Origin of the sequence: Pseudomonas sp. D1-1 (genome assembly GCF_051132225.1) — a bacterium.
Lineage (GTDB): Bacteria > Pseudomonadota > Gammaproteobacteria > Pseudomonadales > Pseudomonadaceae > Aquipseudomonas.
This window is the reverse complement of the sequence record NZ_CP071676.1, coordinates 1532532-1588905: the sequence shown is the minus strand read 5'-3', so window position 1 is coordinate 1588905 and position 56374 is coordinate 1532532. Positions and strand designations below refer to the sequence as shown.

Genomic DNA, 56374 nt, shown 5'->3' with positions numbered 1-56374 from the left:
GAAGTCGGTCCACTTGTCCTCTCGCTCCCCCGAAAAGATCGGACCTACTACCTGACCGCCTACAACCGTTGCCGCGTTGTTGGCTTTCTCTTCACCTGGGTTCCAGGGCTCGCCATTCGGGCGCTTGGTTTTCCAGTCATCATCCCGGCAGATGATTAGTGGACGCCCCGGGAACCGCTCGCGCATTGCCTTGGCGACCGTCATGAGGTTGCCCGCATCAAAGGCAATGGCGACCGTCAACGAGGTCGCCATGTGCAGGCTTGCACCGGTGGCGTAGCCCTCACACACCAGCACTGGCTCACCCGGCTCAGGGTGCGGACCAATGAGGTGGAAGGCGCCTTCCTTCGCCATCCCATAGGGCCAATAAGACTTGTCGCGGCCGGTGTCCTCTTGCTTCTCGGGGAATATCACTTGTAACCCGACGATCTGGTCCCGAGCGTTTTGCATGGGCACCAAAACCGCGCCGGAGCGCGGAGCATAACGAACGCCGAGGCCCACGATCTGCTTTCGGTCCAAGTAGGCGCTACGGCCCTTCTCGGGCATCCGCTTGAATAAACCAGCAGCACGGTTAGCCGCTCGACGGGCAGCGTTGGCAGCCTTCTCGGCGGCCTTGCGCTTGGCTTCCTCCTGACGAGCGCGCATGACTTCACGCTCTTCAGGCGTCATCCGGCCAGGCTTCACCTTGATCTTTTGCGTTTCCCCTGTACGCCAGTCGCCGAACGCACCGAAGATCAAAGTTTCGCCTTTCTCGGTGTGGTGCTCGTGTAGAACGTACCAACCGTTTTTCTCTTTGCCCTTATCCAGGACGGTCTTGCATCGAGTCAGCTTGCCGTAAAGCAGTGGCTGCGCGGGCTCCAGACCGAAGTCCGCAAACTGATTCAGCACGTCATCGAGCATGGCGAGCCTCTCGCATCTCATCGATGGACTGGCAATTCACACACTGCGTGCAGCCCTGCTGGACCAGTCGCCGCGCCTCGGGGATCGGATCGTCACAGCTTTCACAGAACAACAACGAATGCCCAGGCAACGCCGGCTTGAACGCACTGCGAGCAGCAAGCGCCTGATCGATTCGCTCCTGCACCAGATCATTGGCGAAATCAGCAATATCAGCCACGGCCATCACCCCGCGTTGTCTGGTTGACGTACGTGGCGCGGTTGAACAAGCCCAGCAGCCCCTGGATACCTCGAAACACCTGCAGGCGGATCGCGGCCAGCTCTTGATCGCTGACCACCCCATCACCAATGCTCTTGGCCCAGGTGTCGGCCAGATCTGCCACCTGCCGAAAGTACTCAGCAAGGCCGACGGTCAGGGTTTCCGGCATGTCAGTGGTGTACACCTCAGACAGCTCGTGCCAGATCGTATCGCCGACCAAGGCATGCACCGCATCCAGGATGCGCCTGTCCTTCGTCAGTTCGAGGATCTCGCCAAACTCTTGAATGTTTACCGAATGGCTGGGGTGCGTGGGGGACAGCTTGTGCTGCAGCGTGGTGGGGTTTCGGCCGGTGGTGGCGGCAATTGCAGCGGCGCCGCCAGGGTAGTCCCGAGCGGCATGGTAAAGCGCCAGATCGAGCGGCAGGACTTCCCGCTGTGCTCGTTCGACGCAACTCAGAGCGATTCGGCTCATGGCATTAATCCTTATAAGTTGCCAGTGCCGCGCGACATGCAGTGGTGATACATTTGCCGCGTGGCTTGAAAGGGCCCAAACGCCGGCTAGATCTTAGGGATCGATACCGGCACCGTGCCGGGGCGAACAATCCGTTGTTCACCCCTGGCGCAACAGCTGCCCAATCTGTGGTGGAGAAGGCAGCAACACCAAGGCTTCCGAGCCTTGGAAAAGCGCGATAAAGGAAGGTGGTTTGCATGTGGTGTGCCCGCCTACCTGTATCGCGACCGGACAGCGCTGTGGTGGTGCGTGTCGGGAGGAACTGGGCGGCCTTAGGGTCGCCTTTTTTCTAGCTAAGCAGCTTTGGATACAATCGTTTCGGTAATACCAAAATGCTCTAGCACTTCGGCAAGGGAGACGCAGCCTTCGCTTTCGCGGGTCAATGACTTGATCAGCGAGACGCTGGGATCTTTGCTCGCGTACTTGACGTGTAGCCTTAGATAGCTAACCGCTATGCTGCAACGCGCTGCATAAGCCATGAGCTCCTCGGGACCCAAATTGTTGATGTAATCGCGCAGATTCATGTGTGGTACCTCCTGGCGCAAATTTAACCATCTAGGTTAATTTTTTCAACACCTTTTTGGATATTCACCGTAAAGGTTAAAAAAGTCAAACTCCCGGCATGAAGATTTCAGACACGCGCCTGCAGAATTTCCGAAGAGTCTTGGCTGAGAAAAAACTCCGCTTGACCGACATCGCTGACCTTTTGGGCAAAGCACCGGCTCAAGTGAGCGCGTTCGGTGGGAAGAATCCCACGAAAGGTATTGGTGATCAGATTGCCCGGGAAATAGAGCAGGCATTAAGTCTTCACACCGGTTATCTAGACATGCCTTTTGGAATAGGCGAATTCAATAATGCGACCGTATTGAGTCACACAGGACGTAAATTGCCTGTTATTGGATCTATCGCCGCCGGGGCATGGTGTGAGTCGGATATAGTTTTCGATCCGCGTGATGCGGAGGAATGGATCGATGCCCCCGGACCTGTCGGGCCTCGGGCTTTCATACTTCGCGTCGAAGGAATGAGCATGGAGCCGAAATTCGTCGAGGGCGATAAAATAGTCATCGATCCCTCTCTAGAAGCTCTACCTGGTCATTTTGTTGCCGCAAAAAGAACCAGAGATCAAGCGGCAACACTCAAGCAATTGAAGCAAGAAGGGAATGAGCAGTATCTCTATGCGCTAAACCCTGACTGGCCGGAAAGAATTATAAGAATGACCGAAGAATGGACCATCTGTGGAAGAGCAAGATGGAAAATATCAGACCTATAGATATCTGAGCCCAGATCAAAAAATCTGAACTCAGAATGATAGTTCTATGCCGCATCCGGAGACTGGTCTTCTAGGTCATCTCCTATCTGCTCAGGGTCATTAACATACTCTTCCAGACCTACTTCAATCAAAACAGCATTCAACTCCCCAAGCTCAACTTGCTTATTATCCTTCAAAGCAGATATTACAGCACCCACTACAAAGCTGTATTTGATTTGATCATTTGTTCCACACGCTCGAATTAAGTCAAGGACTTGTTGCTTGGTAAAATGGTTCGCGAACCTGATAACCGTGTGACCAAAGTCATTTGCCATAGCAAAAGAAGGCGAGATAGCGAATAGCTCGGCCACCCTCTCCCCGACGACGTCATTGTATAAGGTTGTTTTTGAGCGATTAATTTCCGAACGATTAGCTTTCATAACTCGGTTTTTCGCAGGTACCTCTAAGCCTTCAAGTGCCAACAGGGGGATTAACTGGTCAAAATTATCGGTAGGCAGCTCTTCAACGTAGGCAGAAATTCTCTGCTGCTGATCTTCATCAAGCATAACCCATGCGTCGTCTAACAAGGTAAGTAGGGTGAGAACGTTATCGAGATCCTCTGCGTCTAAAGCACGAACAACTGGAGAAAGCTTTTCCGCCATTGTTTGGTCATATACGACTTTATGCATCGTTTCAATCGCTTTAAGCGCAGTTGAAACTTGCAGCTCTTCTTTAAGCGTTAAACCCGAGAAAAATTTCTTTAAAAGAACCACAATGAAACTGGTCACGAGAGCCGAACGCGCCTTAAGCAAAGGGCCGTTTCTAAACGCAACGACTGCCTTCTCTGTATCGGCGGGAAAATAGCCCGAGTCAACCTCCTTGAGCAACAAGCCAAGCGCGTACTTTCCTTGAGCAGGTGGGTACTGGAGTAAATACTCAACTGCCGATCTCATATGTACCCTTGCGAGTTCGGCAGGAGGGTTGAAAATTTCACTATCTACGGTCATTGATGGATGAGCGCATCTATTACGGTCCTGTTGTAGCCGATCTAAATCTGTAAACTCAACGTGCGATATCAGTTGAAATTTGTCTCGAGCATTAGTTAGCAGCTCTCGTTCAAACTTCAAAGAGGCAGAGATATCATTCGCCACTCGCGCCGCTTCGAAGGCATGTATTACTCCCTCGGCTTGCTTATCACCTGCCAAGGATAACTCCTTGTATTTATCGATGATATCAAAAGCCACGGCAATCCAAGTCGAAACAATCGATGAGCGAAATGCACCAGATTTATAGCATGCTACAGCCTCGCGAATATAGCTCTTGGCCTTTTCGTCCCGGCATTTCAAAACCAGTTCATCTAAATCGGAAAGAGGCGACGCCATCAGAAAACTCCCTGTACGTGGACGCTGGAAAGCTTAGGGTAAAGCTATTGCTTTGCCACCATTCTGTCCATCAGAAAAGTCGAGATGGGTATCGCCCAGGGTAAAAAATTACCTAGAAGGTAAAAATATTTTTGACAGATTAACCTTTGTGGTTAACTATCGACTCACTCTTCCACCACAGAGCGAGGCAAAACCATGCACACCACAGCATCCATTCACATCCATCCGGCAGTTGCCGACCTAACCCGCATCTTCGAAGTAAGGCGTCTGGCCCGCATCTACGGCTGCGCATTCATCCCGTCTAAACCCAAGCAACAGGCCCGTAGCGCACCGGCGTCCTTCGATCCAAACGACGGAGGACGGGCGGCATGAGCAAATTCAAGATCGACAACCGCGCACTGACGTTGCTTAGCGCCCAGGTAAACCTCAGCGGGACTATCAACCACACCCTACGGTCAACGCCTCGACGCGATGTGCTGGCGTTTCGGTTGAAGGTTGAACGCAACAAGGCGGACAGCACCTTCACCATTGAGCTGGGCTCAGAGCGCCACACGTTGACTTTGCCCAACACCAAGAAAACTCACCTGAAGCTGGCCGACTTCATTGAGGAGATCGTCAACGGCCCTTTTGACCAGACTGGCGAACAGCATCCGGTACGACATGCTGAGCGCGAGTACGGCGCTTTCAGCGCCCAGCAGCGCGAACAAGTTTACAGGCTGGTTTGCACGGGCGGATTTATCGACCTGGACCTGGGCTTTGAACTGCCGATCCGACTCGCCGTGCACCGCACACGTACACGCTCGGGCATCACCGTAGTCATGAGCATCGGCATTAAAAGCCCGCGTACCAAGTGCTTCACCGCGTACGGCACCGACGCCGAGATGTACGAGCAGGTTTGCGAATCCATCAACCACCTGGCTGCGCTGGCAACACCCGCCGCGCACGCAGCATAGGAGGTATGCCATGGAGCGCAATCTCGAAAAGACCGCCAAGCACTTTGGCCTGACCCGCCCCACCCTGATCAAGCTCATGCGTGAGAAGGGTCTGCTCACCGACCGCAACCTGCCGGCGTTCCCCGTCCGCGACCGTGAATACCTTCGGGTCAAGGACAGCAACTGGTACCACGACACGCTGGGCATGCAGTACAGCCAATCGACACGCGTCCGGCAGGCCGGCATCCCCTGGCTAGCAGAACAACTGGGCCTCGACCTTCCTGCCATCCCGGCAGACAACCGTGACGTGGCCTAGGGAATACGCCCGCCAGATCATTGCCCTACGCACCCGAGAGGAGCGCAACGCCGCGCTCCTTGAGGTGCCGGAGCATCTGCGCGAGCTGACCAAACGCCATTGCCTCAATGCCTGGAATCACCCGGCCCGAAACAAACGCATGGAGAGCCCAAAGCCTCATGACTAGCCAGCCTCAAAACCCGCTGCGCCTGATGCCAGCACCGGAGACGGCCACCGTCGAGCTGCTGTATCGCACCTTCGGCGACGTTCTTATCCCCCTCGAAAAGCTGCGCGTGCAGTACTTCCGCAACCTTAACGAGCAGTCATTTGCAGCCGAAATCACCAGCGGCCGCATTCAACTGCCCGTGACCACGCTGGACAGCAGCCGCAAGGCACCGAAATACGCGCACATCCGCCACGTCGCTGCACTGATCGACATCCAGGCCTACAAGGCCGACGAAGTCCACGCGAAGGCCCACGCCGACGCAACGGAAGAAGTCCAACCGTAACGGCTGCCACCACCAGCCACCAACACCACCAGGAGCACACCACATGACTGCAATTCAAATATGCGCGTTGATCGGCCTGATAGTCGGCGCGGCCCTTATCTACTGGACCGGCTACCGAGGCGGGCTGCTCGACGGACGTGCTGCGGGACAGATTGAAGGAATTGAGGAAGGCAAAGCAATACAGAGATCCGACTCATCAGGGACGATCCGGGATCTGAACTTACTACTCAATCAGTCGAGAGCGAGCAGAAAGGAACTATATGCTCAATACGAGCGCGCCCTTGCCGCCTCGAAGCTCGGTAAAAAAGACCGCGATACCCTATTAGCCGTTGCTCAGCAGCTGCAATTGGCAGCCGAAACGTTCAAGGCACTGAAGTCTACCGAGCAAGAAATCCGCACCCATCGACTGCGCACAAAGACTCTGGAGATTGCAGCTCTACTGGATCAGGTCAAAGTGGAGGACGCAGCATGAGCCGCCACAGCCCGATGCTACGCCTCTCACCTCAAGATGCCGGCGTGCTGCACCAGCAACACGCCAAAGCCACCGCCGAACTGCGCGAAGTGACTCGATTCCGCAAGGAGTTCGACCGGCAACTGTCGCTGCTGATCGGCTACGACGCCCTGCGCAAGTTGCACAAGGACACCCAGAACGCCCTGCTACTCGCCGACCTGGTCAAGGAGGCAGCATGAATTGGATCCTCACGCATACCGGCAAACGCTTTGACCTGTTCGAACCGGACGCCGACATGATCGACCCACGAGACATTGCGCACTCGCTCGCTCATTTGTGCCGCTTCAACGGGCACACCCACGAGTTCTACAGCGTGGCCCAGCATAGTTGCTTGGTTGCGGATCTGGTGCCGGCCGAGCACAAGCTCTCCGCCCTGCTCCACGACGCCACCGAGGCTTACCTGGGCGACATGACCCGGCCGCTCAAAGAGTGGATGCCTTACTACCGTGGATTCGAGGACGTCATATGGGGGCGTATTTGCGAGCGCTTTGGCTTGGAGATCGACCTCCCCGCAAGCGTGCACCAAGCCGACCTGATCGCCTTGACCACCGAACGGCGCGACCTGATGCCGCCCGATCCGGACCCATGGGATTTCCTTGTCGGTATCGAACCCGCGCCCGAACGCATCCGGCCATGGTCACCCACCGAAGCCCGGCTCACGTACCACCAGCGACTGATGGACCAACTCGCTATTGAACACCGGAGGAAAGCGGCATGAAGCAGGAACAGAACGCCCCGCAAACCCAGTCCGCTTTGCTCCGTAGCGCCAGTTGGGTCGACGCGCCTGTAAACAACAGCCTCTGCTGCGCAGCAGCAGGCATTACTGCTTCTTTCCAAGCCACTGCCGAGGCACTTATACCCCACGAAAGGCTGCGCCAGGCAGCAGCATCTGAAGCCACGCTGATAGCTCAGCACCGCCCGTCCGCGCAGCCTGCCTTGGGGTATACGCACTTCGACACCACAACAGAGCCGCCACCGCTGCAGTTCCAAGTGGACAAGATTCCCGAGGACAAAATGGCCGAACTGGTCGGTACGACCCGCCGAGCACTGCAGGGCAAACGTGCCAGAGGGGTCATCCCTAAAGGCGTCTGGAACACCATCGACAACCGCATCTATTACAGCATCAGGAGATATGAGGCATGGCTCGAAAGCCAATGGGATTGCCCACCGGAGTTGAATTTGTCGGCCAGTCCGTCAGGATTCGCTTCACATGGAACGGGCAACGCCGTTGCGAAACCCTCCCCTATCCCCAGACACCGAAAGGCATTAAAGCGGCATCCGATCTACGCGCTAACGTAACCAGCCTGATCAAGCATGGCGTGCTCGATGACCAACGCTATGCCGAGCTGTTTCCCAACTCCACTTATGCCACCTACTCGGCTACTCCCCGCTTCGGGGAGTATGCTCAGGAGTGGTTAAACAGTCGGGAGGTCGTAGCAGGCACACGCAAGAACTACCGGGCATCCCTCAATCTGTACTGGATGCCTCACCTCGCCTTGCTACCCGTCGATAGCATCACCTCGGTGCTGCTGCGCAAAATCGTAGCCAATACTGAATGGAAATCGCCGGGCGTTAAGCGTTCGGCAATCCAGCGACTCACTACAGTGTTCAGTACTGCCGTCAAAGATGGGCTGATCAATCGCAACCCGGTCGAGTCCATCGAGCTTCCCGTGAAAACGAAAAAGCCCATCGACCCCTTCACGGTGGCGGAAGCCAACGCCATCATTGAACACCTCTATAAGACGCTGACCCATTCGATGCGGATCTACGCGGCTTACTTCGAGTTCGCCTTCTATACCGGTATGCGCCCTAGCGAGATAGCAGCCCTTCGCTGGGGCGAGATAGACAAGGACAAGCGCCTAGCCAACGTGTGTCGGATCGTCGCGGACTATAAGATCGAGGAGCGCACCAAAACCCGCAATGAACGGCAAGTCATGCTCAACAGCCGTGCCCTGCACGCCCTTCAGGTGGCGGAGCACATCGCCGAGCAGCGTGCGAAACAGAGCCGCAGGAAGCAGCCGAAATCGCCCTATGTGTTCCCACCCACAAAAAATTTCGAGTTCATCCAGCAATCCAGCGTCACCGACAAACACTTCCAGGCGGCGCTGACCGAATTGGAGATTCGCGCCCGCCGGCAATACAACTGCCGACACACATACGCTACCATGTGCCTCATGGCGGGTATGAACCCTGCGTTTATTGCCACTCAGCTGGGTCACAGCGTTCAGATGTTGCTCTCGACCTATGCCCGATGGATCAACTCCAGCACCGACTGGGGCGAACTCGGGAAACTCGAAAACAGCTTGATTGGTACAAAATTGGTACAGACAGAACAAGTACCCTCCTGAAACCCTTATGGAATCAGCCTCTGTGACACTGGAACAGAATTACACCGCGATCCTCGGGCAACTCGGCGAGGACGTTTCCCGCGAGGGCCTGCTCGACACGCCCAAGCGCGCTGCCAAGGCCATGCAGTACCTTTGCCGCGGTTATGAACAGACCCTGGAAGAAGTCACCAACGGTGCCTTGTTCAGCTCCGACAACAGCGAAATGGTGCTGGTCAAGGACATCGAGTTGTACTCGCTGTGCGAGCACCACCTGTTGCCTTTCATCGGCAAGGCCCATGTGGCCTATATTCCGAGTGGCAAGGTGCTGGGCCTGTCGAAAGTCGCGCGTATCGTCGATATGTATGCGCGTCGCCTGCAGATCCAGGAAAACCTCAGCCGCCAGATCGCCGATGCGGTCCAGCAGGTGACGGGGGCCATGGGCGTGGCAGTGGTGATCGAAGCCAAGCACATGTGCATGATGATGCGCGGTGTGGAAAAACAGAATTCTTCGATGATCACGTCGGTGATGCTCGGTGAATTCCGTGAAAACGCGGCGACCCGCATGGAATTTCTCAGCCTGATCAAGTAAAGCGACGCATCAAGAAAACCGGCATTGATCGCCGGTTTTTTTTCGCCTGGCAAAAATCAGGTAAGCTGCGCGCCCTCTTCTTCCCTGCTTCGAGGCTTGCACCGTGATCGTCAAAGCGCTTCGAGTTGGTCTGGGCCAGCTCATCATCTTCATCGATTTCATTACTCGCCCCGGCAAGAAAAAGCGCTCGGCCGAAGCCCAGGCGCAAGTCGACCAGGCGGCCCGCAGCCTGACGCTTTATCAGTTCCATGCCTGCCCGTTCTGCGTGAAGACCCGCCGCGCCCTGCACCGCCTCAACGTGCCCGTGGCGCTGCGCGATGCGAAAAACAACGAGCAGGATCGCCAGACTCTGCTGGAACAGGGTGGCCGGATCAAGGTGCCTTGCCTGCGCATTGAAGAGAATGGCGAGACCACCTGGATGTATGAATCCAATGTGATCATTGATTATCTGGATAAGCGGTTTTCGGCGGTCTGAGGGTTTGTGCTGGGGTTGATGGCCCTTTCGCGAGCAGGCTCGCTCCCACAGGAGGCCGGTGTTGATTACAAGTTTGCAATCACCCAGAGATCCGTGTGGGAGCGAGCCTGCTCGCGAAGAGGCCGGTCGATCCAACCCAAGCCTCAAGCCGCCTCGGCAGCCAAAGCCCCCCGCACCACCCCCGCCAGTCGCCTGAGCCCTTCATCCAGCCGCGCCGGATCGATATAGCTGAAATTCAACCGCAAGTGCCCGGGATGCTTGTCCGGCTCGGGAAAAAACGGTTCTCCTGGCATGAACGCCACGTCCTCCTCCAGGGCTGCGGCAAGCAAGGTCCGGGTATCCAGCGGTTGCTTGAGGGTCAGCCAGAAAAACAGCCCGCCCTGGGGCACGTTCCAGTCGGCGATGTCGGCGAAATGCTTTTGCAGCGCGGCCTGGAACCTGTCGCGGCGATCCCGGTAGAAATCCCTCAATTCACTCAAATGGCTGCGGTACTGCTCGGTGCCGATCCATTGCAACGCCTGCCACTGGCCGATGCGATTGGTGTGCAGGTCCGCTGACTGCTTGAGCCGTAGCAAATGCGGGAACAGGTCCGGGCTGGCAATCAGGTAACCCACACGCAACCCAGGCAGCAGCGTCTTCGACACCGTGCCGGTGTAGATCCAGCTGGCCTTTTTCAAACGGCCGGCAATTGGCGTGGCGCTGCCACCATCGAAGGTCAGTTCGCGATAGGGCTCGTCCTCCACCAGCGTCACGCCGAACTCGTCCAGCAGTGCCGCGACCGCATCGCGCTTGGCCTCGCTGTAGCGTACCGCCGAAGGGTTCTGGAACGTTGGGATCAGGTAGATGAACGCCGGTCGATGCTGCTGCAGCCGGGCCCGCAATTGCTCAAGGTCCGGGCCATCCGCTTCAAGGGGCACGGTGATGCAATTGGCGCCGAACAAATGGAAAATCTGTAGAGCCGCAAGGTAGGTCGGCGCTTCGAGCAGGATCTCGGTGCCGACGTCAATGTGCAGCTTTGCCGCCAGATCGAGGGTTTGCTGGGAACCGCTCACGACCAATACCTGACCGGCCTCACAAGCCAGGCCCAACGATCGCGCCTGCGCTGCCAGCGCTTCACGCAAGGCCGGCTCACCTTCGCTCATGCCGTATTGGCCCATGGACAGCGGCATGTCCTCCCACTGCACCTTCGGCAGCATGGCTTCGGCCGGCAGGCCGCCGGCAAACGACATCACTTCCGGGCGCTGCGCCGCGGCGAGAATTTCCCGGATCAAAGAACTTTTGAGGCGCGAGACACGTTCGGAAAAAGCCATGGGGTCACCTGTAGCAAGGCGTCGGAAAAATGAGTCAAACTGTTTGACCGAAATTACCGCGCCGCCTCTGGAAACGTCAATATGCTTGACCTTAAAAATCCGACCTCCCAACAAATGGCCATGGAAGCGTTCTTCTTCGGTTATCAGGCGTTCACCGCCAAAGCCGATGAAATGCTTGAGCGCCGGGGCTTGAGCCGCGTGCATCAGCGCATCGTTTTTTTCATCGCCCGTTATCCATCATTGAGTGTGAAGGAGCTGCTGGCGCTGCTTGGCGTGAGCAAACAGGCATTGAACATGCCGCTGCGGCAATTGATGGAAATGCATTTGGTGAACAGCGTTGCCTCCGAGGCCGACAAGCGCAAGCGGCTGCTGGAACTGACCGCCGAGGGCGCGCGCTTTGAACAGGCGTTACGGCGCGAGCAGGTGAAATTGCTTGAACGGGTGTTTGCCGAGGCGGGGGAAGCGGCGGTGGATGGGTGGCTGGCGGTGAATCTGGGGTTGGGGAAATCCAGCGACTAGCGAACTCGTTTAGCCATGCGGCCCCTTCGCGAGCAGGCTCGTTCCTACAGTGATCTCGTTGAACATGGCATTTGTGTTCGACAAGGCTCCTCATGTGGGAGCGAGCCTGCTCGCGAAGGCGTCTTCAAGAACGATATATCCCTATGCACAGATTTTTCGTCAACAAAACAGAAAACATTATTTGCTTTATTTGTATACAAAAGCATAATTCGCTTCGTGCGAGTTCCTGACCAAAAGGTCAACTACTTCGCCAGCCTTACCGCCTCAATGCCTCGCAGCCCTCCTCAGGGAGCACGCGGTGCTGAAATAACAATAAGACTCTTGAGGAGTACTCGCTGTGGAAAGCCGCAAACCCGAAGCCCAGACCCTGGACCTTTCGCCGCCACTACGCAGTGGCTGGCTGGAGCGAATCTTCAAACTCAGCTTGCACGGCACCACGGTGAAGACCGAGCTGATCGCCGGCCTGACGACCTTCATCACCATGGCCTACATCATCTTCGTCAACCCCAACATCATGGCCGACGCGGGCATTGATCACGGCGCTGCGTTCGTCGCTACGTGCATTGCCGCCGCCCTGGGTTGCCTGTTGATGGGCCTGTATGCCAATTGGCCGGTAGGCCTGGCGCCGGGCATGGGCCTGAACGCTTTTTTTACCTACACGGTCGTCGGGACCATGGGCTACAACTGGGAAACCGCGCTGGGCGCGGTGTTCGTTTCCGGGGTGTTGTTCATGTTCCTGACCCTGTCGCGGGTGCGTGAGTGGTTGCTCAACAGCATTCCGGTGAGCCTGCGCTACGCCATGGGCGCGGGGGTCGGACTTTTCCTCGGGCTGATCGGCCTGAAGACCGCCGGTATCATCGTCGACAGCCCGGCGACGCTGATCAAGCTGGGTTCCTTGCATGAGCCAGGACCGCTGCTGGCCGCCGTGTGTTTCCTGATGATCGCCGTGCTGAGCTATCACCGCGTGTTCGGCGCGATCCTGATCAGCATCATTGCCGTGACCCTGGCCGGTTGGGGCCTGGGACTGGTGCAATACAACGGCGTGATGTCGACGCCGCCGAGCCTGGCTCCGACCTGGATGGCGATGGACGTCGCCGGCGTGTTCAACGTCAGCATGATCAGTGTGGTGCTGGCCTTCCTGTTCGTGCATATGTTCGACACCGCCGGCACCTTGATGGGCGTCGCCCAGCGCGCTGGCCTGGTAAAGCCCGACGGCAAGATCGAAAACCTGTCCAAGGCCCTCAAGGCCGACAGCGCCTCCAGCGTATTCGGCGCGATGGTCGGTGTTCCGCCAGTGACCAGCTATGTGGAAAGCGCGGCCGGCGTCGCAGCCGGCGGCCGCACGGGGCTTACGGCGGTGACGGTCGGTGTGCTATTTATTGCCGCCATGTTCTTTGCCCCGCTGGCCGGGATGATTCCTGCCTATGCAACGGCCGGCGCCTTGATTTATGTGGCCATGCTGATGATGGGCGGCATGGCCCACATCGAGTGGGACGAAGCGACCGACAGTATTCCAGCCATCGTCACCGCCATCATGATGCCGCTGACCTTCTCGGTCGCCGATGGCATCGCGCTGGGTTTCATCACCTACGTGGTACTCAAGGCCGGCACCGGTAAACACAAGGAAATATCCGTCAGCCTGTGGGTGCTCTGCGCGATCTTTATCGCCAAGTTCATCTTCTTGTAAGCGGGCCCCGTCTGTATCCGCCTCACCCCGTCGGGTGAGGCTTTTGTGCATCAGGAGCAAAGCAATGAATCTGGAAACCTGGTTGTTGTTCAGTGGCGCCGCCTTGGTGGTGATCCTCATCCCCGGCCCGCTGTCGCTGCTGATGATCAGCAACAGCCTCAACTACGGTCTGCGCCGTTCTTATCCGGCATTCCTCGGTGGGGTGGTCGCCTCGATCTGCCTGTTGAGCGCCTCAGCGCTGGGGCTCGGGGCGCTGTTGCTGGCTTCGGAACAATTGTTCAGCGCCCTGAAAATTGTCGGCGCGCTGTATCTGTTCTACCTCGCCTGGCAGAGCTGGCAGCAATCGCACCAGCCATCCCAGGGCGCCGAAGTGCCCCAGGCTACCGCCACTCCAAGGTTTCGCGCGCTGTTCGGCCGGGCATTCGTGCTGGGCGCGAGCAACCCGAAAGACATCCTCTTCTTCGCGGCGTTCCTGCCGCAATTCCTGAGCGCCGAGCAGCCATTCCTGCCGCAACTGCTGATCATGATCGCCACCTGGACCGTGCTCGACCTGCTGTGCAAGCTGGCCTATGGCCTGGGTGCCCACGGCGCCGCCCGGTATCTGCGTACCGGCAAGGGTCAGAGCTGGTTCAACCGGGTCAGTGCGGGGTTGTTCAGTGGGGCGGGGGCGGCTTCTTTGTTGAGCCGCTGAAAAGCAAAAGCTTCGCGAGCAGGCTCGCTCCCACACTGGATTACTGGTGTTCACGAAACCTTGTGGGAGCGAGCGAAGGCGGCCTCGAAGACAAGCTCTTTTTCAAGGCCAAAAAAAGCCCGCAGTGTGAGCGGGCTAAAAACCATAGAAGCTCTATGCGCAGTCGCTTCCAGGGCAAGGCAGCTGCTTGGGGGCTCAGCTGCCTCGATAGGTTGAATAGGCGTAAGGCGAAATCAGCAGGGGCACATGGTAATGCTCCTGCTCCTGCGAAATACCGAAGCGCAGCACCACCACATCAAGGAACGCCGGCTCGGCCAATTGCACGCCACGGGCGCGGTAGTAGTCGCCGGCGTGGAATTGAATCTGGTAGACCCCGCTGCGGTAGTCATCCCCTTGCAGAAGCGGTGCGTCGCAACGGCCATCGCTGTTGGTCAATGCGCTGGCGACCAGCTGCATTTGCGAACCTTCGACGCGGTACAGCTCGATCCTGATCAAGCTGCCCGGACAACCGTGTGCAGCATCCAAAACGTGTGTAGTCAGACGTCCCATTGATTGTGCGTGCCTTGCCGCAAGGCGACCAGGCACGGCGCCTCCTGAGTCAGTTGAAAGACAGGCCGCACCATTGTGAAGCATTAACGCTGCGGCAATTTTCGAATTAAGACACTTTAAACATAAATTGTACACAATAAAAAATGAATTTTTCTCTTGCACGGCGCCTGACGATGGTTCCGCCCGACTCCCGGTCCGCCCCTGCTTCGACAAAGGCTTGTGAAGGGTAAATTGACCAAGTGGGCAGATTTCTTGCAGTGTAGACAAACCGACGGTCGCGGTGAAAAATGCAAAAAACAGGCTTACAAGTAGAATATAAAGTTGTATACAATCAGCCCATCATCGTGACGCCAGCCTGTGATCCACCCCCAAGGCGCCACCTACATGGTTCGAAGAAGAAGGAAGACTGCAGTGAGCGCTGACTACCCACGCGACCTGATCGGTTACGGCAGTAACCCTCCCCACCCGCAATGGCCGGGCAATGCCCGAATCGCCCTGTCTTTCGTACTCAACTATGAGGAAGGCGGCGAGCGCAACATCCTGCATGGCGATCGTGAGTCCGAAGCGTTCCTCTCGGAAATGGTTTCGGCGCAACCGTTGCTGGGCGAGCGCAACATGAGCATGGAGTCGCTGTACGAGTATGGCAGCCGTGCCGGCGTCTGGCGGATCCTCAAGCTGTTCAAGCAATTCGATATCCCGCTGACTATCTTCGCCGTGGCCATGGCCGCTCAGCGCCATCCGGACGTGATCCGCGCCATGGTCGCCGCCGGCCATGAAATATGCAGCCACGGCTATCGCTGGATCGACTACCAGTACATGGATGAAGCGCAGGAGCGCGAACACATGCTCGAAGCGATCCGCATCCTCACCGAACTTACCGGCGAGCGGCCGTTGGGCTGGTACACCGGACGCACCGGCCCCAATACCCGGCGATTGGTAATGGAAGAAGGCGGCTTTCTCTATGACAGCGACACCTACGACGACGACCTGCCGTACTGGGAGCCGAATAACCCCACCGGCAAGCCGCACCTGGTAATCCCTTACACACTCGACACCAATGACATGCGCTTCACCCAGGTGCAGGGTTTCAACAAGGGCGACGACTTCTTCCAGTACCTCAAGGATGCCTTCGACGTACTGTATGCCGAAGGCGCCGAAGCACCGAAGATGTTGTCCATCGGCCTGCATTGCCGCCTGATCGGCCGCCCTGCCCGCCTCGCCTCCCTCAAGCGTTTCCTGGAATACGTCAAGGGCCACGAACAGGTGTGGTTCAGCCGCCGGGTCGACATTGCACGCCACTGGCAGCAGACCCACCCGTATCCGGGAGTTTCGAAATGACTGCCTTCCAGACCCTCAAGCCTTCCCGCCTGAGCCGCGAAGCGTTCGTCGAAGCCTTCGCCGACATCTACGAACATTCGCCATGGGTGGCCGAAAAGGCCTTCGACCTAGGCCAGGATCCCTCGATCGACCAGATCGAAACCCTGCACCAGCGCATGAGCGACATCCTGTTGAGTGCCGACCACGCCAGCCAGCTGGCGCTGATCAACGCTCACCCGGACCTGGCCGGCAAAGCCGCCGTCCAGGGCCAACTGACCGAAGCCAGCACCAACGAACAGGCTGGCGCCGGTATTCACCAATGCACGGCCGAAGAGTTCCAGCGCTTCACCGAGCTGAACGAGGCCTACAAGGCCAAGTTCAAGTTTCCCTTCATCATGGCGGTAAAAGGCAGCAACCGGCACCAGATCCTTGCCGCGTTCGAAACGCGCATTCACCACTCGGCGGATGCCGAATTCAAATGCGCATTGGCAGAGATCAACAAGATCGCGTTGTTCCGATTACTGACCCTTTAGCGAGCAGCACCTCAAGACCAGGTCCTGCAAGCATCCCCAGCCAACTTATCAAAGGCAGACAAGAAGAATGAAAGCTTACGCCGTACCGTTCGAGAAATTCGTCAACCTGGCCGACGCCCGCCTGGGCACCAGGATCATTTCGGTGACCGATGACTGGTTCGCCGATGCCAACCGCCTGTTCCAGCCGACCCCGGCCGTGTGGAAGGAGGGTGTGTTCGACGATAACGGCAAATGGATGGACGGCTGGGAGTCGCGCCGCAAGCGTTTCGAAGGCTACGACAGCGCGGTGATCCGCCTGGGCGTGCCGGGCTCGATCAAGGGCGTGGATATCGACACCTCGTTCTTCACCGGTAATTACCCACCGTCGGCCTCCCTGGAAGCCTGTTTCCTGGCTGAAGGCGAGCCGGATGAAAACACCCAGTGGACCGAAGTGCTGTCGGCCGTCGAGCTGAAGGGCGACAGCCACCACTACCACGAAATCAGCAATGACCAGGCGTTCAGCCATCTGCGCTTCAACATCTATCCGGACGGCGGCGTGGCCCGCCTGCGCGTCTACGGCATTCCGTACCGCGACTGGTCCGCGGTCGGCGACAACGAACAGATCGACCTGGCCGCCGCCCTCAACGGTGGCCGTGCCCTGGCCTGCTCCGATGAACACTTCGGCCGCATGAGCAACATCCTCAACCCGGGCCGTGGCGTGAACATGGGCGACGGCTGGGAAACCGCCCGTCGGCGCACCCCCGGCAATGACTGGGTGATCGTCGCCCTGGGCCATGCCGGCATTGTTGAGAAAGTCGTCGTCGATACCCTGCACTTCAAGGGCAACTACCCGGACAGCTGCTCGATCCAGGGCGCGTTCGTCAAAGGCGGCACCGACAGCCAGATCGAAACCCAGTCGCTGTTCTGGCGCGAACTGCTGCCGAGCCAGAAGCTGGAAATGCACGCCGAACACACCTTCGCCGAGCAGATCAAGGCGCTGGGGCCGATCACGCACATCCGCCTGAACGTGTTCCCGGACGGTGGCGTGAGCCGCCTGCGGGTATTGGGCAAGGTCGCTAAATAGCAGTGAAGCCAATCGCGAGCAGGCTCGCTCCCACAGGGGTATGCGGTCAAATGTGGGAGCGAGCCTGCTCGCGATAGCAATAGAACAGACAACAACGAATTCAAGGTTAAGAAGACCAGCATGCGCACACTCAAGATCGAGCCATTGACCAAAGAAGCCTTCGCCCCGTTCGGTGACGTGATCGAAACCGACGGCAGCGATCACTTCATGATCAACAACGGTTCGACCATGCGCTTCCACCGCCTGGCGACGGTCGAGACCGCCACGCCGGACGACCACGCGATCATCAGCATCTTCCGCGCCGACGCGCTGCAGATGCCGTTGACCGTGCGCATGCTGGAGCGCCATCCGCTGGGCAGCCAGGCCTTCATTCCGCTGCTCGGCAACCCCTTTCTGATCGTGGTCGCGCCACTTGGCGATGCACCTGTATCAGGCTTGGTCCGCGCCTTCGTCACCAACGGCAGGCAGGGCATCAATTACCATCGCGGCGTCTGGCACCACCCGGTGCTGACGATCGAAAAGCGGGATGACTTCCTGGTGGTTGATCGCAGTGGCACAGGCAACAACTGCGATGAGCATTTTTTTCAAGAGGATGAGTACTTGATCCTCGCCCCCCACCAATAAGAGAAGGTCCGATCACCCGAAGACAAGGGTGACGGGCGAGAGGTAAAGACTGTGGAAGCACATATGCTGGAATGGCTGAACCTGAGCGTGCGCTGGGTTCACATGATCACTGGCGTGGCCTGGATCGGCGCGTCGTTCTACTTCGTCTGGCTGGAAAACAACCTCAATCGCGTCAATCCCCGGAGCGGCCTGGCCGGTGATTTATGGGCCATCCACGGTGGCGGCATCTACCACCTGGAAAAATACAAACTCGCGCCGCCGTCCATGCCGGACAACCTGCACTGGTTCAAATGGGAAGCCTATTTCACCTGGATGTCGGGCATCGCCCTGCTGTGCCTGGTGTTCTATTGGAACCCGACCGTCTACCTGCTGGCTCCCGGCAGCAGCCTGAGCGGCGCCGAGGGTGTTGCCCTGGGCATCGGTTCACTGTTCGTTGGCTGGTTCGTCTATTCGGCACTCTGCGACTCGGCACTCGGCAAGCGCCCCGCCCTGCTCGGCCTGATTCTGTTCGTGCTGTTGATCGCCGCGGCCTACGGCTTCAGCAAGGTGTTCAGCGGTCGCGGCGCCTACCTGCATGTCGGCGCCGTCATCGGTACGATCATGGTCGGCAACGTGTTCCGCATCATCATGCCGGCACAGCGCGCCTTGGTGGCGGCCATCGCCGAGAACCGCACGCCTGACCCGGCGTTGCCGGCCAAGGGCCTGTTGCGTTCGCGCCACAACAACTACTTCACCCTGCCGGTGCTGTTCATCATGATCAGCAACCACTTCCCGAGCACCTACGGCAGCCAGTACAACTGGCTGATCCTGGCCGGGATCGCCGTGGCGGCCGTGTTGGTGCGTCATTACTTCAACACTCGCCATGACAGCAACCGGTTCGCCTGGACGCTGCCGGTCGGCGCCCTGGCGATGATCTGCCTGGCTTACGTCACCGGGCCCAAGCCAATGCCAACGGCACCGGAAGTCGCCAAGGCTCCTGGCGTGATCGAGTATCAACCGTTGCCGGAAACGGCGGTGGGCGGCGGGGCCAAACCGGCCGCGGCGCCAGCCGCTCCGGCAACGGCGCCCGCCCAGGCGTCCACTGCGCAGGGCCCGTTATTTGAAAAGGTCCACAGCGTGATCCAGGAGCGCTGCTCGGTCTGTCATTCGGCCAAGCCCACCAGTCCGCTGTTCAGCGCCGCGCCAGGCGGGGTGATCTTCGATACGCCGCAGCAGATCCAGCAACAGGCCGCACGCATCCAGGCCCAGGCCGTGACCACCCAGATCATGCCCTTGGGCAACATCACCCAGATGACCCAGCAGGAACGTGACCTGATCGGCGCCTGGATCACCCAGGGCGCACGCACCAACTAGTCCGGCCAGACACACCCCGCTCCACCCGCAATACCGCAGACAGGCAGGCCGGCACACGACCGGTCGCCCGTCAGCGGCCGCCTGCGCATCAACAATAAGAACAAGAGGAAAGCTTTATGCATGCGCTCCATCGTCACGCCTCCAGATGCGCCGTCGCAGCGCACTTGAGTCGCTCCAGGCAAGTCCGTATCCTGCGCGGCCGTTCAAACCCGGACACCTCAAAATAATCATCAGGTCCTGAGCGACCCACCGACTTTCAGCCACTGCCACAAACAAAAAGCTGACCGAACGGATGTTTTGTCCGTGGAGAAAGGCGCCACACCAGAGCGCTGACGACAACAACGCGGTACCACTTACCTTTGGGAGCAAACCGAATGAAACGTACGTGCACCAGCCTGATACTCGCAGGATCGTTGCTCGCCGGCAGCCAAGCCATGGCCGGCGATCTGTTGCAGTGGCAGAACAACAGCCTGAGTTACCTCTACGGCAAGGATTTCCAGATCAATCCGCGTATCCAGCAGACCGTGACGTTCGAACACGCCGATGCCTGGGCCTACGGCGACAACTTCTTCTTCCTCGACCGGATCTTCTACAACGGCGAGGACGACAGCAATTCCGGCCCGAACACCTACTACGGCGAGTTCAGTCCGCGCCTGTCGTTCGGCAAGATCTTTGATCAAAAGCTCGAACTGGGCCCGGTCAAGGACGTGCTGCTGGCGATGACCTATGAGTTTGGCGAAGGTGACAACGAGTCCTACCTGATCGGCCCGGGTTTCGACCTGGCGATTCCCGGCTTCGATTACTTCCAGCTGAACTTCTACAACCGCCAGACCGAAGGCTCGCGGGCGGGCGACAACGTCTGGCAGATCACCCCGGTCTGGGCCGTCACCGTCCCGGTGGGTTCATCCGACATTCTGTTCGATGGGTTCATCGACTGGGTCGTCGACAACGACAGCAACGCCAAGGGCACGTACCACGCCAACCTGCATATCGTCCCGCAGATCAAATATGACCTGGGCAAGGCGTTGAAGCTCGGCGCCAAGCAGCTGTACGTGGGCGTGGAATACGACTACTGGAAGAACAAGTACGCCATCGAGGACAGCGAAAGCTTCAAGACCAACCAGAGCAATACCAGCCTGCTGGTCAAATATCATTTCTGACCCGGCGGCATGAAATGAAAAAGCCGGACACAAGGTCCGGCTTTTCATTTGCGGGCTTATTCAGCCGCTGGCGCCTCGGGCTTGCGGCGTTTGAGCGGGGCCATGCCGTCCTTGCTGACCAGCGATGGCGCGTCGCTCTTCGGGCGGTTGGCGGTCTTGCGCTTGGTCGGAGCCTTGGCGCCGGTTTTCTTCTTGTCGCCCTTGGCGTCGACCTTTTTCTTCTTCACGCCAACGGCCTTGCCCGACGCCTTGACCTTTTTCGGTCCGCCGTAGGTGCCTTTGACTTCCTTGATGGTGCGGCGCTCGAAGCTCTGCTTGAGGTAGCGCTCGACGCTCGACATCAGGTTCCAGTCGCCGTGGCAGATCAGCGAGATCGCCAGGCCATCGTTGCCGGCGCGACCGGTGCGGCCGATGCGGTGCACGTACTCGTCGCCGCTGCGGGGCATGTCGAAGTTGATGACCATGTCCAGGCCTTCGACGTCCAGGCCACGGGCCGCGACGTCGGTGGCAACCAGGATTTTCACACCGCCCTGCTTGAGGCGGTCGATGGCCAGCTTGCGGTCCTTCTGGTCTTTCTCGCCGTGCAGCACGAACGCCTTGTATTCCTGGGCGACGAGACGACCGTAGATGCGGTCGGCCATGGCCCGGGTGTTGGTGAACACGATGGCTTTTTCGTAGGTCTCGTTGGCCAGCAACCAGTTCACAATCTGCTCTTTGTGCTGGTTGTGGTCAGCGGTGATGATCTGCTGGCGAGTCGTGGAGTTCAGCTGGCTGACCGCGTTGAGCTGCAAGTGCTCAGGGTTGTTCAGGACCTTGGCGATCATCTCGCGCAGGCCCGAACCGCCAGTGGTGGCGGAGAACAGCATGGTCTGCTGGCGATTGACGCATTCATCCACCAGGCGCTGCACATCTTCGGCAAAACCCATGTCCAGCATGCGGTCGGCTTCGTCCAGCACCAGCACTTCGACTTCCTTGAGGTCGAGGTTGCCGGCGTTCAGTTGCTCGATCATCCGCCCCGGCGTGCCGATCAGGATATCCGGCACCTTGCGCAGCATGGCGGCCTGGACCTTGAAATCTTCCCCGCCGGTGATCAGGCCGGACTTGATGAAGGTGAACTGCGCGAAGCGTTCCACTTCCTTCAAGGTCTGCTGGGCCAGCTCGCGGGTCGGCAGCAGGATCAGGGTCTTGATGCTGACGCGGACCTTGGCCGGGCCGATCAGGCGATTGAGGATCGGCAGCACGAACGCAGCGGTCTTGCCGCTGCCGGTCTGCGCCGTCACCCGCAGGTCACGCCCCTGGAGCGCGAGCGGAATAGCCGCTGCCTGCACCGGCGTTGGCTCGACAAATTTAAGCTCGGCCACGGCTTTGAGCAGGCGTTCGTGCAGGGCGAATTGGGAAAACACGGGTGCTACCTCGAAGAAATGCAAAAAAACAGCTGCATAGGTTACCGGTTTCGAGCGCGCAGGCCGAGTTTCTTTATACAAACGGCTGCAAATCAGTGTGTTTTCAAGACCGGATTTGTCATCAACGGTCACTTCGCCACGCTTAAATGCTCTAATTCGCCCATCGCGCTCATTAGAAGATCGTCTCGTCCATGGATATCAAACAATTCTGGCTCAACCTTCAGGATTTCTGGGGGGCCCTGGATCAGCACCCGCTCCTGCATTCCGGTCTCGCCCTGGCCCTGCTGCTGGCGATCGCGCTGGTGCTCGGACGCGTGGCGCGTTACCTGATCCTGCACGGCGCCAAGCTGATCGGCCGCCAACCGGCCCTACACTGGGTCAACGACCTGCGCCAGAACAAAGTCTTCCATCGCCTGGCGCAGACGACGCCGTCGCTGATCATCCAGTTCGGCCTGCACCTGGTGCCGGGGCTGAGCAAGACCAGCATGGTCTTCCTCGGCAATGTCGCGCTGGCCTTCACCATCCTGTTCATGCTGCTGGCCGTCAGTGCCCTGCTCAGTGCGCTATTGGACGTCTATGCGCGCACCGAACACGCCCGCACCCGCTCGATCAAGGGCTACGTGCAGCTGACAAAAATGGTCCTCTACGTGTTCGGCGCGATCATCATCGTCGCCACGCTGATCGACCGCTCGCCGCTGTTGCTGCTGTCGGGCCTGGGTGCGATGTCGGCGGTGATCCTCCTGGTCTACAAAGACACGCTGCTGTCGTTTGTCGCCAGCGTGCAGTTGACCAGCAACGACATGCTGCGGGTCGGCGACTGGATCGAAATGCCCCAGGTCGGCGCCGACGGTGATGTGGTGGACATCACGTTGCACACGGTGAAGGTGCAGAATTTCGACAAGACCATCGTCTCGATCCCCACCTGGCGCCTGATGTCCGAATCGTTCAAGAACTGGCGCGGCATGCAGCAATCCGGCGGACGGCGGATCAAGCGCAGCCTGTTCATCGATGCCAGCGGCGTGCGCTTCCTGCACGACGAGGAAGAACAGCGCTTGACGCAGGTGCGCCTGCTGACCGATTACATCGGCCGCAAGCAGGCCGAGCTCAAGGCCTGGAACGAAGCCCAGGGCAACGTCGCGGCGATGTCGGCCAACCGCCGGCGGATGACCAACCTGGGCACTTTCCGCGCCTATGCCCTGGCCTATCTGAAAAGCCACCCGGAGATCCAGCCGAACATGACCTGCATGGTCCGCCAGCTGCAGACCACTGCCCAGGGTATCCCGCTGGAAATCTACTGCTTCACCGGCACCACCGTGTGGGCCGACTACGAGCGCATCCAGGGGGATATCTTCGATTACCTGCTGGCGGTGATGCCAGAGTTCGGGCTGGGCTTGTACCAACAGCCGAGCGGTACGGATCTGCGGGCGGGGTTGCTGCCGGCGGTGCTGGGGGCAAGCCATATTCCGGAGCCGGAAAAGCAGGTGGTCTGAAGCCAACCCGATTCCCCTGTGGGAGCGAGCTTGCTCGCGATAGCGGTGTATCAGAAACATAGATGTTGACTGATAGTGCGCCATCGCGAGCAAGCTCGCTCCCACAGGGTTCAGGGTGAAGGTTCAGCGTGAAGGCTGGGGCTGGCGTATCCCTAACCGACTGATCCACACCGCCGCGAGTATCACCGACCCACCCAGCAGCAACCGACCCAACGCCTCATGCTGGTTCCAGATCAGCAGGTTCACCAGCAACCCCACCGGCACGTGCAGGTTGTTCATTACCGCCAATGTCCCGCCGTTCACCAGGCACCCGCCCTTGTTCCACCAATACAGCCCCAGCGCGGTGGAGACCAGGCCGAGGAATACCAGCACGCCCCATTGCAACGGCGCTTCAGGCCAGAAATCGTCCTTGCCGAACAGCAGGAAGGCCGGCAGCGCGACCATCAGCGCGCCTAGGTAGAAATAGCCGAAACGCCGATAGTGCGGCAGGTCGCTCGGGTGCCGTGCCACCAGGTGCTTGTACAACACTTGCCCGGCCGCGTAGGTGAAGTTCGCCAGTTGCAGCAGCAAAAAGCCCATGAAGAAATCCGGGTTGATCCGGTCATAACGAATCACCGCCGCGCCGGCCACCGCCACCAGCGCCGCAATCAAGGCCCAGGGGTTGAAACGTCGATTGAGTGCATCTTCGATCAAAGTCACGTGCAGCGGGGTGAGGATGGTGAACAACAGCACTTCCGGCACCGTCAGTACGCGGAAACTCAGGTAGAGGCAGACGTAGGTCACGCCGAACTGCAGGGCGCCGATCAACAGCATGCCGCGCATGAACGACGGCTCAACCTGGCGCCAGCGGGTCAGTGGAATGAACACCAGCCCCGCCAACACTACGCGCACCAGCACCGCGAAATAACTGTCGACATGCCCGGCCAGGTATTCGCCGATCAGGCTGAAGGAAAACGCCTGGATCAAGGTCACAAAAAGTAGATAGCCCATACCGCCCCTCGTTTCGAATGGCGGCGAAGATAGCGGTTTTTCAGGATCGCCGCTAACCGCAATAACCAGCCCAGACACTAAACCCTGTGGGAGCGAGCTTGCTCGCGATGGCTGCCTGACAGTCGAGAGAGATGTCGGCTGACATTCCGCTATCGCGAGCAAGCTCGCTCCCACAGGGGAAATTCAGTGAATGGGAGGTGGCAGGCAAAAAAAAGCCCGATCTCGCTTCAGCGTTCAATCGGGCGGCTGCACTCAGGAGCAATAAGTGCCAAGGGAGGTTCGATGCGCAAAACGGTTTGAAGGGAAGCGCCAAGTCACTAGAACACCTGGCGATTACCCGAGGATTAACGCTCAGGCTACTTGGGATAGCTTGGCGTTGGCCTGGTTCAGGCCCTTCTCCTGGAAGTCGCCGCCCAGGTTCATGCCTTCGGCATGGATGAAGGTCACGTCGTGGATACCGATGAAGCCCATGACCTGGCGCAGGTACGGTTCCTGGTGATCGGTGCTGCCACCGGCGTGAATGCCGCCGCGGGCGGTGAGCACGAAAGCGCGCTTGCCGGTCAATAGCCCCTGGGGACCGGTGGGGGTGTACTTGAAGGTCACGCCGGCGCGCAGCACGTGGTCGAGCCAGGCTTTCAAGGTGCTCGGGATGGCGAAGTTGTACATCGGCGCGGCCATCACCAGAACATCGGCGGCGAGCAGCTCATCGGTCAGCTGGTTGGAGCGCTCCAGGGAGGCGTTCTCGAGGTCGTTGCGCTGCTCGGTCGGTTTCATCCAGCCCCCCAGCAGATGGGCGTCCAGGTGCGGAACAGGGTTGACTGCCAGGTCGCGAACGCTGATCTCATCGGCCGGATGCGCGGCTTTCCACTGGCTGATGAAGGTCTGGGTCAGTTGACGGGAAACCGAGTCTTGCTGGCGGGCACTGCTTTCGATGATCAGAACGCGGGACATGGCTTGTAGGCTCCATCTGAGAATGTTGTAAGTCGATGGAGTGAAGGTTAAGCGCGATCATATCGATGAAAAAGCGCAAATAATTGCTGCAAAACATCGATTATTTCGTTTATAAGCGGAGCACGCCTTGTGACGCTGCCCCGCCGCTGGTTATTTCGGCTTGCAGGTCAGCTCGATGCGCAGCTTGATGATGTTGCGGTTGAACTTGGCGGTGGCGTTCTTGAACTTGCCGGCGGCGACTTCGATCTTGCGGGTTCGCGGCGCTTCGGGGCCGTTGCGAAACACCACGCTGCACGCCGCGTCGGTGCTGCCGTAGTTGTTGACCTGGATCGAGCCGATGTCGGCATCGGTGTCGTAGGCGGTGTAGTCGATGCTCAAGCCGTTGAGGTGTTTTTCCACGTCGATCGGGTAGGCAAAGGCACTCAGCGGCAGCAGGGTCAGCAGCGCACAACAGATTTTTTTCATTCGGCAGTCTCCACGAGGGGACCGCCAGCTTAGGACAAGAGGAGCTCAATATGAAAGCGCCCCGCGTGACCCTTGATCAATGGCGAACGTTGCAGGCGGTGGTGGACCATGGTGGTTTCGCCCAGGCCGCCGAAGTACTGCACCGCTCTCAGTCATCGGTGAGCTACACCGTGGCCCGCATGCAGGATCAGCTCGGCGTGCCGTTGCTGCGTATCGACGGGCGCAAGGCCGTGCTGACCGAAGCCGGCGGCGTGCTGCTGCGCCGCTCCCGGCAACTGGTGAAACAGGCCAGCCAGCTGGAAGACCTGGCCCACCACATGGAGCAGGGTTGGGAAGCTGAAGTGCGCCTGGTGGTCGACGCGGCCTACCCCACTGCCCGCCTCGTCCGCGCCCTGACCGCATTCATGCCGCAGAGCCGGGGCTGCCGGGTAAGGCTGCGCGAAGAAGTCTTGTCCGGTGTCGAAGAGGTACTGCTCGAAGGCGTCGCCGACCTGGCCATCAGCGGCTTCAGCATTCCCGGTTACCTGGGCGCGGAACTGAGCGATGTCGAATTCGTCGCGGTGGCCCATCCCGAGCACGCCCTGCACCGACTCAACCGCGAGCTGACGTTCCAGGACCTGGAGAGCCAGCTGCAAGTGGTGATCCGCGACTCCGGTCGCCAGCAGCCGCGCGATGTCGGCTGGCTCGGCGCCGAACAGCGCTGGACCGTCGGAAGCCTGGCCACCGCTGCGACATTCGTCGGCAGCGGCCTGGGCTTTGCCTGGCTGCCCCGGCACATGATCGAGCGAGAACTCAGGGAGGGCACGCTCAAACGTCTACCCTTGGATCAGGGCGCCAGCCGCAACCCGAGCTTCTACCTGTATTCGAACAAGGAAAAGCCCCTGGGACCGGCCACGCAGATTCTCATCGAGCTGCTGCGCACCTTCGATACCGCGCCGCTGGATGCGCCGTTCGCTGCCCCTGAACAAGCCTGACAAGGATCTCGCCGATGGCCTTTTTCGAACATGAAGGTTGCAGCCTGCACTATGAGGAATATGGCCACGGCACACCGCTAGTGCTGGTCCACGGGTTGGGCTCCAGCACGCGCGACTGGGAAAAGCAGATTCCCGTGTTGTCGCGCCACTACCGCCTGATCGTGATGGATGTGCGCGGCCACGGCCGCTCCGACAAGCCGCGCGAGCACTACAGCATCGCGGGCTTCAGCGCCGACCTGGGCGCCCTGATCGAGCGCCTCGATCTCGGCCCGGTGCACCTTGTGGGCTGGTCCATGGGCGGCATGATCTGTTTCCAGCTGGCCGTGGACGAACCCGCACGGGTCAGGAGCCTGTGCATCGTCAACAGTGCCCCTGAAGTCAAAGTCCGTACGCCCGACGATTGCTGGCAATGGTTCAAGCGCTGGAGCCTGATGCGCCTGCTGAGCCTGGAAACCATCGGCAAGGCCCTCGGCGAGAAGTTGTTCCCCAAGCCCGAACAAACCGAACTGCGCCTGGAGATGGCCCGGCGTTGGGCAGAGAACGACAAACGTGCCTATCTCGCCAGTTTCGACGCCATTGTCGGCTGGGGCGTGCAGGAACGCCTGGCGCAAATTGCCTGTCCAACCCTCATTATCTGCGCCGACCACGACTACACCCCGGTGGCGCTGAAAGAGGCCTATGTAAAACTGCTGCCTGACGCACGACTGGCAGTCATCGCCGATTCACGGCACGCTACGCCCCTGGATCAACCCGAACGCTTCAACCAGACCCTGCTCGAATTCTTGACCGCAACCGACTTCACTACCCAGGATCACTGAACCCATGCTGAAAAAAATCGCCCTCGCCGCCGGCACCGTACTGTTTGCTGCCAACCTGATGGCCGCCACGCCGGCCAAGGCACCACACGTCCTGCTGGACACCACCAACGGCCAGATCGAAATCGAACTGGACCCGGTCAAGGCGCCCATCAGTACCAAGAATTTCCTTGAGTACGTCGACAGCGGCTTCTACAACAACACGATTTTCCATCGCGTCATTCCGGGCTTCATGGCTCAGGGCGGCGGTTTCACCCAGCAGATGCAGCAGAAAGACACCAAGCCACCGATCAAGAACGAAGCCAGCAATGGCCTGCATAACGTTCGCGGCACCTTGTCGATGGCCCGTACATCCAACCCGGATTCGGCCACCAGCCAGTTCTTCATCAACGTGGCCGACAACGCCTTCCTCGACCCGGGCCGCGACGCCGGCTACGCGGTATTCGCCAAGGTGGTCAAGGGCATGGACGTGGTGGACATCATCGTCAACTCCCAGACCACCACCAAATCAGGCATGCAAAACGTGCCGGTCGATCCTGTGATCATCAAGTCGGCCAAGCGCATCGACTGAACCCACAGGGCAAGCCTGAGCGGCGCCGGCTACCCCGCGCCGCCCACCGCAAAAAAGGAGAGCCCCCGCCCGGGCTATGTACCCCATGGTTTACCGCCGTTTTGAAAAACTGATCGACATCTTCCGCAACGCCCCGACCTCGGCCCCGCCGAACCGCGTCCTGCCCTTCTACACGTATTACCTGAAACAGGTCTGGCCCAGCTTCGCCGCACTGCTGGTGGTCGGCCTGATCGGCGCGCTGATCGAAGTGGCGCTGTTCAGCTACCTGAGCCGCATCATCGACCTGACCCAGGCCACGCCCAACACCGACTTCTTCAAGCTGCACGGCCTCGAGCTGGCCTGGATGGCGGTGGTCGCACTGGTGTTCCGGCCGATCTTCGTGGCCCTGCATGACCTGCTGGTGCACCAGACCCTGAGCCCGAGCATGACCAGCCTGATCCGCTGGCAAAACCACAGCTACGTGCTCAAGCAGAGCCTGAATTTCTTCCAGAACGACTTCGCCGGGCGCATTGCCCAGCGCATCATGCAGACCGGCAACTCCCTGCGCGACTCGGCGGTACAGGCCGTGGATGCGTTGTGGCACGTGCTGATCTACGCCATCAGCTCACTGGTGCTGTTCGCCGAAGCCGACTGGCGCCTGATGATCCCGCTGCTGGCCTGGATCGCTGCCTACATCGGCGCGCTCTGCTACTTCGTGCCACGGGTCAAGGAACGCTCCGTGGTGTCCTCCGATGCGCGCTCCAAGCTCATGGGCCGGATCGTCGACGGCTACACCAACATCACCACCCTGAAGCTGTTCGCCCACACCAACTTCGAACAGCAATACGCTCGCGAAGCCATCGAGGAACAGACCGAGAAAGCCCAGTTGGCCGGCCGCGTGGTGACGAGCATGGACGTGGTCATCACCAGCATGAACGGGCTGCTGATCGTCGGCACCACGGCCCTGGCGCTGTGGTTGTGGACCCAGTCGCTCATCAGCGTCGGCGCCATTGCCCTGGCCACCGGCCTGGTGATCCGCATCGTCAACATGTCCGGCTGGATCATGTGGGTGGTCACCGGCATTTTCGAAAACATCGGCATGGTCCAGGACGGCTTGCAGTCTATCTCCCAGCCGGTCAGCGTCACCGACCGCGAGCAGGCCAAGCCGCTCGCGGTAGCCCGTGGCGAGGTGCGTTTCGAGCATGTGGATTTCCACTACGGCAAGAAAAGCGGCGTCATCAGCGACCTGAACCTGACCATCAGGCCCGGCGAAAAAATCGGCTTGATCGGGCCGTCCGGCGCGGGTAAATCCACGCTGGTGAACCTGCTGCTACGCCTCTATGACGTGCAGGGCGGACGCATCCTAATCGACGGCCAGGACATTGCCCATGTCGGGCAGGAAAGCCTGCGCGAACGCATCGGCATGATCACCCAGGACACCTCGCTGCTGCACCGCTCGATCCGCGACAACCTGCTTTACGGCAAGCCCGACGCCACCGACGCGCAACTCTGGGAAGCGGTGCACAAGGCCCGTGCCGATCAGTTCATCCCGTTGCTGTCGGACGCCGAAGGCCGCAGCGGTTTCGATGCGCATGTCGGTGAGCGCGGCGTGAAGCTCTCCGGTGGCCAGCGCCAACGCATCGCCATCGCCCGGGTATTGCTCAAGGATGCGCCGATCCTGATCATGGACGAAGCGACCTCCGCGCTGGATTCGGAAGTCGAAGCGGCGATCCAGGAAAGTCTCGAGACGCTGATGCAAGGCAAGACCGTGATCGCCATCGCCCACCGCCTCTCGACGATCGCCCGGATGGACCGGCTGGTGGTGCTGGAAAACGGCCACATCGCCGAGACCGGCAGTCATGCCGAGCTGTTGGCCCATGGCGGGCTGTATGCGCGGCTCTGGCAGCATCAGACGGGTGGATTTGTCGGGATTGATTGATGTCAATGGCAGGCACCCAACTGTGGCGAGGGGATTTATCCCCGCTGGGCTGCGAAGCAGTCCCAAACCATTCACTGCGGTGTGTCAGTAGACCAAATGCAATCTCTGGGGGCTGCTGCGCAGCCCAGCGGGGATAAATCCCCTCGCCACAACAAGCTCCTCTCGCAACATTCGATGTGTCAGTAGCCTCAGCATTGCCGATACGGCAGTGCTGTCCTGGCCTCTTCGGCATACGCCAGCACGCCCTCATGCTCACGCACGAGGAAATCCGCCACCGCCGCCTTCAGGCCCGGATGGCGCAAGTAATGCCACGAGCGGGTAATCACCGGCTCGAACCCACGAATCAATTTATGCTCGCCCTGGGCTCCGGCGTCAAAGCGCTGCAGGCCGTTGGCGATCGCATAGTCCATGCCCTGGTAGAAACACGTCTCGAAGTGCAGGCGATCGAACTCCGCGAGACAGCCCCAGTAACGGCCGTAAAAACTGTCGCCACCGACCAGGCTGAATGCCATCGCCACCGGCCGCGAACCTTGCTTGGCCAGGACCACGCGAATGGCTTCGGGCATGCGCTCGGCCAGCAGGCTGAAGAATGTCCGGGTCAGATAAGGTGCTTGCCGACGCACCGCATAGGTATTGGCGTAACAGGCGTAGACAAAATCCCATTGCGCCTCGTCCAGTTGATGGCCTTCGAGCCACTCGAACTCGATGCCCTGCCCTGCCACTTGCTCGCGCTCCTTGCGCATCTGCTTGCGCTTGCGGGAACTGAGCGCATCAAGGAAATCCTGGAAATCCCGATAGCCGCGATTCTGCCAGTGATACTGGCAACCGATCCGCTGCAGCCAACCGTCCTGACCGGCCAGCGCCGCATCGGTAAAGGCATCGGTGAAGTTGATGTGAGCGCTGGAAAGCCCTTCGATTTCCAGATAACCCGGCAGGCTGCCGAGCAATTCCAGACCGTCCTCCAATGACGCCGCCAGCAGCCGCGGCCCGCTGACCGGACTGAACGGCACCGCTGTCAACAGCTTGGGGTAATAGTCGATGCCCGCCCGGGCACAGGCGTCGGCCCAACCATGATCGAACACGTACTCGCCGTAGGAATGCCACTTGCGGTAACTGGGCAGGGCCGCCAGCAGCCGTCCGTCTTCCATGTGCAACAGGTGCTCGGGCTGCCAACCGGAATGCGCACCCAGGCTGGCGCTGTCTTCAAGTGTGCTTAAAAAAGCGTGGCGCAGGAACGGTTGATTGGCGGGCACCATCGCGTCCCACTCGGGTGACGCGATGGCGGACAGGTTGTCCAGGACGTGAAGCGGCATGCGGTTCCTCGATATCCAGGCGGCGGATTACCCGAGTATCGCCGATTCAGGCCGGTCGGGCATAAAAAAACCCCGCCAGAGGCGGGGTTCAAAGGAGCGTAACGGATGAAAGTGGAGCGGTGTATCAGGTCAAAGCGATTTAGAACACGTACTGGGCACGCACGACCACACCTTTGCCGTCGTCGTCGCCGTTGACGTTGGTCACGTTGTCGGTCTTGGCCTTGACGTAAGCGGCAGAGATCTTCACCGCTTCGTTGGCGTACCAGTTGACGCCCAGGTTGTGCACCTTGGCTTCGGCGTCGCCCACATCACGGGTCGCGGTGGCGGTGGTGATGTTGTCGTCTTCGACCGTCATGCTGTCGTAGCGATAGAACAGTTCCCAGGCGCCGATGGATTTGTTGGCAGGCTTGATCGAATCGAATTTGCCGATTTTGTAACCGCGCGCCTCGCCGGTGAGGGTGTAGGCGCCCTGCACGTAGAAACCATGGCCCTTGAGGTCTTCGAAGGCGCTGTCGTCAGCCTTGGTCTTGCGGGTGATGTATTCACCCTGGATCGACGCAGGCCCCATGGCGAACGCGGCTTCCAGGCCGAAAGCGGTGTCGGTGTCGTAGGAGCCGGCCGGCGAGTTGTTCGCGCCACCCAGTACCGGACGGTTGCCGTTAGGACCGGCATCGTTGCCGCCCAGGGTCTCGACACCACGCATGCCCAGACGGGAGCGATAACGCGCGTCGAACGCGGTGTCCGAAACGTCACGCGAGGCCACGTTCACACCGAAGTGCAGCACGTTGCCGGCGTCGTGCATCGGAGCGAATACGAAACGACCGTTGGCTTGCTTGATGCTGTTGCCGTCGGTGTCGTCGGTATCTTTGCTGAACACGCCAGCCGAGGCATAGAACGAGTCGGCGAAGACGCCGGAGGCTTGCAGGCCCAGGCCGTTCTGGTGGCCGTTGGCCCAGTCGATCAGGTCGTAGGCGGCGTTACGCTCAGGCGCGGTGACCCACTTGGAGCTGGTGGCTTTTTCCAGGCCGAAGTCCGGGTCGAAACGACCAACCTTGATCGACACCGGCTTGAAGCCGTTGTAGGCCAGGGAGGCTTCGTCGAAGTAGCCGTTGTCGGAATCGCCGCTGTTGTGGGAGAAATCGTAGTTGATGGTGTAGGCCCAGTCCGTGTACAGCACACCGGACAGCTCCAGGAAGCCGCGGCGGATGTAAGCGGCATCAGCCTTGTCGCCGTTGTCGGTGTAGATCCCGTCGAACTGGCTGTAGTCAGCCTGCAAACGACCGCCGAGCTTGAAGCTGAACTCTTTGTCAGTGGTAGCGACCTCCAGGCCGCCCTTGGTCTTGACCACGATATCGGCGCCGTCGGTGGTTACGGTGCCGGCGAAAGCCTGGGCGGTTACTGCCATTGCCAGAGCGCTGGCGGCAAAACCTGCGAAGTGCTTACGGATCATCGAAGAATTCCCCTAGTTGGTAGTCTATGCGTTAGAAAACACGCGGAACTGGGCCCGCTGGTGTTGGGAGGGGATCTTGGCGATGGGTTGTGTCAGGCGAGTTGCTATCACATAAAGATTTTATGACAGCGGAACTTTTTACTTCGAAAGGGAATAACAGATTTTCTGCAAAACCTGTGGGAGCGAGCCTGCTCGCGAAAGCGGTAAGTCAGTCAACGTTGCATTGACTGGTCCGCCGCCTTCGCGAGCAGGCTCGCTCCCACAGGAACAGCGCTAGTGCTCTGAACGAGGGATCAGCGCTTGCGCAGGATCACGCTGCCGATCGAGTAGCCAGCGCCAAACGAGCTGAGCACCGCGACCGAGCCGCTGGGCAGGTCGTCCTGGTACAGGTGAAAGGAAATCACCGAACCCGCCGAGCTGGTGTTGGCGTAGCGGTCGAGAATCACCGGAGCTTCTTCCTCGCTGGCTTCGCGCCCCAGCAGCTTGCGCACGATCAGCTGGTTCATGCTCAGGTTGGCCTGATGCAGCCAGAAACGCTTCACTTCGCCGACGTTCAGCTGGTTTTCCTGCAAGTGAGCGCCAATCAATTCGGCGACCATCGGGCAGACGTCGCGGAACACCTTGCGGCCTTCCTGGACGAACAGTTTGTCCCGCGTGCCGATGCCCTCTTCCGCCGCGCGGTTGAGGAAGCCGAAGTTGTTGCGGATGTTGTTGGAGAACTTGGTGAGCAGCTTGGTGCTGACCACGTCGAACTGGTACGGCGATGTCGCCTGGTCCGCCCGCTCGATGATCACCGCCGTGGCTGCGTCGCCGAAGATGAAATGGCTGTCGCGGTCACGGAAATTCAAGTGGCCGGTGCACACTTCCGGGTTGACCATCAGGATCGCCCGGGCCTGGCCCAGCTGTACGCTGTTGGCGGCGGCCTGGATGCCGAAGGTCGCCGAAGAACAGGCCACGTTCATGTCGAAACCGAACCCTTCGATACCCAAAGCTTCCTGGACTTCGATGGCAATGGCCGGATAGGGACGCTGCAGGTTGGAACAGGCAACGATCACGCCGTCGATGTCAGCGGCGCTGCGACCGGCGCGCTCAAGCGCCTGTTTCGCGGCGCCGACGGCCATTTCGCAAAGCACCGACCATTCTTCGTTGGAGCGCTCCGGCAGGCGCGGCGTCATGCGCTTGGGATCGAGAATACCGTCCTTGTCCATCACGAAACGACTCTTGATGCCTGAAGCCTTTTCGATGAAGGCCGCATTGGACTCGGTCAATGCCTCGACTTCGCCGCGCTCGATGGCGTCGGCGTTGTCGGCGTTGAACTGCGCGACATAGGTATTGAAAGACTGCACCAGCTCTTCATTGGAGATGCTGTTGGCCGGGGTGTACAGGCCGGTGCCGCTGATGACGACGTTATGCATGGTCGTGTCTCTGATCTGTTCAGGCAGAAAGTATTGGCACCGACGTACCAACACGCAAAGGGTCTTTCCCATCCCGTGGGAGCAGACCTGGCATCGCTTTATTCCGATCCGCCCGTGGCATTGAAGCCAAAACCACGGGACCGGCATTTATAGGCGCGAAGTTTGCCATAAACGCTGGCGTTTGGCCCATTCTCCCTTTCACCAGGCATGAAACCTGTGGGAGCGAGCTTGCTCGCGATAGCGGTGGTTCAGCTTGCATGTATGTTGACTGATACGCCGCCATCGCGAGCAAGCTCGCTCCCACAGGGTTATGCGGCGTTACTCCATCAGCCCTCCACCAACCCCCACTGCTTGCTCAGGCGTTTGTCGGAAATCGGCACCTTGGTGCCCAGTTGCTGGGCGAACAGCGATACGCGGTATTCCTCCAGCCACCAGCGGTACAGTTCCAGCTGCGGATCGCGCTTGCCTTCCTGGGCATGCTTGCTGGCGCGGGCCTGGTATTGCGCCCAGAGGTTGGACAGCTCGCCGCTCCAGACCCGGTCCTTCTGTACCTGGCTGCCGAGCTTCTCGAAGCGTTGCTCGATAGCCTTGAGGTAGCGCGGCAGTTCCTTGAGCCATTGATGCGGGGTTTCACGCACAAAGCCCGGGTACACCAGGTGGCTGAGCTGCTGCTTGATGTCGTTCAGCGCCACGGCCTGGGCCAGGTCGATCTTGCCCTTGAAGCGTTTTTGCAGGCCGTGCCAGAGTTTCAGGATATCCAGGGTCAGCCTGGCCAGGCGTTCGGCATGCTCGGTCCAGCCGCCACGCTTGCGTTCGGCCAGGGCCGCCAGCGCGGCGCCGTCGCGTGGCAGGCTCGGCTCGCCTTCGAGGACGCAACTGTCGAGGCTTGCCAGCAGGATGTCTTCCACCAGACCGTCGATGCGCCCAAGTTCGCGATACAGCAGGCCCAGTTCGGTCAGGCCCGGCAGCTTGCCGCGAAGGAATTTCGCCGTTTCGGCCAGTTGCTGCATGAGCAAGCGTTGCAAGGCGCGGCGATGCTGGAACTCGGCTTCGGCCGGGGTCGGGAAACGCCCTTCCTTGACGACGCCGCCCTCTTCCACCAGCGCCGGGTACACCGTCATCGACAGCCCGGCGATCTTCTGTTGGGTTTTTTCCGCCACCGGCGCGAAGACTTTCGCCTCCACCGGTTCCTGGCTCTTCGCCGTTTGTGGCACGGCCAGGGCCGCCTGGCTGGCTTCGGCAAAACGCGCGGTCAGCTCAGCAACATCGCGGCCTTCGCCAAGGAACTTGCCTTGGCCGTCGACGATCTCCAGATTCATGCGCAAATGGCTTTCCACCTGCTGCGCCGCCTCCGCCCAGGCTTCGTCGCTGACCCGCGCGCCGGTCATGCGCAGCAGCTCCCGCCCCAGGGATTGCGGCAGCGAGCCGTCGGCGAAAGTGATGCGCTGCAGCGCCGCCTTGACGAAGTCCGGCACCGGCACGAAGTTCTTGCGCAGAGCCTTGGGCAGGTTGCGCACCAGGGCGATGCACTTGGCCTCGATCATCCCCGGCACCAGCCATTCCAGGCGCTCCGGCGGCAACATAGGCAACAGCGGCGCCGGTACCCGCAGCGTCACGCCATCGCGCGGGTGGTTGGGCTCGAAGTGATAGCTCAACGGCAAGGTCAGGTCGCCGACGCGCAAGGTGTCGGGATACAGATTGGCCGTCACCTCGCTGGCCTCGCGAGCGAGCACGTCTTCTTCGCGCATGATCAGCAGCTGCGGGTCTTTCTGGCTGTTGATCCGGTACCAGCTATCGAACGTCGCGGTCTGGTGGATCTCGGCGGGCAGGCGTGCATCGTAGAAGGCGAAGAGGGTTTCCTCGTCTGCCAGGATGTCGCGGCGACGAGCCTTGGCCTCGAGCTCGTCAAGCTGCTCCAGCAATCGGGTGTTGGCGCTCAGGCACTTGGCCCGGGACTGGATTTCGCCACGCACCAGCGCCTCGCGGATGAACAGTTCGCGGGACACCACCGGGTCCACCGGCCCGTAGTGCACCGGCCGGCGACCGACCACGATCAGCCCGAACAAGGTGATCTGCTCGTAAGCCACCACCTGCCCGCGCTTCTTCTCCCAATGGGGTTCGAAGTGGTTTTTCTTGATCAGGTGCCCGGCCAGCGGTTCGATCCAGTCCGGTTCGATCTTCGCCACCATGCGCGCATACAACTTGGTGGTTTCCACCAGCTCGGCGGTCATCAGCCACTGCGGGCGCTTCTTGCCCAGCCCGGACGAGGGATGGACCCAAAAGCGTCGCTGCCGCGCACCGAGGTAATCGCCGTCCTCGGTTTTCTGGCCGATCTGGCTCAACAGGCCCGAGAGCACCGCCTTGTGCAGTTTCGGATAATCGGCCGGTTCCTTATTGAGGCTCAACTGCATGTCGCGGCAGATCAGGCTCAACTGGCGATGGGAATCGCGCCATTCGCGTAGGCGCAAGTAATTCAGGAAGTTCTTGCGGCACCAGTTACGCAGGGGGCTGGCGGTCAGGGCCTGGCGCTGCTCTTCAAAGCCGCGCCACAGATTGACCAGCCCGGCGAAGTCCGAGTCCGCGTCCTTCCATTGCGCGTGGGCCTGGTCGGCGGCCTGCTGGCGCTCGGGCGGGCGTTCGCGCGGATCCTGGATCGACATGGCACTGGCAACGATCAGGACTTCCTGGAGGCTGCCCAGTTTCGCCGCTTCCAGCAACATGCGGCCCATGCGCGGGTCCACCGGCAAGCGCGCCAACTGGCGCCCCAACGGCGTCAGCTGGCTGTTGCGGTCCACCGCCGAGAGTTCTTGCAGGAGGTTGAAACCGTCGCTGATGGCCTTGCCATCCGGCGGCTCGATAAATGGAAAGTCAGTGATCTCGCCGAGACGCAGATGCAGCATCTGCAGGATCACCGCCGCCAGGTTGGTGCGCAGGATCTCCGGATCGGTAAACTCGGGCCGGCCAAGGAAATCCTCTTCGCTGTACAAGCGCACGCAAATCCCCGGCTCGACTCGTCCGCAGCGGCCCTTGCGCTGGTTGGCGCTGGCCTGGGAAATGGCTTCGATGGGCAGGCGCTGGACCTTGGCGCGGTAGCTGTAGCGGCTGATGCGCGCGGTGCCGCTGTCGATCACGTAGCGGATGCCCGGCACGGTCAGCGACGTTTCGGCGACGTTGGTCGCCAGCACCACGCGCCGGCCCGGGTGGGACTGGAAGATACGCTGTTGTTCGGCCGGCGACAGTCGCGCGTACAACGGCAGGATTTCGGTGTGCTTGAGCTGGGCCTTGCGCAGCATCTCCGCCGCGTCGCGAATCTCCCGCTCGCCCGGCAGGAACACCAGCACATCGCCGGGGCTGCGCCGCTCGCTGCGTTCATGGGCGGCAATTTCATCGAGGGTGGCGAGGATCGCCTGGTCGACGGTCAAGTCGTCCTCGACCCGATTGCCCTCCTCGTCCTGCTCCAGCGTCAACGGGCGATACCAGGTCTCCACTGGAAAGGTACGGCCCGAGACTTCGACGATCGGCGCGTCATCGAAGTGCTTGGAGAAGCGTTCCAGGTCGATGGTCGCCGAAGTGATGATCACCTTCAGGTCCGGACGGCGCGGCAACAGGGTCTTGAGGTAGCCGAGCAGGAAATCGATGTTGAGGCTGCGTTCGTGGGCCTCGTCGACGATGATCGTGTCGTAGCGTTCGAGGTACCGGTCATTCTGGGTCTCGGCCAGCAGAATGCCGTCGGTCATCAGCTTGATGAGGGTGTTGGCGTCGCTCTGGTCCTCGAAGCGCACCTGATAACCCACCAACGCCCCCAGCGGCGTGCCGAGTTCTTCGGCGACACGGCTTGCCACGCTGCGAGCGGCGATCCGGCGTGGCTGGGTGTGGCCGATCAAGCCATGCTGGCCGCGACCGATTTCCAGGCAGATTTTCGGTAACTGTGTGGTTTTACCCGAGCCGGTTTCGCCGGCGATGATCAACACCTGATGCTTGAGCAGCGCCTCTTTGATCTCGTCGCGCTTGGCCGCGATCGGCAAGTTGTCATCGTAGCGAATCGACGGCACGCTCGCCTTGCGCGCCAGCACCTGGTCGCACGATGCCTGCATGCGCGTCACCCACTGGGCCAGCTTGGCCTCGTCGGGTTTCTTGCGCAGCTCGAGCAACTGCCGCCGCAACCGGTGACGGTCGGCGAGCATGGCGTGATCGAGGTTCTTCAGCAGTTTGTCGATAGCGGGGGCTTGGTCAGTCATCAGGTACGCAGGGGTCGTCGGTGTGAGCAAGGGGGCGATTGTCGCAGATTTGCGGCTATTGCGCCGAGCACACAAAGCAGCCCCACCACTCGCCCCTTGTGGGAGCGAGCTTGCTCGCGATAGCAGTGGATCAGCCAGCGTTGATGTTAACTGACACACCGTCATCGCGAGCAAGCTCGCTCCCACAGGGGATTTGCGTCAAGGAATGCGGTTGTGGCGAGGGAGCCACAAGTCACAGGGGCTTGTTTGCCGGGCGATTATTCGCTGTCCAGGTCCTTGCGCCGATACGGAAACACATCGATCACCTTCCCCGCCCGAATCGCCTCTTGCAGGCCCTTCCAGTAATCGGCGTTGTACAGCTCGCCATGCAACTGGTCGAAGAGCTTGCGCTGCCCGGCATCGGCGAACAGGAAGGGCGGGAATTCTTCGGGGAAGACGTCTAGCGGCCCGATGGAATACCAGGGCTCGGAGGCCATCTCGTCTTCCGGTGTACGCGGCTGCGGGATGTGGCGAAAATTGGCTTCGGTCAGGAAGCAGATTTCATCGTAGTCGTAGAACACCACGCGACCATGGCGAGTGACGCCGAAGTTCTTCAGCAGCATGTCGCCGGGGAAGATATTGGCCGCCGCCAGCTGCTTGATCGCCAGGCCATAATCCTCCAGCGCCTCGCGTACCTGGGCCTCGTTGGCGTTTTCCAGATAGAGGTTCAGCGGCGTCATCCGGCGTTCGGTCCAGCAGTGGCGAATCAGCACCGTGTCGCCTTCCACCGACACCGTGGACGGCGCCACTTCCAGCAATTCTTCCAGGCAGGCCGGTTCGAATTTACTCAAGGGAAAACGGAAGTCGGCGAACTCCTGGGTGTCGGCCATGCGCCCGACCCGGTCGACGCTTTTCACCAGTCGATACTTCTCGATCACTGTGGCCCGGTCGACGTTTTTCGACGGCGAGAAGCGGTCCTTGATGATTTTGAAGACCGTGTTGAAGCCCGGCAGGGTAAACACGCTCATGACCATGCCGCGCACGCCCGGGGCCATGATGAACTGGTCGTCGGTATTCGCCAGGTGGTTGATCAGCGCCCGGTAGAACTCCGATTTGCCGTGCTTGTAGAAACCGATGGACGTGTACAACTCGGCGATGTGCTTGCCCGGCAGGATGCGCTTGAGGAAACCGATGAATTCCGCCGGCACCGGCACATCGACCATGAAATACGAACGCGTGAACGAGAAAATGATCGACACCTGCGCCTCGTCGGTAATCAGCGCGTCGATCTGGATGCCGCGCCCCTCGCGATGCAGCAGCGGGATCACCAGCGGCCATTGGTCGTCACGGGTGTAGATGCGCCCCACCAGGTAGGCGCCCTTGTTGCGGTAGAGCACCGAGGAGAACAACTCGACCGTCAACTCCGGATCCTTGCAGACCCAATCCGGCAGGTTCTCGCGCAGTTGGCTTTCGAGGCGTTGCAGGTCGCCGGGCAGGTCGGCGTAGTCCTCGCTGAAGCGATAGTCGGCGAAAATCGCCGCCAGCATCCTGTCCAGTTGCCCCTGGGGTTTGTAGGTCCGAGTCTGGGCCGCACGGGCACGGCGCAGGCTCGGCCGGGTGGTGTGGATGAACATGGTGCCGTCGCTGATCAGGTCATGGCTGAACAGGCCGCAGAAGATCGAGTTGTACCAGGTTTCCGACAGCTCATCGTCAAAACGCAGGTCGATCAGGCTGATATAGGCGCTTTTCACCAGCGGCCAGCAACCGACATCCATCAAGGCCTCGGCATCGAAGGTGTTGCGCAGCCTGGCCACGGTTTCGAAGACTTTTTCTTCATACAAGTTGATGCGCGCCGCCGACGCCGCTTGCGCCTCCTGCCACTGCGCCTGCTCGAACCGGGCACGGGCGCCATCGGTGATGTGCCGGAATTGCTCACGGTAATCATCGAAGCCGTCGAGAATCGAACGGGCGATATCGGTGGCGGGCCATGGCTGCGACATAGGGAAAACCTCGGCGGGTCATGCTTGTTATTGGCGACTGAGCTTAGAGGCCAACCGAGCGGCAACGCAACCATTGCCATCGGTGTTTGGCGGGGCGACACTTGCGGCCCGATCAACGAAGGACGCATCTCGTGAATCTCGTCGACACCCTGCGCTTGCTGTCGCTGGCCGCCATCTGGGGGGCCAGCTTCCTGTTCATGCGCATCATCGCCCCGGTGATTGGCACGATTCCTACGGCTTTTTTCCGCGTTTCCATTGCCTTCGTCGGCCTGCTGGTCATTCTTGCGCTGATGCGTATCGACTGGAATTTTCGCGGCAAGCTGAAAGCGGTGATGGTGCTGGGCCTGATCAACTCGGGCATTCCGGCAACGTTCTATTCCCTTGCCGCCCAGGTGTTGCCGGCCGGTTATTCGGCAATCTTCAACGCCACCACACCGTTGATGGGCGTGCTGATTGGCGGGTTGTTTTTCAGCGAGCAACTCACCGTGGCCAAGGTCAGCGGGGTGTTCCTCGGCCTGTTCGGCGTTGGCATCCTGACCGGTGCCGGCCCGGTGGCATTCGACCACCAGTTACTGATGGGTGCCCTCGCCTGTCTGCTCGCCACCACTTGCTATGGTTTTGCCGGCTTCCTCACCCGTCGTTGGCTCGACCATCAAGGTGGGCTGGACAGCCGCCTCTCCGCCTTGGGCAGTATGTTCGGCGCCACGGTTTTCCTGTTGCCGTTGTTCGGTTACAGCGTCATCAGCCAACCGCCGGCCAGTTGGGGCGGCTGGAGCGTCTGGCTATCGTTGCTGGGGCTGGGCCTGGTGTGTACCGCGCTGGCGTACATCCTGTATTTCCGCTTGCTCAGCTCTATCGGTCCGGTCAAATCCATGACAACGACCTTTTTGATCCCGCCGTTCGGCGTGCTGTGGGGCGCGTTGTTGCTGGATGAGCCGTTGGGGATGGCGCATTTGTATGGCGGGGTGTTGATTGCGGCGGCGTTGTGGCTGGTGTTGAAGCCTGGGGCGTCTAGCCGGTAATTCATCGGTGTGGCCAAAAAAGCTTCGCGAGCAGGCTCGCTCCCACAGGTCAATTGCAATCCTTGTGGGAGCGAGCCTGCTCGCGAAAGCAGTGGCGCAATCAATAGATATCTATCGGCTAGCGGCTCTTACGGAACACAAACACCAACCCGACGATGATCAGCACCATGCCCAGCAGGCTCAATAACGCCAGCCGGTTGCCGAACACCAGGTAGTCCATGATCGCCGTCACTGCCGGCACCAGGTAGAACAGGCTGGTGACGTTGACGAGGTTGCCCCGGGCGATCAAGCGGTAAAGCAACAAGGTCGCCAACACCGACACCACCAGCCCCATCCACAACACCGGCACGATGAACCCCGCATTGTGCTCGAAGTGAAACGGTTGAAACGGCACGAACACCACGCACAGCAAGAGCCCGGCCAGGTACTGCACCGGCAATGTACCGAGGGGATTGTCGGTGATGCGCTTCTGCATGATCGAACCTGCCGTCATGCTCACCAGCGCCAGCAACCCGCACAGCATGCCCGTCAACGACATGCCGGCCAGGCCAATGCCTTGGTACACCACCATGATCAAGCCCACCAGGCCCAGCGCCAGGCCGAACATCCGTTGCCAGGAACGCTGGCGCTCCATGAGCACCACGGTGAGGATCGGTTGTACGCCCATCAACGTGGCCATCACACCGGGCGTAACGTTCAATTGCAGCGCCAGCAGATAGAAAATCTGATAGGCACCCAACAACACCAGGCCGGTCGCCGCCGCGTACAGCATCGGCTTGCCAGCCTTCGGCAGCTTGAACTTCAACAGCGGGATCAACAGCACCAGCGCGCACAGCGCAAGCGCAAAACGGATCAGCAGGAAAGCGAAGGGTGACGCGTGGGCCAGGCCCAGTTTGGAAAAGATCGCTCCGCTGCTCCACAACAAAACGAACAGGCTCGTGGAAGCCGTCGCCAATAAGGCGTTCTTGGAAAAGGAAAACATGAAAACCACCTGTAGTCAGGCAAAAGCCAACTCAGCCGAAGCTGAAATCCAGTCGTTTTTTCCAGGCAGGCACAGGGGACGGCAACCGTTGCCGATCAGCCCCGAACGCCAACACCCGGCGGTGATACGCAGGCGTATACCGGTGAGCGACTGACAGGTGGAGGGTATTGACCGATCTGCTCAGGCTGCGGATTCCCGCACGGCACGACGCCAGCGACGAACGCTGGAACCACAACCGCGGTGAATAGGAATGCAGGCATGAGCCGATCTCTTGAGGGATGGGTCCGAAGACCGAGCGCCGACTATAACCAGCGCCCGATGTGTAATGCAATGTTTAAACGAACAACCAGTAGCCCAGCGCCGTCAACACAGCCACCGCCAACACCGGTCGCATCACCCGATAGGCCTTGGGATGCCGGCGCTTGAATTGCTTGACCCGGCCGCTGATGCCGTCGCTGAACGTCTTGCTCCAGGCATAGGCGCGGTTGATGCCGCCGACGCGCTCGTCATCCAGGTTCTGCGGCGCGGTGGCGCGGCCGAGGAAGGCACTGATGGCGCGATTGAAACGAGTCATCAATGGGTTTTTGAGGGGACGCTCGATATCGCAGAACAGGATCACGCGCGTCTGGTCTGTTTCATTGCGGACCCAGTGCACATACGTTTCATCGAACATCACATCTTCGCCGTCGCGCCAGGCGTAGACCTGCCCGTCGACGAAGATCCGGCAATCATCGGAGTTGGGCGTGGACAGCCCCAGGTGATAGCGCAGCGAACCGGCGAACGGGTCACGATGGGGATTGAGATGGCTGCCCCCCGGCAACAGGGCAAACATCGCGCCCCGCACGTTGGGAATCCGATTGACCAGCTCGACGGTCTGGGGGCACAACAACTCCGCCGATGGCAGCGGCTTGTCGTACCACTTGAGATAGAAGCGCTTCCAGCCTTTCTTGAAGAACGAACCAAAACCGGCGTCGTTGTTTTTCTCGGCGGCGCGGATATAACCCTCGTCGAAAAGATGCATGGCTTCGTCGCGGATCACTTGCCAGTTTTCCTTGAGCACATCCAATTCCGGAAATTCGCGGCGATCCAGGTAGGGTTTGGAGGGCACCTTGGAAAACAAGTACATCAAGGCGTTGTAAGGGGCAAACAACGCCGAGTGGTTGACGAACTGGCGCAACACCGGCAGACGCGCCTTGCCACGCAAATGCACAAAAAGCGTACTGCCCACAAACAGCAGCAACACCGAGGCCTTGGCGACAAACGAAACGCTCATTTCTTTCAACTCCTTGTTTGAATTGCGCAGCGCCATCAGCCCGACGCGGCGGCTGGCCATGTTAGATATCCTCGTGCAGATGAAACATTGTCAGACGTGACATTCACTGTTGAGGATTACGCGACAAAGCCCTTGTTAACATGCGTCAGCTGAACCTTGGCTGACGCATCGAACGATCTTCCACCTGCCCTCCAGAGGGCGAGATCTTTTTGTGGCGAGGGAGCTTGCTCCCGCTGGCGTGCGAAGCGCGCCCCTGCAATCGGCGGCATGGCGCCTGCTTCGCAGTCGAGCGGGAGCAAGCTCCCTCGCCACAAGAGCCTTCCCCCGCTAAATCCAGCGTTCAGTTACTGCTGAGTCTCCTGCTCGGTAAACAGGTCACTGAACAACATGCTCGACAGGTACCGTTCGCCCGAATCAGGCAGGATCACCACGATCGTCTTGCCCAGCATTTCCGGTTTTTCCGCCAGGCGCACCGCCACGGCCATGGCCGCGCCGCAGGAAATGCCGCAGAGGATGCCCTCTTCCTGCATCAGGCGCAGGGCCATGGCCTTGGACTCCTCATCGGTGACGCGCTCGACCTGATCGACAATCGACAGATCGAGGTTCTTCGGTACAAAACCCGCACCGATCCCCTGGATCTTGTGCGGGCTCGGCTTGATTTCCTGCCCCGCCATCGCCTGGGTAATCACCGGCGACGCCTCGGGCTCCACCGCCACCGACAGGATCGGTTTGCCACAGGTGTTCTTGATATACCGCGAGACCCCGGTAATGGTTCCACCCGTGCCCACGCCCGCGACCAGCACATCCACCGCGCCATCGGTATCGTTCCAGATTTCCGGACCGGTGGTTTTTTCGTGGATCGCCGGGTTCGCCGGATTATCGAACTGCTGCGGCATGAAATATTTCGACGGGTCGCTGGCGAGGATCTCGGCGGCCTTCTCGATGGCGCCCTTCATGCCCTTGGCCGGCTCGGTGAGCACCAGCTCCGCGCCCAGCGCCTTGAGCACCTTGCGCCGCTCGATGCTCATGGACGCCGGCATGGTCAGCATCAGCTTGTAGCCACGGGCGGCGGCCACGAACGCCAGGCCAATGCCGGTATTGCCCGAGGTTGGCTCGACGATGGTCATCCCGGGCTTGAGACGACCTGAGCTTTCAGCGTCCCAGATCATGTTTGCGCCGATCCGGCACTTGACCGAATAACCCGGGTTGCGCCCTTCGATCTTCGCCAGGATGGTCACGCCGCGCGGGGCGATGCGGTTGATCTGCACCAGTGGCGTATTGCCGATGGAATGGGCGTTGTCAGCGTATATACGACTCATGACCGGGTCCTTAATGCAGAGGGAATTTAGCGCTTAAAGGTAAGCCTGTTGCCAAAGGGCGTCCAGTTGCAGCGAACGTTCCAGTTGTTACGAGAGTCAATGGCTTTAACAACGGAGACTACTGACATGAAGCGTCGATACAGTTGGCCACTGTGGGCCTTCGTCGCCATCGTTGCACTGCTGGTGGCCGTGCATTTCGCGCTGCCTTATCTGGTGCGCGACTACCTGAACGATAAATTGGCGGACATGGGCGACTACCGTGGCCAGGTCAGCGATGTCGACCTCGCGCTCTGGCGCGGCGCCTACCGGATCAATGGCCTGAAAATCGTCAAGGTCGATGGCAAGATCCCGGTGCCATTCGTCGACGCGCCGCTGGTCGACCTGTCCGTGAGCTGGCACTCGCTCTGGTATGACCATGCGGTGGTCGCCGCCGTGGAGTTCACCCATCCCGAGGTCAACTTCGTTGACGGCGGGCCCAACCGGCAGAACTCCCAGACCGGCCGTGGCACCAATTGGCGTGAACAATTGAGCAAACTGATGCCCATCACCCTGAACGAGGTGCGGATCAGCGACGGCAAGGCCACGTTTCGCAACTTCAACTCCAAACCACCGGTCAATCTGCGAGCTACCAACGTCAACGCCAGCTTTTATAACCTGACCAATGTGGTCGACACCGAAGGCAAGCGCGACGCCCGTTTCGAAGGCAAGGCCCTGGTGGCCGAGCATGCGCCACTGGAAGTCCAGGCAACCTTCGACCCATTGAGCGACTTCGAGGATTTCGATTTCCGCCTGCGCGCCACCAACATCGAGCTCAAGCGCCTGAACGACTTTGCCGCGGCCTATGGCAAGTTCGACTTCAACGCCGGCCACGGCGACCTTGTAGTCGAGGCCGAAGCCGACAACGCCCGGCTCAGCGGTTACATCAAGCCACTGCTTCGCGATGTGGACGTGTTCGACTGGCAACAGGACGTCGAAAACAAGAACAAGAACATCTTCCGTTCGGTCTGGGAAGCCTTGGTCGGCACGGGCGAAACCGCCCTGAAAAACCAGAGCAAGAACCAGTTCGCCACTCGCGTGGAGCTCAGCGGCAACGTGCACCAGCAGAACATCAGCGCCTTCGAAGCCTTCCTGCAAATTCTGCGCAACGGTTTCGTCCAGGCCTTCAATGCCCGTTATGAACAGCCGCCGCCCTCCAAAGACTAGGTCTTGGGAGTGACAACGTAGCGACCTTTTTGCTCCGCCACCGCCCGGCCCGTACCGCGCTGCAGAGAGTCCCAGCCCAGGCATGCAAGAGCCAGCGATCGTGGTACCGCCTCACGGCCGCTACTGTAGCGAGTGATACTGCGAGGACTGACCCCCAGCGCTTCGGCCGCCTTGTTCAATGGCAACCCGGTTCGGGCGCGCCAATCGATGAAAATACGGGTGTTTTCATCCGCGGCGTTCTGGGCCAATGCGTTGAAATACAAGGTGTCGGCGCCGATCTGGATATCCAGGTCCGGCCACTCCACACTCCAGCCGTCGTCGCCCAGGGCTGCGCCACCAAACGCACCGTCTTCAAGCAATGGCTGCAAGCCCGGATAACTTTGCACATCGGCGCTCAAGTCCAGCCTCAGTTGCTGACCGTCGATGAATGTCAGTTCGAGACTGAACGGCAATAAAGGCTGCACGGCCATTAGCCGCGGCCGTTTCATGGGTAGCATCGTTGCCAATCCTCCAGCAGTTGCGCCTGATGGGCCCGGACCCAGTCCAGCGCTTCCTTGATAATCAATGGCGGAGCGCGGCCCATCATGACTTCAACGGTTTCCAGACTCAGGACGACATCCACTCCGCCACCGGTGAGGTGGACATGGGGAGGTGGATGATCCCTTTCCCGCAATTGGATGCGATAGGTATCTCTGAATCGATATTTAGTAGACATGCCATCGAATGTATCGCCGATTTGGCGATAGGCAATACTGGCAAGACGCCGAGACTGAGTCAACATGTGACGCCCCATTCAGAGACTGAATACAGCGTCTGCGTTCACAGTCGGCGGGGCCGCGCGTTATAGTCGGGCACGACATTTATTTCGCGCGCCCCGCCTCGCCGGGCCGGCGACACCGTTCGAGGATTTGCAGATGAAGTTCGAAGGCACCCGCGCCTACGTGGCCACCGATGACCTGAAACTGGCGGTGAACGCCGCCATCACCCTGGAACGGCCGTTGCTGGTCAAGGGCGAACCGGGCACCGGCAAGACCATGCTGGCCGAACAACTGGCGGAGTCCTTCGGCGCGCGCCTGATCACATGGCACATCAAGTCCACGACCAAGGCCCACCAGGGCCTGTACGAATACGATGCGGTCAGCCGCCTGCGGGATTCACAGCTGGGCGTGGACAAGGTCCACGACGTGCGCAACTACTTGAAGAAGGGCAAGCTCTGGGAAGCGTTCGAGTCCGAAGAGCGGGTCATCCTGCTGATCGACGAAATCGACAAGGCCGACATCGAGTTCCCCAACGACTTGCTGCAGGAACTCGACAAGATGGAGTTCTACGTCTACGAGACGGACGAAACCATCAAGGCCAAGCAGCGCCCGATCATCATCATTACCTCCAACAACGAAAAGGAACTGCCGGACGCCTTCCTGCGCCGCTGCTTCTTCCATTACATCGCCTTCCCCGACCGCGCCACCCTGCAGAAAATCGTCGACGTGCACTACCCGGACATCAAGAAAGACCTGGTCAGCGAAGCGCTGGACGTGTTCTTCGACGTGCGCAAGGTACCGGGCCTGAAGAAAAAACCTTCCACCTCCGAGCTGGTGGACTGGCTCAAGCTGCTGATGGCCGACAACATCGGCGAAGCGGTGCTGCGCGAGCGTGATCCGACCAAGGCTATCCCGCCGCTGGCCGGCGCCCTGGTCAAGAACGAACAGGACGTGCAATTGCTCGAGCGCCTGGCGTTCATGAGCCGTCGCGGCACTCGCTGATCCTCTTCGTCCAACAAGAGCGAGGGCGATTGCCATGCTGCTTAACCTGTTCAATGAGATGCGCGCCGCCAAGGTGCCGGTGTCGGTGCGCGAACTGCTGGACCTGATCAACGCGCTGAAACAGCGGGTGATCTTCGCCGACATGGACGAGTTCTATTACCTGTCCCGGGCCATCCTGGTGAAGGACGAACGGCACTTCGACAAGTTCGACCGGGCGTTCGGCGCTTACTTCAATGGCCTGGAAAAACTTGATGATCATCTGCAGGCGTTGATTCCCGAGGACTGGTTGCGCAAGGAGTTCGAGCGCTCCCTGACCGATGAGGAACGGGCACAGATCCAGTCCCTGGGCGGTCTGGACAAGCTGATCGAAGAGTTCAAGAAGCGTCTGGAAGAACAGAAGGAACGCCACGCCGGCGGCAACAAGTGGATCGGCACTGGCGGCACCAGCCCGTTCGGTTCCGGTGGCTTCAACCCCGAAGGTATACGGGTCGGCGACGCTGGCAAGCGCCAGGGCAAGGCCGTGAAAGTCTGGGACCAGCGCGAGTACAAGAACCTCGACGACCAGGTGGAACTGGGCACCCGCAATATCAAGATCGCCCTGCGCCGCCTGCGCAAGTTTGCCCGCCAGGGCGCGGCCGAAGAGCTGGACATCGACGGCACCATCGATCACACCGCCCGGGACGCTGGCCTCTTGAACATCCAGATGCGCCCGGAGCGACGCAACACCGTCAAGCTCCTGCTGCTGTTCGACATCGGCGGCTCGATGGACGCCCATGTGAAGATCTGCGAGGAGCTGTTCTCGGCCTGCAAGACCGAGTTCAAGCACCTGGAGTATTTCTACTTCCACAACTTCGTCTACGAATCGGTGTGGAAGAACAACCTGCGTCGCACCTCGGAGCGCACGTCGACCCAGGACCTGCTGCACAAATACGGCGCCGACTACAAAGTGATCTTCATCGGCGACGCGGCCATGGCCCCTTACGAGATCACCCAGGCCGGCGGCAGCGTCGAGCACTGGAACGAAGAAGCCGGTTACGTGTGGATGCAGCGCTTCATGGAGAAGTACAAGAAGCTCATCTGGATCAATCCGTACCCGAAAGACACCTGGGGTTACACCGCCTCGACCAATATCGTCCGTGAGTTGGTGGAGGACCGGATGTATCCGCTGACGTTGCGAGGGTTGGAGGAAGGGATGCGGTTTCTTTCCAAATAAGATTTTTGGTGCCTTTCAGGGCCTCTTCGCGAGCAGGCTCGCTCCCACACTTGATCTTCGCCACACATAAGATCCCCTGTGGGAGCGAGCCTGCTCGCGAAGCTTTTAGCGGCCGAGAAAACTGCGCATACACTCCACCTGCTGCCGATGCGCAACGGCCTGCACCACCGGCCGCAACCGCAGCTGCGTCCCTGGCAGGCATTGCGCCAACCGGGCCAGGGACAGCGGCGTCAAGGCGCCCAGGCGCGGATAACCGCCGATGGTCTGCCGATCATTGAGCAGCACGATCGGTTGGCCGTCCGGCGGCACCTGCACGGCGCCGAGCGGAATGCCTTCGGAAATCATCGCTGGGCCCTGGTATTCCAGCGCCGGACCGAGCAAGCGCATGCCCATGCGATCGGCGCGACTGTCCAGCGTCCATGGTGTATTGAAGGCATCGAACAGGCTGCGTCCGCTGAACGCGCCATTTTGCGCACCGAGGATCAGGTCCAGCGGCTGCAGCTGCTGAAAATCCGGAATCCGCCTGTGGGGCATCGGCCGAGGCGTTGCCGAGCCTGAATAACTCAGCTGCTCACCGCGACTCAGCGCCCGCCCCCGCCCATCCAGGCCACCGAGTTCTTCGCGCACCACCGTCGCCCGGCTGCCCAGCACCGCAGGCGCATCAAAACCACCGGGAGCCGCCAGGTAGGCGCGGGCACCGAGCACCGGCTGAGTGAACGCCAACACCTGGCCTTGGCGCAGGCTGAAGAATCGCCACGACGCCACGCCCTGCCCGTCTATCCGCGCGCCCAGGTCCGCACCGGCCAGCGCCAGCACGCAATCCTCCTCGGCCACCACGGTAAAACCGCCGAGGGTGATTTCCACCACTGCGGCATCCGGGGCGTTGCCCAGCATCCAGTTGGCCCAGCTCATCGACAGCCAGTCCGCCGCGCCGCCCTGGGTCACGCCCAGGTGCCTGACGCCGAAGCGGCCATTATCCTGCAACAGGCACAGCGCTGTGCTGGCCTCGATCAACAGACGGCTCATGCCTGTGCCTCCAACGGTGTGTCATCGCCGCCCAGGGCAATGAACTCAGCGTGATCGACAGCGGCAAAACGCACCGTGTCGCCGGGTTGCATCAGGCTGTAGCCATCGCGCTCGCGATCGAACAATTTGGCCGGGGTGCGGCCGATCAGGTTCCAGCCGCCAGGCGATACCACCGGATACGCGGCGGTCTGGCGCTCGGCGATTCCGACGCTGCCCGCCGCGACCCGTTTGCGTGGGGTGTCGAGTCGCGGTGCGGCCAGTTCCTCGTCCACCAGCCCCATGAAAGCGAATCCCGGCGCGAAGCCCAGGGCGAACACCTGATATTCCCGCTCACTGTGACGCTGGATGACTTGCGTCACCGTCAACCCGCTGCGGCTCGCCAGCAGGTCCAGCTCCGGCCCGACACTTGGGTCGTACCACACCGGCAGCACATGGCATTGCCCGGCGGACCGGGCATCCGGCGAGAGGTTGTTCAGCGCTTCGCCGATCAACTCGCGGGCCTGGTTCGGAGTCAGGGCGAGCAAATCGTAATGCACCATCAGGGTGGTGTAGGACGGCACCAGATCAATCAGATCATCGGCGAAAACCGCGCGCAGGCGCGCGCTGGCAGCGAGCATCCACGGCATGTTGGCCTCGGCGATTTCGTCGAACAGGCGCACCATCAGGCAGTCCACCGCCACCACTTCCACGCGTGGTTTCATGGCGCGCTCTGCCGGTCGAGGGCCTCGCGGATACGCTGCACGGCCGCCACGGAGCTGGCGTTGTCGCCGTGCACGCACAACGTATCGGCGTGCAGATTCAACGCGCTGCCGTCGCTGGCCGTCAGCGCGTCGCCGCGGGCAATGGTCAGCGCCTGCCCGATGATCACCTCGGAATCGTGATGCACCGCCCCCGGCAACTGCCGCGAGACCAGGCGACCGGCGCTGTCATAGGCCCGGTCGGCGAAGGCTTCGAACCACAGGGTCACACCGTATTCGTCGCCCAGGGCCTGGGCGGCGCTGTTGTCCCGGGTCGCCAGCAGCATCAGCGGCAACTGCCGGTCATACGCGGCGATGGCCTCGATAACAGCACGCAGTTGCGCCGGGTTGGCCATCATGTCGTTGTACATCGCACCGTGAGGTTTGACGTAGCTGACCTGTCCACCCTGGGCCCGGCAGATACCGTCCAGGGCGCCGATCTGGTAGTGCAGCAGGTCTTGCAGCTCCTGGGCGCCATAGGCCATGGAGCGGCGGCCGAAGCCCGCCAGGTCCTGATAGGCCGGGTGCGCGCCGATCCGTACGCCGTGGCTCAGGGCGAGGCTGACGGTCTTGCGCATGATGCTCGGGTCGCCGGCATGAAAGCCGCAGGCGATGTTGGCGCAATCGATAAAGGGCATCACCTCGGCGTCCAGACCCATGGTCCAGTTGCCGAAGCTTTCGCCAATGTCGCAGTTCAGTAGCAGGCGGTTCACGGTGAACGCTCCTGTGGATTCTTTGTTATGGACCATGGGGATCGCGCCCCCACAGGTTATCAATCAGTCGGCTTCCAACTGCTTGCCCTGAGTCTCCGGCAGGCTCAGGGCCGCCAGGATCACCACGCCATAGGACACCGCCGCGAAGGCTCCGATGCCGACGCTCAGCGGCACCTTCTGGCTCAGGATACCGATCAACAGCGGAAACAGCGCCGCCACCGCGCGGCCAATGTTGTAGCAGAAGCCCTGCCCCGATCCGCGGATGCGCGTGGGGAACAGTTCGGTGAGGAACGACCCCATGCCGCTGAACATGCCCGAAGCGAAGAAGCCCAAGGGGAAGCCCAGCCACAGCATCACGTTGTTGCTCACCGGCACCTGGGTATACAGCAGCACGATAGTGAAGGAACCGACGGCAAACAGGACGAAATTCTTCTTGCGCCCGAGGATGTCGGACAGATAGGCGCTGATGACGTAACCCACATACGAGCCGACGATCACCATCGCCAGGTAGCCGCCGGTACTCAGGACGCTCAAGCCGCGCTCGTTTTTCAGGAAGGTCGGCAGCCAGGAGGTGATGGCGTAGTAGCCACCCAGCGCGCCAGTGGTCAGCAGCGAGGCTCGAATCGTCGTGAACAGAATGCCAGGGGCAAAAATCTCGTAGAACTTCGCCGGGTTCTCGGGCGTCAGCCGGGCCTTGGCCTGGTTATAGACTTCCGGATCCTTGACCAGCCGGCGAACGAAGATCACGAACACCGCCGGCACGATGCCGAGGATGAACAATGCGCGCCAGGCGTCTTCCGGCGGCAGCACCGAGAACAGCAGCGCATACAGAATCGCCGTCATGCCCCAGCCCAGGGCCCAGCCCGATTGCACCATGCCGACCGCCTTGCCACGGTCCTTGGCGCGAATCACTTCGCCCATCAACACGGCGCCGGCGGTCCACTCGCCGCCGAAGCCGAAGCCCATCAGCGTGCGGGCGATCAACAGTTGTTCGTAGTTCTGGGCGAAACCGCAGAGGAAGGTGAAGAAGGCGAACCACAATACCGTCAATTGCAACGTGCGCACCCGACCGATGCGGTCCGAGAGAATGCCCGCCACCCAGCCGCCGATGGCCGAAGCGATCAAGGTGCTGGTGTGAATCAGCCCCGCTTCACCCGTGCTGATGCCCCACATCGCGATGAGCGTCGGCACCACGAAGCTGAGCATCTGGGTGTCCATGCCGTCCAGGGCGTAACCGATCTTGCAGCTCCAGAAGGTACGCCGTTCCTGCTGGTTGATGTTGCGATACCAATCGAACGGTCCGGAGCGGGCCTGGGGTTGGGGGACGCCGAGCGTGTCGGGTGCACTCATGGTGGTTCTCCACGGGTTTTATTGTTGTGAGTCTCGACGACGCTGACGTGGAGACCGTTGCCCCGATTCTTGAGCCCACGGTCGATCGCGTCCAACGAATAAAACCTTGGCCGGGTCATAAGAAAAAGTTGATTGGGTAGGTTGGGCACGCGCCGTTGTGGCGAGGGGATTTATCCCCGCTGGGCTGCAAAGCAGCCCCATCAGTAACCCTGTCTGATACTGCATGCGGCCTTGTTGGGGCCGCTTCGCGACCCAGCGGGGATAAATCCCCTCGCCACAGGAGCCCAGCGCGGCGCTACAGTCCGCGCAGGTCACGCTCTTCGATCGGCCGGCTCTGGCGCAGGCGCTTGCCACCCAGCACCACCCAGTCGATCAGGCGGAACAGGCATTCCAGGCCGAACGACAGCAACATCGCGCCGCTGATGCCCCAGATCATCGCCTCGGGGGTCAGCAGGATCTGGTAGCTGTAGCCGTTCCAGGTTTCCTTGCGGATGTCCGGATCGGCGGCCAGGGCCACCTGCAGCAGGCGGATGTACCACGGGCCCTGCATTGCCTGGAACTGTTTGTCCAAAGCCTGCTGGCGCACGAGCAAGGTGTTCAGGCTGTCGGCATCGCTGCGAAAGATCGGGTCTTCACTGGCGCGGTAATGCGCCACCAGGGCCTGCATGTCACCCTTGAAGAACTGGTTGGCGGTGCCCTGGAACCCCTGCAGGCCAGTCTGCGCCTCGATCAGGTGGGCCTCGACCCGCTTGGCGTAATCATTGACGAAGCCCGGCACCTGGACCCCGACCAGCAGGCCCACCGCGAACAACACCAACCGTAGATAACTGAGCAACATAACGTGACGTCCTTATTCGGTCCGGCCGTGGCTGACGCATTCGCCGCGTCGCCACAGGCTCCATTGGCCCGGTTCGTAGCGGGTCCAGGTTTCGTTTTCGGTCAAGGGTTCGGTGGCAATCACCGTGACCACGTCGTTGGGCGTGGTTTCGGCCTGGAAGTCGACAATCACGTCCACATCCTTGAGCCGCGCCGGGCCGAACGGTGCGCGCCGGGTGATCTGCGCCAGTTTGGTCGAGCAATAGCAGAACAGCCAGTCGCCGTCGCTGAGCAGGCAGTTGAACACGCCCTTGCTGCGGTATTCGCCGCACGCCTCGATCAAGGCCGGCAGCAACTGCTCGACCTCCACCGGCTCAGGATAAGCCTGGCGCACGCGGTTGAGCAGGTCGCAGAACGCCGCCTCGCTGTCGGTATCGCCCACTGGGCGGTAGAAGCTCACGCCCGGCTGGAAATCGGCGAGCTGGCCGTTGTGGGCGAAACACCAGTTGCGCCCCCACAACTCCCGCACGAACGGGTGGGTGTTGGACAGGCAGACCTTGCCGACGTTGGCCTGGCGGATGTGACCGATGACCACTTCGCTCTTGATCGGATAGCGTTGCACCAGGTTCGCCACTTCCGACTCGCTGCTGGCGGCCGGGTCCTGGAACAGGCGCAGGCCACGGCCTTCATAAAAAGCGATGCCCCAGCCGTCGCGGTGCGGCCCGGTCTTGCCGCCGCGCTGCATCAGCCCGGTGAAGCTGAAGACGATATCGGTCGGCACATTGGCGCTCATGCCCAATAACTCACACATGCTCGAACCCTCGTTTGATTGGGCAGCCCGGTTACAGGCGCGGTTCGATACGCGAACGCTGGGGATTGCTCGGCACGGGTGGGCGACCATAACGGTCGTCACCGGCCACGCCGAACGCAGGCTCGTCGTCAGGCTCGGCAGCGGCGGCCGCTTTGGCTGCGGCGGCCCGCTCCTGGCGAGCCTTGGCCGCGCGTTCGACAGGAATACGGATCAGCACCAGGACCAGATAGAGGCCGAAGGCGATCATGGCGTACATGAGCAGGTCGGACGCTGCGCGCCAGACGTTGTTGCCAACCTTGAAGAGCAAGTCCAGGGCGGCAATGGCCAGCGCCGGGGCGACCTTTTCCTTCACCGGGTCGACGATGGTCGGGCTGAACAGCAACACCGCCATCAGCAGCCGCAGCGGCTCGCGCAACCAGCGCCACATGAAGCGGGTCATGCGCATCCACACCAGGAGGCAGCCGAGGGCGGCGAAGGCGTAGAGACCCCAGGCAATCAGATAATCGTTCTCGGTCATGGTGTCCATGGCAAGGCAGGCAAAGAGGCGCTTATAGTAACGGCTTTTCGCTCGTCAGGCTGCCCCGGCATCTGCCGGGTGCCCGGCGGGGTGAGTTTTTCGGTCCGGCTACCGAACTGACCCCGTCGGCCACTTGTCCCTGTTCGTATCATGCTTGAGAGTTTTTCCATGCCCCTATCCGCCCACGTTCCCGACGCCCCGATTGCCCGCAAGGCCCCCGGTGTTGACCCCTACGCCTGGCTGCAGGAGCGCGACACCGACGCCGTGCTCGAATACCTGAAGGCTGAAAACAGCTACCAGCAAGCCCGGCTCGCCGATCAGGCCGAACTGCGCGAAACGCTGTTCCAGGAAATCAAGGGACGAATCCTCGAAACCGACCTCTCCCTGCCCTCGCCCTGGGGTCCTTACCTGTATTACACCCGCACCACGGCGGGTGATGAATACGCTCGCCATTACCGTTGCCCGCGTCCGGCCGATGACAGCCTGACGGTCGATGAAAGTCGTGAACAGCTGTTGCTGGACCCGAACGCGCTGGCAGGCGGCGGTTTCTTTTCCCTCGGCGCGTTCAGCATCAGCCCCGACCATCAGCGTCTGGCCTACAGCCTGGACACCAGCGGCGATGAGATCTATACGCTGTTCGTCAAGGAGCTGTCCAACGACAAGGTCAGCGAACTGTCCTTCGAAAACTGCGACGGCAGCATGACCTGGGCCAACGACAGCCTGACGCTGTTCTTCGGCGAACTCGACGATACCCATCGCCCGCACAAGCTGTTGCGCTATCGCCTGGACGGCACCGCCGCCGAAGAAGTGTTCAATGAACCGGACGGGCGTTTTTTCCTGCATTGCTACCGTTCAAGCTCCGAGCGGCAGTTGATCCTGTCCCTGGGCAGCAAGACCACCAGCGAAGTCTGGGTGCTGGAC

General features: G+C 60.4%; 58 protein-coding genes (2 of these 58 only partly in view). 30 read left to right on the top strand and 28 right to left on the bottom strand.

From position 1 onward, the window contains the following. The 4 genes from J3P86_RS07105 to J3P86_RS07090 form a co-directional block, all read right to left on the bottom strand. Window positions 1-897 carry the 5' portion of a VapE domain-containing protein gene (locus J3P86_RS07105; protein ID WP_434699753.1) on the bottom strand. It extends 1323 nt beyond the left edge of the window, so only the first 897 of its 2220 coding nucleotides appear in the window; its start codon is at window positions 895-897; the stop codon falls past the left edge of the window. After that, entirely contained in the window at window positions 887-1114 is a 228-nt protein-coding gene (locus J3P86_RS07100; protein WP_434699751.1) for a TraR/DksA family transcriptional regulator, read from the bottom strand. The genes J3P86_RS07105 and J3P86_RS07100 overlap by 11 nt, the downstream gene beginning before the upstream one ends. Beyond that, window positions 1107-1625 carry a phage regulatory CII family protein gene (locus J3P86_RS07095; protein WP_434699750.1) on the bottom strand — a complete coding sequence of 173 codons (519 nt, stop codon included), beginning with the start codon at window positions 1623-1625 and terminating at the stop codon, window positions 1107-1109. The genes J3P86_RS07100 and J3P86_RS07095 overlap by 8 nt, the downstream gene beginning before the upstream one ends. Before the next feature lie 332 nt (window positions 1626-1957). Next, a complete protein-coding gene (locus tag J3P86_RS07090) occupies window positions 1958-2188 on the bottom strand; it encodes a hypothetical protein (RefSeq protein WP_434699749.1) in 231 nt (76 codons plus the stop codon). Window positions 2189-2286: 98 nt separating this feature from the next. Here J3P86_RS07090 and J3P86_RS07085 point away from each other — a divergent pair, with 98 nt between their 5' ends. Beyond that, window positions 2287-2934: a LexA family protein gene (locus J3P86_RS07085; RefSeq protein ID WP_434699748.1), complete on the top strand. Its 648-nt coding sequence runs from the start codon at window positions 2287-2289 to the stop codon at window positions 2932-2934. A gap of 44 nt (window positions 2935-2978) precedes the next feature. Here the strand turns inward: J3P86_RS07085 and J3P86_RS07080 are convergent, their stop codons facing one another. Then, on the bottom strand, window positions 2979-4295 hold the full coding sequence (locus J3P86_RS07080; RefSeq protein WP_434699747.1) for a hypothetical protein: 1317 nt from the start codon (window positions 4293-4295) through the stop codon (window positions 2979-2981). Between the two features lie 368 nt (window positions 4296-4663). Here J3P86_RS07080 and J3P86_RS07075 point away from each other — a divergent pair, with 368 nt between their 5' ends. The 10 genes from J3P86_RS07075 (at window position 4664) to J3P86_RS07030 (ending at window position 9933) form a co-directional block, all read left to right on the top strand. Further along, complete coding sequence (locus tag J3P86_RS07075; RefSeq protein WP_434699746.1) at window positions 4664-5248, top strand: hypothetical protein; 585 nt, start codon at window positions 4664-4666, stop codon at window positions 5246-5248. A 10-nt stretch (window positions 5249-5258) separates the two neighbouring features. Continuing rightward, a complete protein-coding gene (locus J3P86_RS07070; RefSeq protein WP_081352390.1) occupies window positions 5259-5543 on the top strand; it encodes a phage antirepressor KilAC domain-containing protein in 285 nt (94 codons plus the stop codon). Between the two features lie 158 nt (window positions 5544-5701). Beyond that, window positions 5702-6031, top strand: a complete 330-nt coding sequence (locus J3P86_RS07065) for a pyocin activator PrtN family protein (RefSeq protein WP_434699744.1) — start codon at window positions 5702-5704, stop codon at window positions 6029-6031. Window positions 6032-6074: 43 nt separating this feature from the next. Continuing rightward, on the top strand, window positions 6075-6503 hold the full coding sequence (locus tag J3P86_RS07060) for a hypothetical protein (protein WP_434699743.1): 429 nt from the start codon (window positions 6075-6077) through the stop codon (window positions 6501-6503). Continuing rightward, complete coding sequence (locus J3P86_RS07055) at window positions 6500-6721, top strand: hypothetical protein (protein ID WP_072348350.1); 222 nt, start codon at window positions 6500-6502, stop codon at window positions 6719-6721. Before J3P86_RS07060 ends, J3P86_RS07055 begins: the two co-directional genes overlap by 4 nt. Then, on the top strand, window positions 6718-7260 hold the full coding sequence (locus J3P86_RS07050) for a phosphohydrolase (RefSeq protein WP_434699742.1): 543 nt from the start codon (window positions 6718-6720) through the stop codon (window positions 7258-7260). The genes J3P86_RS07055 and J3P86_RS07050 overlap by 4 nt, the downstream gene beginning before the upstream one ends. Continuing rightward, the gene (locus J3P86_RS07045; protein ID WP_434699741.1) at window positions 7257-7841 is read left to right on the top strand and encodes a hypothetical protein; all 585 of its coding nucleotides are present in this window, start codon (window positions 7257-7259) and stop codon (window positions 7839-7841) included. Before J3P86_RS07050 ends, J3P86_RS07045 begins: the two co-directional genes overlap by 4 nt. Further along, window positions 7742-8890 (top strand): tyrosine-type recombinase/integrase, encoded by a 1149-nt coding sequence (locus tag J3P86_RS07040; protein WP_434700608.1) that lies wholly within the window; start codon window positions 7742-7744, stop codon window positions 8888-8890. The genes J3P86_RS07045 and J3P86_RS07040 overlap by 100 nt, the downstream gene beginning before the upstream one ends. 22 nt (window positions 8891-8912) lie before the next feature. After that, window positions 8913-9458: a GTP cyclohydrolase I FolE gene (folE, locus tag J3P86_RS07035; RefSeq protein ID WP_434625333.1), complete on the top strand. Its 546-nt coding sequence runs from the start codon at window positions 8913-8915 to the stop codon at window positions 9456-9458. Window positions 9459-9561: 103 nt separating this feature from the next. Continuing rightward, window positions 9562-9933, top strand: coding sequence for a glutathione S-transferase N-terminal domain-containing protein (locus tag J3P86_RS07030; protein WP_434625335.1), 372 nt, complete (start codon window positions 9562-9564; stop codon window positions 9931-9933). Between the two features lie 143 nt (window positions 9934-10076). On the opposite strand, the gene J3P86_RS07025 is transcribed toward J3P86_RS07030, so the two are convergent. Further along, window positions 10077-11243: a PLP-dependent aminotransferase family protein gene (locus J3P86_RS07025; RefSeq protein WP_434699740.1), complete on the bottom strand. Its 1167-nt coding sequence runs from the start codon at window positions 11241-11243 to the stop codon at window positions 10077-10079. Window positions 11244-11324: 81 nt separating this feature from the next. Here J3P86_RS07025 and J3P86_RS07020 point away from each other — a divergent pair, with 81 nt between their 5' ends. The 3 genes from J3P86_RS07020 to J3P86_RS07010 all read left to right on the top strand — a co-directional run bounded on the left by J3P86_RS07020 (window position 11325) and on the right by J3P86_RS07010 (window position 14140). Next, window positions 11325-11762 (top strand): MarR family winged helix-turn-helix transcriptional regulator, encoded by a 438-nt coding sequence (locus J3P86_RS07020; protein WP_434625339.1) that lies wholly within the window; start codon window positions 11325-11327, stop codon window positions 11760-11762. 337 nt (window positions 11763-12099) lie between these two features. Beyond that, window positions 12100-13449 (top strand): NCS2 family permease, encoded by a 1350-nt coding sequence (locus tag J3P86_RS07015; protein WP_305496146.1) that lies wholly within the window; start codon window positions 12100-12102, stop codon window positions 13447-13449. A 64-nt stretch (window positions 13450-13513) separates the two neighbouring features. Further along, window positions 13514-14140, top strand: a complete 627-nt coding sequence (locus J3P86_RS07010) for a LysE family translocator (protein WP_434625341.1) — start codon at window positions 13514-13516, stop codon at window positions 14138-14140. 195 nt (window positions 14141-14335) lie between these two features. Here the strand turns inward: J3P86_RS07010 and uraH are convergent, their stop codons facing one another. Continuing rightward, a complete protein-coding gene (gene uraH / locus J3P86_RS07005; RefSeq protein WP_434699739.1) occupies window positions 14336-14689 on the bottom strand; it encodes a hydroxyisourate hydrolase in 354 nt (117 codons plus the stop codon). Window positions 14690-15100: 411 nt separating this feature from the next. On the opposite strand from uraH, the gene puuE reads away from it, so the two are divergent. The 6 genes from puuE (at window position 15101) to J3P86_RS06975 (ending at window position 20739) form a co-directional block, all read left to right on the top strand. Next, the gene (gene puuE, locus J3P86_RS07000) at window positions 15101-16027 is read left to right on the top strand and encodes an allantoinase PuuE (RefSeq protein WP_434625345.1); all 927 of its coding nucleotides are present in this window, start codon (window positions 15101-15103) and stop codon (window positions 16025-16027) included. Continuing rightward, complete coding sequence (uraD, locus tag J3P86_RS06995; RefSeq protein ID WP_434699737.1) at window positions 16024-16539, top strand: 2-oxo-4-hydroxy-4-carboxy-5-ureidoimidazoline decarboxylase; 516 nt, start codon at window positions 16024-16026, stop codon at window positions 16537-16539. The genes puuE and uraD overlap by 4 nt, the downstream gene beginning before the upstream one ends. 67 nt (window positions 16540-16606) lie before the next feature. After that, a complete protein-coding gene (gene alc, locus J3P86_RS06990; protein WP_434699736.1) occupies window positions 16607-17602 on the top strand; it encodes an allantoicase in 996 nt (331 codons plus the stop codon). 120 nt (window positions 17603-17722) lie between these two features. Next, window positions 17723-18226 carry an ureidoglycolate lyase gene (locus J3P86_RS06985; protein WP_434699735.1) on the top strand — a complete coding sequence of 168 codons (504 nt, stop codon included), beginning with the start codon at window positions 17723-17725 and terminating at the stop codon, window positions 18224-18226. Window positions 18227-18277: 51 nt separating this feature from the next. Continuing rightward, window positions 18278-19579 carry a urate hydroxylase PuuD gene (locus tag J3P86_RS06980; protein ID WP_434699734.1) on the top strand — a complete coding sequence of 434 codons (1302 nt, stop codon included), beginning with the start codon at window positions 18278-18280 and terminating at the stop codon, window positions 19577-19579. Between the two features lie 374 nt (window positions 19580-19953). Further along, window positions 19954-20739, top strand: coding sequence for an outer membrane protein OmpK (locus tag J3P86_RS06975; RefSeq protein WP_434699732.1), 786 nt, complete (start codon window positions 19954-19956; stop codon window positions 20737-20739). 56 nt (window positions 20740-20795) lie between these two features. Here J3P86_RS06975 and J3P86_RS06970 read toward each other — a convergent pair whose 3' ends face one another. After that, window positions 20796-22142: a DEAD/DEAH box helicase gene (locus J3P86_RS06970; protein ID WP_434625357.1), complete on the bottom strand. Its 1347-nt coding sequence runs from the start codon at window positions 22140-22142 to the stop codon at window positions 20796-20798. 191 nt (window positions 22143-22333) lie between these two features. On the opposite strand from J3P86_RS06970, the gene J3P86_RS06965 reads away from it, so the two are divergent. Beyond that, complete coding sequence (locus tag J3P86_RS06965; RefSeq protein WP_434653307.1) at window positions 22334-23632, top strand: mechanosensitive ion channel family protein; 1299 nt, start codon at window positions 22334-22336, stop codon at window positions 23630-23632. Window positions 23633-23755: 123 nt separating this feature from the next. On the opposite strand, the gene J3P86_RS06960 is transcribed toward J3P86_RS06965, so the two are convergent. From J3P86_RS06960 to J3P86_RS06950, 3 genes are all read right to left on the bottom strand, one after another. Further along, on the bottom strand, window positions 23756-24622 hold the full coding sequence (locus J3P86_RS06960; protein WP_434699730.1) for a carboxylate/amino acid/amine transporter: 867 nt from the start codon (window positions 24620-24622) through the stop codon (window positions 23756-23758). A 351-nt stretch (window positions 24623-24973) separates the two neighbouring features. Further along, window positions 24974-25573, bottom strand: a complete 600-nt coding sequence (locus tag J3P86_RS06955) for an FMN-dependent NADH-azoreductase (protein ID WP_434625363.1) — start codon at window positions 25571-25573, stop codon at window positions 24974-24976. Window positions 25574-25723: 150 nt separating this feature from the next. Further along, window positions 25724-26038: a 3-phosphoglycerate kinase gene (locus tag J3P86_RS06950; RefSeq protein WP_434699729.1), complete on the bottom strand. Its 315-nt coding sequence runs from the start codon at window positions 26036-26038 to the stop codon at window positions 25724-25726. 50 nt (window positions 26039-26088) lie between these two features. Here J3P86_RS06950 and J3P86_RS06945 point away from each other — a divergent pair, with 50 nt between their 5' ends. From J3P86_RS06945 to J3P86_RS06930, 4 genes are all read left to right on the top strand, one after another. Next, window positions 26089-27012 carry a LysR family transcriptional regulator gene (locus J3P86_RS06945; protein ID WP_305496160.1) on the top strand — a complete coding sequence of 308 codons (924 nt, stop codon included), beginning with the start codon at window positions 26089-26091 and terminating at the stop codon, window positions 27010-27012. Between the two features lie 14 nt (window positions 27013-27026). Further along, window positions 27027-27830 (top strand): alpha/beta fold hydrolase, encoded by an 804-nt coding sequence (locus tag J3P86_RS06940; RefSeq protein ID WP_434699728.1) that lies wholly within the window; start codon window positions 27027-27029, stop codon window positions 27828-27830. Between the two features lie 4 nt (window positions 27831-27834). Then, complete coding sequence (locus J3P86_RS06935; RefSeq protein ID WP_434625368.1) at window positions 27835-28398, top strand: peptidylprolyl isomerase; 564 nt, start codon at window positions 27835-27837, stop codon at window positions 28396-28398. 85 nt (window positions 28399-28483) lie between these two features. After that, entirely contained in the window at window positions 28484-30316 is a 1833-nt protein-coding gene (locus J3P86_RS06930; protein ID WP_434699727.1) for an ABC transporter ATP-binding protein, read from the top strand. Between the two features lie 188 nt (window positions 30317-30504). Here J3P86_RS06930 and J3P86_RS06925 read toward each other — a convergent pair whose 3' ends face one another. From J3P86_RS06925 to aceK, 5 genes are all read right to left on the bottom strand, one after another. Further along, window positions 30505-31629, bottom strand: a complete 1125-nt coding sequence (locus J3P86_RS06925; RefSeq protein WP_434699726.1) for a GNAT family N-acetyltransferase — start codon at window positions 31627-31629, stop codon at window positions 30505-30507. A 139-nt stretch (window positions 31630-31768) separates the two neighbouring features. Beyond that, entirely contained in the window at window positions 31769-33079 is a 1311-nt protein-coding gene (locus J3P86_RS06920) for an OprO/OprP family phosphate-selective porin (RefSeq protein ID WP_305496166.1), read from the bottom strand. Window positions 33080-33372: 293 nt separating this feature from the next. Next, window positions 33373-34494 (bottom strand): beta-ketoacyl-ACP synthase III, encoded by a 1122-nt coding sequence (locus J3P86_RS06915; protein WP_434603076.1) that lies wholly within the window; start codon window positions 34492-34494, stop codon window positions 33373-33375. Between the two features lie 326 nt (window positions 34495-34820). After that, window positions 34821-38732: an ATP-dependent RNA helicase HrpA gene (hrpA, locus tag J3P86_RS06910; RefSeq protein ID WP_434625373.1), complete on the bottom strand. Its 3912-nt coding sequence runs from the start codon at window positions 38730-38732 to the stop codon at window positions 34821-34823. 257 nt (window positions 38733-38989) lie between these two features. Continuing rightward, window positions 38990-40711, bottom strand: coding sequence for a bifunctional isocitrate dehydrogenase kinase/phosphatase (gene aceK, locus J3P86_RS06905; protein ID WP_434625375.1), 1722 nt, complete (start codon window positions 40709-40711; stop codon window positions 38990-38992). A gap of 131 nt (window positions 40712-40842) precedes the next feature. Here aceK and J3P86_RS06900 point away from each other — a divergent pair, with 131 nt between their 5' ends. After that, a complete protein-coding gene (locus tag J3P86_RS06900) occupies window positions 40843-41733 on the top strand; it encodes a DMT family transporter (RefSeq protein ID WP_434695564.1) in 891 nt (296 codons plus the stop codon). Window positions 41734-41851: 118 nt separating this feature from the next. Here J3P86_RS06900 and J3P86_RS06895 read toward each other — a convergent pair whose 3' ends face one another. The 3 genes from J3P86_RS06895 to cysK form a co-directional block, all read right to left on the bottom strand. Then, window positions 41852-42715: a DMT family transporter gene (locus J3P86_RS06895; RefSeq protein WP_434699725.1), complete on the bottom strand. Its 864-nt coding sequence runs from the start codon at window positions 42713-42715 to the stop codon at window positions 41852-41854. A 334-nt stretch (window positions 42716-43049) separates the two neighbouring features. Beyond that, entirely contained in the window at window positions 43050-43988 is a 939-nt protein-coding gene (locus J3P86_RS06890; RefSeq protein WP_434700607.1) for an aspartyl/asparaginyl beta-hydroxylase domain-containing protein, read from the bottom strand. Between the two features lie 344 nt (window positions 43989-44332). Beyond that, complete coding sequence (cysK, locus tag J3P86_RS06885; RefSeq protein ID WP_434569459.1) at window positions 44333-45307, bottom strand: cysteine synthase A; 975 nt, start codon at window positions 45305-45307, stop codon at window positions 44333-44335. 126 nt (window positions 45308-45433) lie between these two features. On the opposite strand from cysK, the gene J3P86_RS06880 reads away from it, so the two are divergent. Further along, window positions 45434-46510: a DUF748 domain-containing protein gene (locus J3P86_RS06880; RefSeq protein ID WP_434603071.1), complete on the top strand. Its 1077-nt coding sequence runs from the start codon at window positions 45434-45436 to the stop codon at window positions 46508-46510. On the opposite strand, the gene J3P86_RS06875 is transcribed toward J3P86_RS06880, so the two are convergent. After that, complete coding sequence (locus J3P86_RS06875) at window positions 46507-47007, bottom strand: DUF2442 domain-containing protein (protein ID WP_434603070.1); 501 nt, start codon at window positions 47005-47007, stop codon at window positions 46507-46509. The genes J3P86_RS06880 and J3P86_RS06875 overlap by 4 nt on opposite strands. Further along, window positions 46995-47225, bottom strand: a complete 231-nt coding sequence (locus tag J3P86_RS06870) for a DUF4160 domain-containing protein (RefSeq protein WP_434631445.1) — start codon at window positions 47223-47225, stop codon at window positions 46995-46997. The genes J3P86_RS06875 and J3P86_RS06870 overlap by 13 nt, the downstream gene beginning before the upstream one ends. Before the next feature lie 199 nt (window positions 47226-47424). Here J3P86_RS06870 and J3P86_RS06865 point away from each other — a divergent pair, with 199 nt between their 5' ends. After that, a complete protein-coding gene (locus tag J3P86_RS06865) occupies window positions 47425-48270 on the top strand; it encodes an AAA family ATPase (protein ID WP_304550908.1) in 846 nt (281 codons plus the stop codon). A gap of 34 nt (window positions 48271-48304) precedes the next feature. Then, the gene (locus tag J3P86_RS06860) at window positions 48305-49483 is read left to right on the top strand and encodes a vWA domain-containing protein (protein WP_305496176.1); all 1179 of its coding nucleotides are present in this window, start codon (window positions 48305-48307) and stop codon (window positions 49481-49483) included. Window positions 49484-49588: 105 nt separating this feature from the next. Here the strand turns inward: J3P86_RS06860 and J3P86_RS06855 are convergent, their stop codons facing one another. The 7 genes from J3P86_RS06855 to J3P86_RS06825 form a co-directional block, all read right to left on the bottom strand. After that, complete coding sequence (locus J3P86_RS06855) at window positions 49589-50509, bottom strand: biotin-dependent carboxyltransferase family protein (protein WP_434699723.1); 921 nt, start codon at window positions 50507-50509, stop codon at window positions 49589-49591. Then, window positions 50506-51210, bottom strand: coding sequence for a 5-oxoprolinase subunit PxpB (gene pxpB / locus J3P86_RS06850; protein ID WP_434699722.1), 705 nt, complete (start codon window positions 51208-51210; stop codon window positions 50506-50508). Before pxpB ends, J3P86_RS06855 begins: the two co-directional genes overlap by 4 nt. Further along, complete coding sequence (locus tag J3P86_RS06845; protein ID WP_434569463.1) at window positions 51207-51959, bottom strand: 5-oxoprolinase subunit PxpA; 753 nt, start codon at window positions 51957-51959, stop codon at window positions 51207-51209. The genes pxpB and J3P86_RS06845 overlap by 4 nt, the downstream gene beginning before the upstream one ends. 63 nt (window positions 51960-52022) lie before the next feature. Next, complete coding sequence (locus J3P86_RS06840; protein WP_434625390.1) at window positions 52023-53309, bottom strand: MFS transporter; 1287 nt, start codon at window positions 53307-53309, stop codon at window positions 52023-52025. A 295-nt stretch (window positions 53310-53604) separates the two neighbouring features. After that, window positions 53605-54147, bottom strand: coding sequence for a DUF2937 family protein (locus tag J3P86_RS06835; protein ID WP_305496181.1), 543 nt, complete (start codon window positions 54145-54147; stop codon window positions 53605-53607). 12 nt (window positions 54148-54159) lie between these two features. Beyond that, window positions 54160-54936 carry a class II glutamine amidotransferase gene (locus J3P86_RS06830; protein WP_434699721.1) on the bottom strand — a complete coding sequence of 259 codons (777 nt, stop codon included), beginning with the start codon at window positions 54934-54936 and terminating at the stop codon, window positions 54160-54162. 31 nt (window positions 54937-54967) lie between these two features. After that, window positions 54968-55462, bottom strand: a complete 495-nt coding sequence (locus tag J3P86_RS06825) for an MFS transporter (protein WP_305496183.1) — start codon at window positions 55460-55462, stop codon at window positions 54968-54970. A 159-nt stretch (window positions 55463-55621) separates the two neighbouring features. Between J3P86_RS06825 and J3P86_RS06820 the strand changes: the two genes are divergently transcribed. After that, window positions 55622-56374, top strand: the start of a protein-coding gene (locus J3P86_RS06820) for a S9 family peptidase (protein ID WP_434699719.1). Its footprint extends 1302 nt past the window's final position; the window shows 753 of its 2055 coding nt (coding positions 1-753); its start codon is at window positions 55622-55624; its stop codon lies off the right edge, out of view.

Excerpts from the sequence above, each read along its gene's own strand:
- J3P86_RS06955 (WP_434625363.1), bottom strand. The coding sequence starts at position 25,573 with ATGTCCCGCGTTCTGATCATCGAAAGCAGTGCCCGCCAGCAAGACTCG.
- J3P86_RS07010 (WP_434625341.1), top strand. The coding sequence starts at position 13,514 with ATGAATCTGGAAACCTGGTTGTTGTTCAGTGGCGCCGCCTTGGTGGTG.
- pxpB (WP_434699722.1), bottom strand. The coding sequence starts at position 51,210 with ATGAAACCACGCGTGGAAGTGGTGGCGGTGGACTGCCTGATGGTGCGC.
- J3P86_RS06835 (WP_305496181.1), bottom strand. The coding sequence starts at position 54,147 with ATGTTGCTCAGTTATCTACGGTTGGTGTTGTTCGCGGTGGGCCTGCTG.
- J3P86_RS06890 (WP_434700607.1), bottom strand. The coding sequence starts at position 43,988 with ATGAGCGTTTCGTTTGTCGCCAAGGCCTCGGTGTTGCTGCTGTTTGTG.
- J3P86_RS07080 (WP_434699747.1), bottom strand. The coding sequence starts at position 4,295 with ATGGCGTCGCCTCTTTCCGATTTAGATGAACTGGTTTTGAAATGCCGG.
- hrpA (WP_434625373.1), bottom strand. The coding sequence starts at position 38,732 with ATGACTGACCAAGCCCCCGCTATCGACAAACTGCTGAAGAACCTCGAT.
- J3P86_RS06915 (WP_434603076.1), bottom strand. The coding sequence starts at position 34,494 with ATGCATAACGTCGTCATCAGCGGCACCGGCCTGTACACCCCGGCCAAC.
- J3P86_RS07085 (WP_434699748.1), top strand. The coding sequence starts at position 2,287 with ATGAAGATTTCAGACACGCGCCTGCAGAATTTCCGAAGAGTCTTGGCT.
- J3P86_RS06935 (WP_434625368.1), top strand. The coding sequence starts at position 27,835 with ATGCTGAAAAAAATCGCCCTCGCCGCCGGCACCGTACTGTTTGCTGCC.
- J3P86_RS06975 (WP_434699732.1), top strand. The coding sequence starts at position 19,954 with ATGAAACGTACGTGCACCAGCCTGATACTCGCAGGATCGTTGCTCGCC.
- J3P86_RS07025 (WP_434699740.1), bottom strand. The coding sequence starts at position 11,243 with ATGGCTTTTTCCGAACGTGTCTCGCGCCTCAAAAGTTCTTTGATCCGG.
- J3P86_RS07070 (WP_081352390.1), top strand. The coding sequence starts at position 5,259 with ATGGAGCGCAATCTCGAAAAGACCGCCAAGCACTTTGGCCTGACCCGC.
- alc (WP_434699736.1), top strand. The coding sequence starts at position 16,607 with ATGAAAGCTTACGCCGTACCGTTCGAGAAATTCGTCAACCTGGCCGAC.
- J3P86_RS06870 (WP_434631445.1), bottom strand. The coding sequence starts at position 47,225 with ATGTCTACTAAATATCGATTCAGAGATACCTATCGCATCCAATTGCGG.
- J3P86_RS06960 (WP_434699730.1), bottom strand. The coding sequence starts at position 24,622 with ATGGGCTATCTACTTTTTGTGACCTTGATCCAGGCGTTTTCCTTCAGC.
- J3P86_RS06825 (WP_305496183.1), bottom strand. The coding sequence starts at position 55,462 with ATGGACACCATGACCGAGAACGATTATCTGATTGCCTGGGGTCTCTAC.
- J3P86_RS06930 (WP_434699727.1), top strand. The coding sequence starts at position 28,484 with ATGGTTTACCGCCGTTTTGAAAAACTGATCGACATCTTCCGCAACGCC.
- J3P86_RS07090 (WP_434699749.1), bottom strand. The coding sequence starts at position 2,188 with ATGAATCTGCGCGATTACATCAACAATTTGGGTCCCGAGGAGCTCATG.
- J3P86_RS06855 (WP_434699723.1), bottom strand. The coding sequence starts at position 50,509 with ATGAGCCGTCTGTTGATCGAGGCCAGCACAGCGCTGTGCCTGTTGCAG.
- J3P86_RS07050 (WP_434699742.1), top strand. The coding sequence starts at position 6,718 with ATGAATTGGATCCTCACGCATACCGGCAAACGCTTTGACCTGTTCGAA.
- J3P86_RS06925 (WP_434699726.1), bottom strand. The coding sequence starts at position 31,629 with ATGCCGCTTCACGTCCTGGACAACCTGTCCGCCATCGCGTCACCCGAG.
- cysK (WP_434569459.1), bottom strand. The coding sequence starts at position 45,307 with ATGAGTCGTATATACGCTGACAACGCCCATTCCATCGGCAATACGCCA.
- uraD (WP_434699737.1), top strand. The coding sequence starts at position 16,024 with ATGACTGCCTTCCAGACCCTCAAGCCTTCCCGCCTGAGCCGCGAAGCG.
- J3P86_RS06830 (WP_434699721.1), bottom strand. The coding sequence starts at position 54,936 with ATGTGTGAGTTATTGGGCATGAGCGCCAATGTGCCGACCGATATCGTC.
- uraH (WP_434699739.1), bottom strand. The coding sequence starts at position 14,689 with ATGGGACGTCTGACTACACACGTTTTGGATGCTGCACACGGTTGTCCG.
- J3P86_RS07055 (WP_072348350.1), top strand. The coding sequence starts at position 6,500 with ATGAGCCGCCACAGCCCGATGCTACGCCTCTCACCTCAAGATGCCGGC.
- J3P86_RS07045 (WP_434699741.1), top strand. The coding sequence starts at position 7,257 with ATGAAGCAGGAACAGAACGCCCCGCAAACCCAGTCCGCTTTGCTCCGT.
- J3P86_RS07075 (WP_434699746.1), top strand. The coding sequence starts at position 4,664 with ATGAGCAAATTCAAGATCGACAACCGCGCACTGACGTTGCTTAGCGCC.
- J3P86_RS07065 (WP_434699744.1), top strand. The coding sequence starts at position 5,702 with ATGACTAGCCAGCCTCAAAACCCGCTGCGCCTGATGCCAGCACCGGAG.
- J3P86_RS06940 (WP_434699728.1), top strand. The coding sequence starts at position 27,027 with ATGGCCTTTTTCGAACATGAAGGTTGCAGCCTGCACTATGAGGAATAT.
- J3P86_RS06875 (WP_434603070.1), bottom strand. The coding sequence starts at position 47,007 with ATGCTACCCATGAAACGGCCGCGGCTAATGGCCGTGCAGCCTTTATTG.
- J3P86_RS06945 (WP_305496160.1), top strand. The coding sequence starts at position 26,089 with ATGAAAGCGCCCCGCGTGACCCTTGATCAATGGCGAACGTTGCAGGCG.
- J3P86_RS06860 (WP_305496176.1), top strand. The coding sequence starts at position 48,305 with ATGCTGCTTAACCTGTTCAATGAGATGCGCGCCGCCAAGGTGCCGGTG.
- J3P86_RS06985 (WP_434699735.1), top strand. The coding sequence starts at position 17,723 with ATGCGCACACTCAAGATCGAGCCATTGACCAAAGAAGCCTTCGCCCCG.
- J3P86_RS07095 (WP_434699750.1), bottom strand. The coding sequence starts at position 1,625 with ATGAGCCGAATCGCTCTGAGTTGCGTCGAACGAGCACAGCGGGAAGTC.
- J3P86_RS07060 (WP_434699743.1), top strand. The coding sequence starts at position 6,075 with ATGACTGCAATTCAAATATGCGCGTTGATCGGCCTGATAGTCGGCGCG.
- J3P86_RS06965 (WP_434653307.1), top strand. The coding sequence starts at position 22,334 with ATGGATATCAAACAATTCTGGCTCAACCTTCAGGATTTCTGGGGGGCC.
- J3P86_RS06895 (WP_434699725.1), bottom strand. The coding sequence starts at position 42,715 with ATGTTTTCCTTTTCCAAGAACGCCTTATTGGCGACGGCTTCCACGAGC.
- aceK (WP_434625375.1), bottom strand. The coding sequence starts at position 40,711 with ATGTCGCAGCCATGGCCCGCCACCGATATCGCCCGTTCGATTCTCGAC.
- J3P86_RS06865 (WP_304550908.1), top strand. The coding sequence starts at position 47,425 with ATGAAGTTCGAAGGCACCCGCGCCTACGTGGCCACCGATGACCTGAAA.
- J3P86_RS06880 (WP_434603071.1), top strand. The coding sequence starts at position 45,434 with ATGAAGCGTCGATACAGTTGGCCACTGTGGGCCTTCGTCGCCATCGTT.
- J3P86_RS06920 (WP_305496166.1), bottom strand. The coding sequence starts at position 33,079 with ATGATCCGTAAGCACTTCGCAGGTTTTGCCGCCAGCGCTCTGGCAATG.
- J3P86_RS06950 (WP_434699729.1), bottom strand. The coding sequence starts at position 26,038 with ATGAAAAAAATCTGTTGTGCGCTGCTGACCCTGCTGCCGCTGAGTGCC.
- J3P86_RS06840 (WP_434625390.1), bottom strand. The coding sequence starts at position 53,309 with ATGAGTGCACCCGACACGCTCGGCGTCCCCCAACCCCAGGCCCGCTCC.
- J3P86_RS07020 (WP_434625339.1), top strand. The coding sequence starts at position 11,325 with ATGCTTGACCTTAAAAATCCGACCTCCCAACAAATGGCCATGGAAGCG.